General features: G+C 56.2%; 56 protein-coding genes and 4 tRNA genes (1 of these 60 running past the window's edge). 24 read left to right on the top strand and 36 right to left on the bottom strand.

Annotation, left to right across the window (positions count from 1 at the left end):
* From F9C28_RS03875 to ytfE, 3 genes are all read left to right on the top strand, one after another.
* Nucleotides 1-649, top strand: the 3' portion of a protein-coding gene (locus tag F9C28_RS03875; protein WP_199013925.1) for an AraC family transcriptional regulator. The gene continues 176 nt to the left of window position 1, outside the view; 649 of the gene's 825 nt are visible here — the last part of the coding sequence; the start codon falls outside the window, past its left edge; the stop codon is at nt 647-649.
* Between the two features lie 76 nt (nt 650-725).
* On the top strand, nt 726-1700 hold the full coding sequence (locus F9C28_RS03870) for a DMT family transporter (protein ID WP_233148903.1): 975 nt from the start codon (nt 726-728) through the stop codon (nt 1698-1700).
* A gap of 72 nt (nt 1701-1772) precedes the next feature.
* A complete protein-coding gene (ytfE, locus tag F9C28_RS03865; RefSeq protein WP_199013986.1) occupies nt 1773-2435 on the top strand; it encodes an iron-sulfur cluster repair protein YtfE in 663 nt (220 codons plus the stop codon).
* A gap of 72 nt (nt 2436-2507) precedes the next feature.
* On the opposite strand, the gene cycA is transcribed toward ytfE, so the two are convergent.
* Together cycA and fklB are read right to left on the bottom strand one after the other, a co-directional pair.
* Complete coding sequence (cycA, locus tag F9C28_RS03860) at nt 2508-3920, bottom strand: D-serine/D-alanine/glycine transporter (protein WP_199013923.1); 1413 nt, start codon at nt 3918-3920, stop codon at nt 2508-2510.
* Between the two features lie 343 nt (nt 3921-4263).
* Nucleotides 4264-4884 (bottom strand): FKBP-type peptidyl-prolyl cis-trans isomerase, encoded by a 621-nt coding sequence (gene fklB / locus F9C28_RS03855; RefSeq protein ID WP_199013922.1) that lies wholly within the window; start codon nt 4882-4884, stop codon nt 4264-4266.
* Nucleotides 4885-5227: 343 nt separating this feature from the next.
* Here fklB and F9C28_RS03850 point away from each other — a divergent pair, with 343 nt between their 5' ends.
* Nucleotides 5228-5920, top strand: a complete 693-nt coding sequence (locus F9C28_RS03850) for a LysM-like peptidoglycan-binding domain-containing protein (RefSeq protein WP_233148898.1) — start codon at nt 5228-5230, stop codon at nt 5918-5920.
* Nucleotides 5921-5967: 47 nt separating this feature from the next.
* Here F9C28_RS03850 and F9C28_RS03845 read toward each other — a convergent pair whose 3' ends face one another.
* The 5 genes from F9C28_RS03845 to rpsF all read right to left on the bottom strand — a co-directional run bounded on the left by F9C28_RS03845 (nt 5968) and on the right by rpsF (nt 8516).
* Nucleotides 5968-6894, bottom strand: a complete 927-nt coding sequence (locus F9C28_RS03845; RefSeq protein WP_199013920.1) for a DMT family transporter — start codon at nt 6892-6894, stop codon at nt 5968-5970.
* Nucleotides 6895-7077: 183 nt separating this feature from the next.
* Complete coding sequence (gene rplI / locus F9C28_RS03840; protein WP_199013919.1) at nt 7078-7527, bottom strand: 50S ribosomal protein L9; 450 nt, start codon at nt 7525-7527, stop codon at nt 7078-7080.
* 40 nt (nt 7528-7567) lie between these two features.
* Nucleotides 7568-7795 carry a 30S ribosomal protein S18 gene (gene rpsR / locus F9C28_RS03835; RefSeq protein WP_000135199.1) on the bottom strand — a complete coding sequence of 76 codons (228 nt, stop codon included), beginning with the start codon at nt 7793-7795 and terminating at the stop codon, nt 7568-7570.
* 4 nt (nt 7796-7799) lie between these two features.
* Entirely contained in the window at nt 7800-8114 is a 315-nt protein-coding gene (priB, locus tag F9C28_RS03830; RefSeq protein ID WP_199013918.1) for a primosomal replication protein N, read from the bottom strand.
* Nucleotides 8115-8120: 6 nt separating this feature from the next.
* Nucleotides 8121-8516, bottom strand: coding sequence for a 30S ribosomal protein S6 (gene rpsF / locus F9C28_RS03825; RefSeq protein ID WP_002441636.1), 396 nt, complete (start codon nt 8514-8516; stop codon nt 8121-8123).
* Between the two features lie 400 nt (nt 8517-8916).
* On the opposite strand from rpsF, the gene F9C28_RS03820 reads away from it, so the two are divergent.
* The gene (locus F9C28_RS03820) at nt 8917-9195 is read left to right on the top strand and encodes a YdgH/BhsA/McbA family protein (protein WP_199013917.1); all 279 of its coding nucleotides are present in this window, start codon (nt 8917-8919) and stop codon (nt 9193-9195) included.
* On the opposite strand, the gene yjfP is transcribed toward F9C28_RS03820, so the two are convergent.
* A complete protein-coding gene (yjfP, locus tag F9C28_RS03815; RefSeq protein WP_199013916.1) occupies nt 9192-9950 on the bottom strand; it encodes an esterase in 759 nt (252 codons plus the stop codon). The two genes, F9C28_RS03820 and yjfP, sit on opposite strands and share 4 nt — an antisense overlap.
* Before the next feature lie 214 nt (nt 9951-10164).
* On the opposite strand from yjfP, the gene bsmA reads away from it, so the two are divergent.
* On the top strand, nt 10165-10470 hold the full coding sequence (gene bsmA / locus F9C28_RS03810; protein ID WP_233148897.1) for a biofilm peroxide resistance protein BsmA: 306 nt from the start codon (nt 10165-10167) through the stop codon (nt 10468-10470).
* Between the two features lie 117 nt (nt 10471-10587).
* Complete coding sequence (locus tag F9C28_RS03805) at nt 10588-10863, top strand: YdgH/BhsA/McbA family protein (RefSeq protein ID WP_199013914.1); 276 nt, start codon at nt 10588-10590, stop codon at nt 10861-10863.
* 42 nt (nt 10864-10905) lie between these two features.
* Here the strand turns inward: F9C28_RS03805 and F9C28_RS03800 are convergent, their stop codons facing one another.
* The 15 genes from F9C28_RS03800 to nnr all read right to left on the bottom strand — a co-directional run bounded on the left by F9C28_RS03800 (nt 10906) and on the right by nnr (nt 28610).
* Nucleotides 10906-12540 carry an isovaleryl-CoA dehydrogenase gene (locus F9C28_RS03800; RefSeq protein ID WP_199013913.1) on the bottom strand — a complete coding sequence of 545 codons (1635 nt, stop codon included), beginning with the start codon at nt 12538-12540 and terminating at the stop codon, nt 10906-10908.
* Between the two features lie 103 nt (nt 12541-12643).
* On the bottom strand, nt 12644-13378 hold the full coding sequence (gene rlmB, locus F9C28_RS03795) for a 23S rRNA (guanosine(2251)-2'-O)-methyltransferase RlmB (RefSeq protein ID WP_199013912.1): 735 nt from the start codon (nt 13376-13378) through the stop codon (nt 12644-12646).
* 72 nt (nt 13379-13450) lie between these two features.
* On the bottom strand, nt 13451-15907 hold the full coding sequence (gene rnr / locus F9C28_RS03790) for a ribonuclease R (RefSeq protein ID WP_199013911.1): 2457 nt from the start codon (nt 15905-15907) through the stop codon (nt 13451-13453).
* 38 nt (nt 15908-15945) lie between these two features.
* A complete protein-coding gene (nsrR, locus tag F9C28_RS03785; protein ID WP_199013910.1) occupies nt 15946-16371 on the bottom strand; it encodes a nitric oxide-sensing transcriptional repressor NsrR in 426 nt (141 codons plus the stop codon).
* Nucleotides 16372-16581: 210 nt separating this feature from the next.
* Complete coding sequence (locus tag F9C28_RS03780) at nt 16582-17880, bottom strand: adenylosuccinate synthase (RefSeq protein ID WP_199013909.1); 1299 nt, start codon at nt 17878-17880, stop codon at nt 16582-16584.
* 101 nt (nt 17881-17981) lie between these two features.
* Complete coding sequence (locus tag F9C28_RS03775; RefSeq protein ID WP_199013908.1) at nt 17982-18179, bottom strand: DUF2065 domain-containing protein; 198 nt, start codon at nt 18177-18179, stop codon at nt 17982-17984.
* An 80-nt stretch (nt 18180-18259) separates the two neighbouring features.
* A complete protein-coding gene (gene hflC / locus F9C28_RS03770) occupies nt 18260-19264 on the bottom strand; it encodes a protease modulator HflC (protein WP_199013907.1) in 1005 nt (334 codons plus the stop codon).
* A gap of 2 nt (nt 19265-19266) precedes the next feature.
* The gene (hflK, locus tag F9C28_RS03765; protein ID WP_199013906.1) at nt 19267-20514 is read right to left on the bottom strand and encodes an FtsH protease activity modulator HflK; all 1248 of its coding nucleotides are present in this window, start codon (nt 20512-20514) and stop codon (nt 19267-19269) included.
* Between the two features lie 74 nt (nt 20515-20588).
* Nucleotides 20589-21869, bottom strand: a complete 1281-nt coding sequence (gene hflX, locus F9C28_RS03760; RefSeq protein WP_199013905.1) for a ribosome rescue GTPase HflX — start codon at nt 21867-21869, stop codon at nt 20589-20591.
* A 75-nt stretch (nt 21870-21944) separates the two neighbouring features.
* Nucleotides 21945-22256: an RNA chaperone Hfq gene (hfq, locus tag F9C28_RS03755; RefSeq protein WP_199013904.1), complete on the bottom strand. Its 312-nt coding sequence runs from the start codon at nt 22254-22256 to the stop codon at nt 21945-21947.
* Nucleotides 22257-22355: 99 nt separating this feature from the next.
* Complete coding sequence (miaA, locus tag F9C28_RS03750; RefSeq protein ID WP_233148896.1) at nt 22356-23318, bottom strand: tRNA (adenosine(37)-N6)-dimethylallyltransferase MiaA; 963 nt, start codon at nt 23316-23318, stop codon at nt 22356-22358.
* Nucleotides 23311-25185, bottom strand: coding sequence for a DNA mismatch repair endonuclease MutL (gene mutL, locus F9C28_RS03745; RefSeq protein WP_199013903.1), 1875 nt, complete (start codon nt 25183-25185; stop codon nt 23311-23313). The genes miaA and mutL overlap by 8 nt, the downstream gene beginning before the upstream one ends.
* Nucleotides 25186-25205: 20 nt before the next feature.
* A complete protein-coding gene (amiB, locus tag F9C28_RS03740; RefSeq protein ID WP_199013902.1) occupies nt 25206-26618 on the bottom strand; it encodes an N-acetylmuramoyl-L-alanine amidase AmiB in 1413 nt (470 codons plus the stop codon).
* Between the two features lie 14 nt (nt 26619-26632).
* Nucleotides 26633-27094: a tRNA (adenosine(37)-N6)-threonylcarbamoyltransferase complex ATPase subunit type 1 TsaE gene (gene tsaE, locus F9C28_RS03735; protein ID WP_199013901.1), complete on the bottom strand. Its 462-nt coding sequence runs from the start codon at nt 27092-27094 to the stop codon at nt 26633-26635.
* A gap of 16 nt (nt 27095-27110) precedes the next feature.
* Complete coding sequence (gene nnr, locus F9C28_RS03730; protein WP_199013900.1) at nt 27111-28610, bottom strand: bifunctional ADP-dependent NAD(P)H-hydrate dehydratase/NAD(P)H-hydrate epimerase; 1500 nt, start codon at nt 28608-28610, stop codon at nt 27111-27113.
* Here nnr and queG point away from each other — a divergent pair.
* Complete coding sequence (gene queG / locus F9C28_RS03725) at nt 28609-29748, top strand: tRNA epoxyqueuosine(34) reductase QueG (protein ID WP_199013899.1); 1140 nt, start codon at nt 28609-28611, stop codon at nt 29746-29748. The two genes, nnr and queG, sit on opposite strands and share 2 nt — an antisense overlap.
* A gap of 266 nt (nt 29749-30014) precedes the next feature.
* Here queG and F9C28_RS03720 read toward each other — a convergent pair.
* From F9C28_RS03720 to orn, 4 genes are all read right to left on the bottom strand, one after another.
* Nucleotides 30015-30090, bottom strand: a tRNA-Gly gene (locus tag F9C28_RS03720).
* 94 nt (nt 30091-30184) lie between these two features.
* Nucleotides 30185-30260 (bottom strand) — tRNA-Gly (locus F9C28_RS03715).
* A 44-nt stretch (nt 30261-30304) separates the two neighbouring features.
* Nucleotides 30305-30380, bottom strand: a tRNA-Gly gene (locus F9C28_RS03710).
* A 186-nt stretch (nt 30381-30566) separates the two neighbouring features.
* Nucleotides 30567-31112, bottom strand: coding sequence for an oligoribonuclease (gene orn, locus F9C28_RS03705; protein ID WP_199013898.1), 546 nt, complete (start codon nt 31110-31112; stop codon nt 30567-30569).
* 118 nt (nt 31113-31230) lie between these two features.
* Here orn and rsgA point away from each other — a divergent pair, with 118 nt between their 5' ends.
* The 3 genes from rsgA (at nt 31231) to mscM (ending at nt 36729) form a co-directional block, all read left to right on the top strand.
* A complete protein-coding gene (rsgA, locus tag F9C28_RS03700) occupies nt 31231-32283 on the top strand; it encodes a small ribosomal subunit biogenesis GTPase RsgA (RefSeq protein WP_199013897.1) in 1053 nt (350 codons plus the stop codon).
* A gap of 100 nt (nt 32284-32383) precedes the next feature.
* A complete protein-coding gene (gene asd / locus F9C28_RS03695) occupies nt 32384-33376 on the top strand; it encodes an archaetidylserine decarboxylase (protein WP_233148895.1) in 993 nt (330 codons plus the stop codon).
* Nucleotides 33377-33396: 20 nt separating this feature from the next.
* Entirely contained in the window at nt 33397-36729 is a 3333-nt protein-coding gene (gene mscM, locus F9C28_RS03690) for a miniconductance mechanosensitive channel MscM (protein ID WP_199013896.1), read from the top strand.
* A gap of 172 nt (nt 36730-36901) precedes the next feature.
* On the opposite strand, the gene epmA is transcribed toward mscM, so the two are convergent.
* Nucleotides 36902-37879, bottom strand: a complete 978-nt coding sequence (epmA, locus tag F9C28_RS03685) for an elongation factor P--(R)-beta-lysine ligase (protein ID WP_199013895.1) — start codon at nt 37877-37879, stop codon at nt 36902-36904.
* Between the two features lie 325 nt (nt 37880-38204).
* Between epmA and frdA the strand changes: the two genes are divergently transcribed.
* The 5 genes from frdA to F9C28_RS03660 all read left to right on the top strand — a co-directional run bounded on the left by frdA (nt 38205) and on the right by F9C28_RS03660 (nt 42164).
* Nucleotides 38205-39995: a fumarate reductase (quinol) flavoprotein subunit gene (frdA, locus tag F9C28_RS03680; protein WP_199013894.1), complete on the top strand. Its 1791-nt coding sequence runs from the start codon at nt 38205-38207 to the stop codon at nt 39993-39995.
* Nucleotides 39988-40722, top strand: a complete 735-nt coding sequence (locus F9C28_RS03675) for a succinate dehydrogenase/fumarate reductase iron-sulfur subunit (protein ID WP_199013893.1) — start codon at nt 39988-39990, stop codon at nt 40720-40722. Before frdA ends, F9C28_RS03675 begins: the two co-directional genes overlap by 8 nt.
* A 10-nt stretch (nt 40723-40732) precedes the next feature.
* Entirely contained in the window at nt 40733-41128 is a 396-nt protein-coding gene (frdC, locus tag F9C28_RS03670) for a fumarate reductase subunit FrdC (protein WP_199013892.1), read from the top strand.
* A gap of 9 nt (nt 41129-41137) precedes the next feature.
* Nucleotides 41138-41497, top strand: coding sequence for a fumarate reductase subunit FrdD (gene frdD, locus F9C28_RS03665; protein ID WP_199013891.1), 360 nt, complete (start codon nt 41138-41140; stop codon nt 41495-41497).
* 139 nt (nt 41498-41636) lie between these two features.
* Nucleotides 41637-42164 carry a lipocalin family protein gene (locus tag F9C28_RS03660; protein WP_199013890.1) on the top strand — a complete coding sequence of 176 codons (528 nt, stop codon included), beginning with the start codon at nt 41637-41639 and terminating at the stop codon, nt 42162-42164.
* A gap of 6 nt (nt 42165-42170) precedes the next feature.
* On the opposite strand, the gene sugE is transcribed toward F9C28_RS03660, so the two are convergent.
* The 4 genes from sugE to efp all read right to left on the bottom strand — a co-directional run bounded on the left by sugE (nt 42171) and on the right by efp (nt 43717).
* Nucleotides 42171-42488 (bottom strand): quaternary ammonium compound efflux SMR transporter SugE, encoded by a 318-nt coding sequence (sugE, locus tag F9C28_RS03655; RefSeq protein WP_199013889.1) that lies wholly within the window; start codon nt 42486-42488, stop codon nt 42171-42173.
* Between the two features lie 220 nt (nt 42489-42708).
* On the bottom strand, nt 42709-42855 hold the full coding sequence (gene ecnB, locus F9C28_RS03650) for a lipoprotein toxin entericidin B (RefSeq protein WP_199013888.1): 147 nt from the start codon (nt 42853-42855) through the stop codon (nt 42709-42711).
* A 93-nt stretch (nt 42856-42948) separates the two neighbouring features.
* Nucleotides 42949-43080 (bottom strand): entericidin A/B family lipoprotein, encoded by a 132-nt coding sequence (locus tag F9C28_RS03645; RefSeq protein WP_199013984.1) that lies wholly within the window; start codon nt 43078-43080, stop codon nt 42949-42951.
* Nucleotides 43081-43150: 70 nt separating this feature from the next.
* A complete protein-coding gene (efp, locus tag F9C28_RS03640; RefSeq protein ID WP_199013887.1) occupies nt 43151-43717 on the bottom strand; it encodes an elongation factor P in 567 nt (188 codons plus the stop codon).
* Between the two features lie 40 nt (nt 43718-43757).
* Between efp and epmB the strand changes: the two genes are divergently transcribed.
* Nucleotides 43758-44804, top strand: coding sequence for an EF-P beta-lysylation protein EpmB (gene epmB / locus F9C28_RS03635; protein WP_199013886.1), 1047 nt, complete (start codon nt 43758-43760; stop codon nt 44802-44804).
* 56 nt (nt 44805-44860) lie between these two features.
* Here the strand turns inward: epmB and F9C28_RS03630 are convergent, their stop codons facing one another.
* The 3 genes from F9C28_RS03630 to F9C28_RS03620 form a co-directional block, all read right to left on the bottom strand.
* On the bottom strand, nt 44861-45214 hold the full coding sequence (locus F9C28_RS03630) for a DUF4156 domain-containing protein (protein ID WP_199013885.1): 354 nt from the start codon (nt 45212-45214) through the stop codon (nt 44861-44863).
* A gap of 152 nt (nt 45215-45366) precedes the next feature.
* On the bottom strand, nt 45367-47013 hold the full coding sequence (gene groL, locus F9C28_RS03625; protein ID WP_199013884.1) for a chaperonin GroEL: 1647 nt from the start codon (nt 47011-47013) through the stop codon (nt 45367-45369).
* Nucleotides 47014-47052: 39 nt separating this feature from the next.
* On the bottom strand, nt 47053-47346 hold the full coding sequence (locus tag F9C28_RS03620) for a co-chaperone GroES (protein WP_036103188.1): 294 nt from the start codon (nt 47344-47346) through the stop codon (nt 47053-47055).
* A gap of 249 nt (nt 47347-47595) precedes the next feature.
* Here F9C28_RS03620 and yjeH point away from each other — a divergent pair, with 249 nt between their 5' ends.
* Nucleotides 47596-48858 (top strand): L-methionine/branched-chain amino acid transporter, encoded by a 1263-nt coding sequence (gene yjeH / locus F9C28_RS03615; RefSeq protein WP_199013883.1) that lies wholly within the window; start codon nt 47596-47598, stop codon nt 48856-48858.
* 47 nt (nt 48859-48905) lie between these two features.
* Here the strand turns inward: yjeH and F9C28_RS03610 are convergent, their stop codons facing one another.
* Nucleotides 48906-49382 (bottom strand): FxsA family protein, encoded by a 477-nt coding sequence (locus F9C28_RS03610; RefSeq protein ID WP_199013882.1) that lies wholly within the window; start codon nt 49380-49382, stop codon nt 48906-48908.
* A gap of 333 nt (nt 49383-49715) precedes the next feature.
* Between F9C28_RS03610 and aspA the strand changes: the two genes are divergently transcribed.
* From aspA to F9C28_RS03580, 6 genes are all read left to right on the top strand, one after another.
* Nucleotides 49716-51152, top strand: coding sequence for an aspartate ammonia-lyase (aspA, locus tag F9C28_RS03605; protein ID WP_199013881.1), 1437 nt, complete (start codon nt 49716-49718; stop codon nt 51150-51152).
* Between the two features lie 119 nt (nt 51153-51271).
* Nucleotides 51272-52573, top strand: coding sequence for an anaerobic C4-dicarboxylate transporter (locus F9C28_RS03600; protein WP_199013880.1), 1302 nt, complete (start codon nt 51272-51274; stop codon nt 52571-52573).
* Between the two features lie 103 nt (nt 52574-52676).
* A complete protein-coding gene (cutA, locus tag F9C28_RS03595; protein WP_199013879.1) occupies nt 52677-53000 on the top strand; it encodes a divalent cation tolerance protein CutA in 324 nt (107 codons plus the stop codon).
* Nucleotides 52976-54691 (top strand): protein-disulfide reductase DsbD, encoded by a 1716-nt coding sequence (locus F9C28_RS03590; protein ID WP_199013878.1) that lies wholly within the window; start codon nt 52976-52978, stop codon nt 54689-54691. The genes cutA and F9C28_RS03590 overlap by 25 nt, the downstream gene beginning before the upstream one ends.
* Before the next feature lie 51 nt (nt 54692-54742).
* On the top strand, nt 54743-55318 hold the full coding sequence (locus tag F9C28_RS03585) for a transcriptional regulator (RefSeq protein WP_199013877.1): 576 nt from the start codon (nt 54743-54745) through the stop codon (nt 55316-55318).
* A 115-nt stretch (nt 55319-55433) separates the two neighbouring features.
* Nucleotides 55434-55509: transfer RNA gene (locus F9C28_RS03580), tRNA-Phe, on the top strand.
* Nucleotides 55510-56435 lie beyond the last annotated feature (926 nt).

Here is a 56435-nt window from a genome sequence, read left to right as displayed (position 1 = left end):
CTACCGGGGTAGCCAGCATATTGCCGCCGCCAACTCACTGATCATGATGAACCCGGATGAGCTGCATACCGGCCAGGCAGAAACCAGTGATGGCTGGTGCTATCGCATGGTCTACCTCGATTCGCCGTTGCTCAATGCGCTGACCGGTAGCCAGCAATGGTGGTTTAATGAGGTTGTGCGCGATGATCCCCTGCGCGCCCGGCAAGTATGTGACCTGATCTTCGCTATCTGGCACAGCCATGACGATCTTTCCCGGGACGGGTTACTCCTCCACCTGGTCGATACCATTCGGCCCTACGCGAAGTGTAGCGGCGAGGATAGCGCCACTGGCCGCCAGCGTTTTACCATCGTCAAAGCGTACCTGCACGACAATTACATGCACAACATCACCCTCAGTGACCTGGCTGGCCTGCTCTCGCTGACCCCATGGCATTTCCAGCGCCAGTTTACCCGGCAGTTCCACGTGACCCCACACCAGATGCTGATGGCCATTCGCCTGTGGCGCGCCAAGCTCTTTCTGGCACAGGGAATGCCCGCTGCCGAGGTCGCCGCCGCCTGCGGCCTGGCGGACCAATCCCATCTTACCCGGGCCTTTACCCGCCGCTACGGTATTACCCCGGTGCGCTACCAAAAACAAGTTTCCTGCTAAAAGCGCAATCTGGTACAAGACGCCCCCGGGCGGCCCCCCACACAATGGCCACTGCTGATCGATGAGGTAAACCATGTTGTTATCAGGTGTGAGCTATGCCCTCCTGGCGGGGCTGATGTGGGGGTTGATTTTTGTCGGCCCGCTGATTGTGCCGGACTACCCGGCGATATTGCAGGCATTTGGCCGCTATCTGGCGCTGGGGATCATCGCTCTGCCCATCGCCTGGCTGGGACGTAAACGCCTGAAGCAGCTCAGCCTGCATGACTGGTTTACCGCCTTCCGGCTCTCCTGCGTGGGGAATATTGTCTATTACCTGTGCCTGGCCTGCGCCATTCAGCGCACCGGGGCGCCTATCTCAACCATGATTATCGGCACCCTGCCAGTGGTGATCCCGGTATGCGCTAACCTTATCTACAGCCAGCAGGATGGCCAATTGCCCTGGAGCAGACTGGCACCGGCGCTGGTGGTGATCCTGCTGGGGCTGGTGCTGGTGAACAGCGCAGAATTACGCCACGGGGTGCCGGGCTTCAACTGGTGGCGCTATTTAAGCGGTATCGGGCTGGCGCTGATCGCCGTGGCCAGCTGGGCGTGGTTTGCCCTGCGTAATGGCCGCTGGCTGCGGCAGAACCCGGATAAAAACCCGCTGATGTGGGCGACCGCGCAGGGCCTGGCAATCCTGCCGCTCTCCCTGCTGGGTTACCTGCTGAGCTGTCTGTGGTTACGGCACAGCGCGGTTGAATTCCCCCTGCCCTTTGGGCCGCGCCCGGCGGTGTTTATTACCCTGATGCTGGCCATTGCGGTGCTCTGCTCCTGGCTGGGTAACCTGTGCTGGAACATTGCCAGCCAGCGCCTGCCTACCGTGCTGGTGGGCCCGCTGATTGTCTTTGAGACCCTTGCCGGCCTGCTGTACGCTTTTTTATTACGCCACCAGATGCCGCCGCTGATGACCCTGTGCGGTATTAGCTGCCTGATTATCGGTGTCGTTATCGCGGTACGCGTCAAACCACAGCCCGTACAGACGCTGGCAACCCCAGTTGAAAAAAACCGCTAACTCAAAAGGGGTATAGCTTTTCTATAAGATGTATTTAAAATGCATCTTATACTTTTTGATGAGGCAACCACCATGGCATTTCGCGAACAGGCTTTAGGGGAACTGGCATTAACTATTCCGCGCGCATCGGCGCTGTTTCGTAAATATGAGCTGGATTACTGCTGCGGCGGTAAACAGACCCTTGAGAAAGCGGCTAACCGTAAATCCCTGGATCTCGACGCCCTGGAAGCAGAACTAGCAGAGCTGGCTAAAACCCAGCCGGAAAAGGACTGGCGCACCGCGCCGCTGGCGGAAATCATCGATCATATTATCGTCCGTTACCATGACCGCCATCGCGAACAACTGCCTGAGCTTATCATGCAGGCCACCAAAGTTGAGCGTGTACATGCCGCAAAACCCAGCGTACCCCGCGGCCTGGCAAAATATCTCACCCAGCTCCATGACGAGCTCAGCAGCCATATGATGAAAGAGGAGCAGATCCTGTTCCCGATGATCAAACAGGGTATGGGCGCTCATGCGGCCGGGCCAATCAACGTCATGGAAAGTGAACATGATGAAGCCGGTGAACTGCTGGAAGTGATCAAACACGTGACCGATAACGTTACGCCGCCGCCGGAAGCCTGCACCACCTGGAAAGCGCTGTATATGGGCATCAATGAGATGATTGATGATCTGATGAACCATATCAGCCTTGAAAATAATGTTCTGTTCCCCCGGGCGCTGGCCGGTAACTGATCGACTCTCATGAAAAAGGCGCCCGCGGGCGCCTGATGTTGTCTTACTTTTTGGGGCCGCGTGGCCCCTTTTTTATTTGCTGATGCGGGCAACCCGCTGCTTGCCGATAAACAACCAGCCCGCGCCGAGGAGAATAAACCACAGCGGCGTAACCATCAGCGCCTGGCGGGTATCATCTTCGAGGGTCAGCAAGACCAGAACGAAGGCGAAGAACGCCATACACACCCAGCACATCAATTTACCCAGCGGCATTTTGTAGATGGACTTCGCATGCAGCTCCGGGCGCTGCTTACGGTAAGCCAGGTAAGCGCACAGGATAATGGTCCAGACGAACATAAACAGGATCGCCGAAACGGTCGTCACCATAGTAAAGGCCGCTATCGCATCTGGCTTCAGGTAAATCAGCACTACCCCACCCAGCAAGCAGATGCAGGAGAATGTCAAGCCGGTGGCCGGTACTGCCCGGCGGGATAAGCGGGCAAACAGTGTAGGCGCTGCGCCATCCTGAGCAAGGCCAAACAGCATACGGCTGGTGGAGAACACCCCGCTGTTGGCGGAAGAGGCCGCCGAGGTCAGCACCACAAAGTTAATCACACTGGCGGCCGCAGGCAGCCCCACCAGCATAAACAGCTCCACAAACGGGCTCTTACTGGGGACAACAGAGCTCCACGGGGTCACCGACATGATCATAATCAGCGCGAACACATAGAACATAATGATGCGGATAGGGATCGAGTTAATCGCCCGGGGCAGGGATTTCTCCGGGTCTTTGGTCTCTGCCGCCGTGGTCCCGACCAGTTCAATACCCACAAAGGCAAATACCGCAATCTGGAAGCCCGCAAAGAAGCCGCTCAGCCCTTTCGGGAACCAGCCGCCGTCATTCCATAAATGGTCGAAAGAGGCCTGCACACCGGAGGGGGAGGTAAAGTGAGTTAACACCATCACCAGGCCCACAATGATCAGCGCGACAATGGCGACAATTTTGATCATTGCAAACCAGAACTCCATCTCACCGAACATTTTTACTGTTGCCAGATTCAGCGAGAGCAGCAACAGAATCACCGCCAGAGAGACCACCCACTCCGACAGCCCCGGAAACCAGAACTGGGCGTAGGCGGTAATTGCCACCACATCGGCCATACCGGTGACCACCCAGCAGAACCAGTAGGTCCAGCCGGTAAAATACCCCGCCCAGGGGCCAAGTAAGTCGGCGGCGAAGTCACTGAACGATTTGTACTCCAGATTGGATAACAGCAACTCCCCCATGGCGCGCATCACGAAAAACAGCATAAAGCCGATAATCATATAGACGAAAATGATCGAGGGGCCTGCCAGGCTGATGGTTTTGCCCGAGCCCATAAATAGGCCAGTACCAATTGCCCCGCCGATGGCGATAAGCTGAATATGTCGGTTTGTGAGATTTCTTCTGAGCGTGTGCTCTTCCGGGGGCTGAGTCGCCTTCGCAACCTTAACCTGATCTACCATAGTTTAACTTTCCTGTACGTCGTGTTGTGTATCAGGCTCTGATGGCCTGTGAGTATCGATAAAGGAAGCCAGATAACGCTGTCCACGCTACCGGGCCGGGTACCAGCTTTACTGGAAACGGCTTAAGAATATAATATGTTAATTTTATGTTTTATTTTTGTATTAAATTAAATCAGTAACGAGAATAGAATCACAAAAATACCCTGTTCCGGCATTTAAGCAATATAAAATATGGTGTCTTTATGGTGGGGTGCGGTGTCTTTATGGCGAGAGAAGCGCAGCACTGGACAGAACGGTAACCAACAACAAAAAACCCGCCGCAGCGGGTTTTTTCCGGACAGGCTTAGAGAATTTCCAGCAGTTCCACTTCAAATACCAGGGTGCTGAACGGCGGAATGGATGCACCCGCGCCACGTTCGCCATAGGCCAGGTTCTGGGGGATAGTCAGTTCCCATTTGGAGCCGACTGGCATCAGGGTCAGCGCTTCGATCCAGCCTGGGATCACACCGCTTACCGGGAATTCAGCCGGTTCACCGCGGGCAACGGAGCTGTCGAACACAGTACCGTCAACCAGCTTACCGGTGTAGTGGACACGCACGTGATCTTTACGTGCCGGGATCGGGCCAGTGCCCTGGGTCAATACCCGGAACTGTAAGCCAGTTTCAGTGCTGTTCACGCCATCGCGCTTAGCATTTTCATCCAGGTATTTCTGGCCTTCAGCGGCCAGCTCCTGCTGGCGCTCGCGGCGTACCGCATCGGCGCGCTCATGGACTTCCCGCAGCGCACGGTGAACAATATCAACCGGAACTGCCGGGGAATTCCCTTCCAGCGCATCACGCAGGCCAGCGACCAGGGCTTCTGGCAACAGGCCCTGCAGGCCAGATTCACGCAGCTGTTGACCAACTTGCAGACCAATACCGTAGCTTGCCTGGGATTCAACGCTGTCAAAAGAAGGGGTTGTCATGAGTTTTCCTTTCGTGATGTACAAAGTAGCGGGCAGCATAGCAGTACGAGCGAACAGGGTAAAATGTTCCTGCAGGAAAGATGACAAACCGCCTGGAAACAGAAACAATAGGCAATACAACTGTGCCTGTGACGATATGCCCGTCACGCACTCTGACATTGTTACCGGCATCAACGGGTTAGATCGCTATACTGGTAGCAGCTGGATATATTTTGTTCCTTAAGAGAACGAGGAAGCGATGGGAAGAACCGCTCCGGGGAGAAAAAGCCCACTGACCCGCTGTGCCAGCTGGCTGCGCACAACGATGGACCGGACGACAAGAACAGGAAATAAGGAGGCGCCAATGCGATTCGCCATAAAACCTGTGCTGTTACGCATCTGGCACGCGCCGGATGATTTCACGCTGATGGATCCGCTGCCCCTGGCGCACCGCCGCGGTATTATCGCGGGCGTGCTACTGATACTGCTGGGCTTCCTGTTGCCTGCCGGTAGTGATACGTCGCAGCCCACCGAAAGGAGCGGCACCCTGGATTATACCTCCGGGCAGCCGCAACCGGACCCGCAAATCGCTGTCAGCAACCAGTCCGCCCCACAACAAGTGGCCCCGATTGATCCCCAGCCGGTAAATGAACCCGCAGAGGACGATAGCAGCCAGGCACAATCCAGCGCCCAGTACCAGCCACCTGCCCCGCAGCCAACCCAGCGCGTGCAAACCACCATTCAGGGCCGCGCCCAGCAGCAGTCAGCGATTCCCTATCAGGGAAGCAGTGAAGATCCTCGCTGGCGTAGCTATACCCTCGAAGCAGGCAAGACCCTGGCCCAGTTATTCCGGGACAATAACCTGCCGCCGTCCGACGTTTACGCCATGGCCCAGGTGCAGGGCAATGGCAGCCCGCTCAGCAGTCTGAAAAGCGGCCAGGTGGTGCAGATTCGCCAGAACGATAGCGGCGTGGTTATCGGCCTCGCCCTGGATGCCAATGGCCAACAGGTGGTCTTCAGCCGTCTGTCAGACGGCAGCTTTGTGCGCACCCGCTAACCCACCACACGCCATACCGGGCAGCCCCCGGTATGGCGTTGTCATCGTCAGCCCCGCTTATTAACCCACCTGATCCCGGAACACACCAGCACCAGCGCCAGCGCGTATTTCCACTCCAGGATATTTTCGCCAAGAAAAACGGCTGACAGCACCGTCCCGGCGACCGGGATCACGAAGTTAAACGGCGCAATCATACTGACCCGGTGATATTTCAGGATAACGCTCCATAGCGCAAATGCCACGGATGACAGCAAAATCAGGTATCCCAGAACCGCCAGGGCCGTTACGCTGTGCACCACCAGCGTGCCGCCGGTCAGGTAGCCGCCCGCCACCAGCGCGGCGCCACCGATCGCCAATTGCCAGCCGGTCATGACCGTCGGGTCCAGGGTTTGCGAAAGGCGCTTACCGTACAGCATGGCCGCCGAGAGAATAAACGCCGCCAGCACAATAAAACCGTCCCCCTGCCAGGTAAAACTAAAATCCATCAGCGAATGGTTGAAGTTCACCAGCATCACGCCAAGAAAGCCGACGATACAGCCGAGGGATTTATTCAGGCTCAGCTTGTCATTCTGGTAGATAACATGCGCCAGCAAAACGCTAAAAAACGTGCCGGTGGCGTTCATGATCGACCCTTTCACCCCAGTGGTGTAGGCCAGGCCGACGTAGAAGAACGCATATTGTATTGAGGTCTGGGTTAGCCCCAGCGCCGTGAGCTGGCCAAACTGACGGCGGCTCAGCCCGGTAACCGGTTTCCCCTGGGCTAGCGCAAACAGCAGCAGTAAAAGCCCGGCCAATAAGAAGCGATACCCGGCAAATACGATTTTTGATGGAATATCATCCGTGGCTATCTGGAACAGTGCGTAACCGTTTTTGATCGCCGGATAAGAGCTCCCCCACAATAAACAACACAGGGTGGCTGATAAGTACGCCATATTTTTACGGGAAAAGACCGGGGCGGGTGCCGTTATCTCCATATCTGTTACCAATAGAAAAATAAAATAATGTTTTATTTTCTACTAACAGACGCGAAATAACTGTTTGCGGAATAACAAAATAAACAAAAAATGCCCGCAGGAGGCGGTATATCGGCGGGGAAAGCAGAAAGCAAAACGCCGGCGAAGGCCGGCGTTTTCGTGTTAGCGCTGCGAATAAGAAACTTATTCAGCAACTACCAGCACGTTCAGGTGTGCGAACACTTCGCTGTGAACCTGGAAGCTCACATCGTGGTCACCAGTGGTGCGCAGAACGCCGTTCGGCAGGCGAACTTCGCTTTTCGCAACAGTCACGCCAGCTGCAGTTACAGCATCAGCGATATCACGGGTACCGATGGAACCAAACAGTTTACCTTCGTCGCCTGCTTTAGACACGATGGTAACAGTTTCCAGTGCGTTGATTTTCTCAGCGCGCGCTTCAGCAGCTGCCAGAACGTCAGCCAGTTTGGCTTCCAGTTCTGCACGGCGTGCTTCGAAGTATTCAACGTTTTTCTTGGTAGCAGGAACAGCTTTACCCTGCGGTACCAGGAAGTTACGAGCGTAGCCCGCTTTAACGTTAACCTGATCACCCAGGCTGCCCAGGTTTGCTACTTTATCAAGCAGAATAACTTGCATTACCTTATCCTCTCAAGTCGTATTAGTGGACCGTGACCGATTACTGATGACGATCAGTGTACGGCAGCAGAGACAGGTAGCGAGCGCGTTTGATAGCGCGAGCCAGCTGACGCTGATATTTTGCACGGGTACCGGTGATACGGCTTGGGACAATCTTACCGCTTTCGGTGATGTAGTTTTTCAGCGTTGCGATATCTTTATAGTCGATCTCTTGAACGCCTTCCGCGGTGAAACGGCAGAACTTGCGACGACGGAAATAACGTGCCATATGGCTAGTCTCCAGAATCTATCAATTCAATCTGCTCGGCATGCAGTACCAGTTTACTTAGCCCATTGCGCGCCTGATGGCTGCAAACAAACCCAGTGACCGTGACTGCCGTACCGACCGTTATACTGTGAGTAATGGCCTGGTTCTCGTGCCCGCTAACAATAACTGGCATTTGACACCACGCCTGCCGATTAAAACCGGCCTCCTCCTGCACAGAACGATGCTCAAGCACGAACTGGCAGTGTGGAATTCCTGATGGGCTGACCTTACGCAGAGGTGCCCTGCGAACCACGCCGGACAACACCAGACGGTTGGCCATCAGAAATTACTCTTCAGAATCCCCAGCTTCAGCATCATCAGAGGTTTCGTTAGCGAAATCTTCACGACGCTCACGGCGTTCGTCTTTCGCTTTAACCATCGGAGACGCTTCAGTCACAGCGTGTTTAGTACGCATAACCATGCTGCGGATAACGGCATCGTTGAAGCGGAAGGTAGTTTCCAGCTCATCGATAACTTCCTGCGGCGCTTCAACGTTCAGCAGAACGTAGTGTGCTTTGTGCAGTTTGTTGATCGGGTAAGCCAGCTGACGGCGGCCCCAGTCTTCCAGACGGTGGATCTTGCCTTCTGCACCAGTGATGGCAGCAGAGTAACGCTCGATCATACCCGGAACCTGTTCGCTCTGGTCAGGATGGACCATAAAAACGATTTCGTAATGACGCATCGAATTGCTCCTTACGGATTATTCAGCCTCCTGTACGGGTCAGCCGCGGCCCTGGGAGGCAAGGAACGAGTTTTAAGTGCGGCTGAAAATTTGACGCGCCATTCTACTCATAGCCCCCCGGGAACTCAAGGAAACATTCAGGTAAAACGCACATTTACCGGGACTATTATGGAAACCCGTTAGTTATTGAGGCGTTAGCGCCACAGCATGAATTTATTTGAACGAGAGCATCAATGTTGCTCACTTTTCATTCAATAATAACGGACTAAACTACTAATACAGGGATTAAGCGCCACCAGGAGCGCCCTGTAAGCGCAGCCCACAACTCGCAGTATGTTAAGCAGTCCTGCAGTAGACCCACACCGGTGTGACCTGGCCCCCGACGGGTAAGGAGTCAACCATGAAAATCATCACCATCGCTCTCACCACCACGCTGTTTTTGCTTTCGGCCAGCGCCAGTGCCGCGATCAAAGTCTCGGGAAGCCAGGCCAAAAATATGGATGACGTCCAGAGCCTCGGCGTTATCTATATCAATCACAATTTTGCCACCGAAGACGACGCCAACAGCGCGCTGGATGCGCAAGCAGACACCAACGGTGCCCGCTTCTACAGCCCGATCCTGATGCGAGAACCGGGCAGCAATGGCAATATTCACGCCAGTGCAGAGCTGTTCCGCTAAGCCCCGGGCAGGTGCTGGGCGAAAAACCTGACGGTGGCTTCCAGCGCCTCCGGTGTCACCCGGTGGCGCACACCGGCCTGCCACTGGCAGGTCAGTAGCGCGGCTCCCCCCTGTTCGAGTAACTGGTGCTGCAAACGCAGCGAATCCGCCGCGGGCACCACATCATCATCCAGCCCATGCCATAAAAACAGCGGGCGATCGCTTAGGGTGCGGAGGTTTACGCTCGCCTCATAATCCGCCAGCGGCGCCATAATCTGCCCGAATGTCGCCTCCGCCTCCCGGCTGGTAAGGGGCAATGGCGGAAATAGCGTTCTGGCTAACGGCGCATAAAACCCGGACCCCATCAGGCTGGCGGCACAAGCCACTTCAGGATGCCGGGCCATGATCCCCAGGGCCGTCATCCCCCCCATTGACGCCCCACCCACCCCCAGCGCCCCCGGCAAGACCTGGCCGGTTGCCAGGATAGCGTCACGCAGACGCGGATACTCCACCAGGTTCTGGTACAGAATGTGCCAAAAATGGGTCAAACGCCCGGTGTTGTCGCCATAATAGCGATCGCCGTGTTCTGCTGCATCCGGCATGATAACGCGAATACCCGCCATAGCCAGCGCCACTGCACAGTAGCTATACACTGTTTTTGACGAGCTAAATCCATGATAAAACACCACCGTCGGTAGTGGGGTGGTCCGCATGCCCGCCGGGCAGGCATGCAGTACGGCAGTATCAGCATAATGCTCGGTAAAGACTTCGATCATATCGTCCTCTGGGGCTTTCTGTTCAGCTGTTCACTATGATCCTCACAGCGCATTCCGGCAAGTGCTGAACCGGTTAATGTCAGGATGAGACGTTGATTACGCTTTTCGTATGATCAGAGTGAAAAAGCACGTCAAAGTTAACAGTTTCAGAACATTAAGCTAACATACATTCTGACCACATATACAATATGGTTAACAGGAAATGGGTGCACGAATGAAAAGATGGGTGCCGATGGCTGTCGCAGTAATACTGACTACCGGCTGTAGTGTGTTGCAGGTAACCCCCACACCACCGCCGCCAGTGGCCAGTTATCCGCAAGAAATACAGCGCGCCCAGACCAGCGGCTTACAGCGCCTGGGGAGTGTATCTGCCATGGTGAGAGGTTCACCGATGGACGGCGAGGCGGCAATCAAAGCGAAAGCGGCCCGCGCCGGGGCAGATTACTACATGATCATCATGAACGATGACACCACCCTCCCCGGCCAATGGTACATTCAGGCTATCTTGTACCGCCGCTAGTCCCACCGCCCCTATCATGGTGTGCCATTTCCTGTCGCGTTAGCCCGGCTGCTCTGCTGCCGGGTGAGGGTGCAGGACCCCCTGTCTGAGACAGGGCACGATGAAATGGAGCCACTCATGAAACGATCCTTTGCTTTGACATCCTTACTGCTCTCTGCCGGACTGATTAACACCACGGCGCAGTCGGCGGAAAATGTCTGCGCCGATCAGGTCACCGGGTTCAACGAGATTGGCGTATTTTCGCTGCACGGGCTCAGCGGTAGCCCGCAGGATATTGAGCGTATTGTTGCTCTCACTGCCGATGAGCAAGGTGCCAGCTTCTACCGCATTATTCAGTTAGAGGAAAGCAGCAGTGCCGATGACTGGAGCGTGCAGGCGATTTTTTACGCCTGACCCCGCCCTACAGGGGCGATAGCGGTTATCGCCCCTGCCCCGCTACACCACACCGCCGGTGGCCCGGCGTAATACCTCCCCGGTGACGTTAGCAGACAGCTGCACGGGCCCGCGCGGATCAAGCATCATCCGGCACCAGGCATCTGCCAGCAGCGGGGGCAGATACTGCAATACCTGGCAAGCGCAACCCAGCAACATTAAGCGCTGCGTCAGATCCCGGGCTTCAGCCTCTTGCGGCCTCCCCAGCCGTTGCTTTACTTGCCGCCAGGTACGATCAAAATGACGGTTCTGGCCTTTAACCGCCTCAAACTCCTGCTGGAGCAGCGCGTTTATCGCCGGGTTTCTGGCCAGCACCCGCAGCACATCAAGGCACATAATATTGCCAGAGCCCTCCCAGATACTGTTGACCGGCATCTCCCGGTACAGCCTGGGCAGCTCGCTATCCTCGCAGTAACCGATACCGCCTAATACTTCCATGGCTTCGGCCACAAACGGGATACCGGCCTTGCAGATCCCGAACTTTGCCGCCGGGGTGAATAAACGGCCCCACAGCGCTTCTGCGGGGTTCTGGCGTTGATCCCATGCCCTGGCAAGGCGGAACAGGAATGCGGTCTGCCCTTCCAGTTGCAGGGTCATTCTGCCCAGTACCTGGTGCATCAGGGGCTGGTCAATAAGCATTTTGCCGAAGACCTGGCGCTGATGGGCATGATACAGCGCCACCGACAGCGCCCGGCGCATCAGGCCGTGACTCCCCAGCGCGCAGTCAAACCGGGTCAAACCGCCCATTTTCAGGATATGCCGCACCCCGTCGCCCTCTTCCCCCATCAGCCAGGCGCTGGCACCGCAAAACTCCACTTCACTGCTGGCGTTGGAACGGTTACCCAGTTTGTCTTTCAGGCGCATCAGGTGCACCTGATTACGGCTGCCGTCTGGTAGAAAGCGCGGCAGAAAAAAGCACGACAGCCCGCCAGCGGCCTGGGCCAGCACCAGATGAGCATCACTCTGGGGCACGGAGAAAAACCACTTGTGGCCGGTCAGCAGGTAGTGCTCTCCCGGCCCTCTGGCGGCGGCAGGTTCAGCCCGGGTGGTGTTGCTGAGTACGTCGGAGCCCCCCTGTTTTTCCGTCATCCCCATGCCGATCAGCAGGCCGCGCTTCTCATGGCCAACGCCGAACCGCGGATCATAGCGATCGCTCAGCAGGCGCGGTAGCCAGCCCTGGAAGGGAGCAGGCAGCATCTGTTGCAGTAAGGGGATAGCGGCGTGGGTCATGGTCACCGGGCACAGTGTGCCCGCCTCAACCTGGGCATGAAGAATAAACCGCGCCGCCCGGGCGACCATATCGCCACTGCGGGCGTCCTCCTGCCAGGGCAAGTTATGTACCCGGCTGGCGCACAGCCCCTGCATCAGCAGATGCCAGGCCGGGTGGAAGCGCACATCGTCCAGCCGTGCGCCCCGGGGATCGAAACTCAGCAGCTCCGGTGGCCGGAGATTGGCCAGCCGCCCCAGTTCCAGGGATTCCGCAGAGCCAAGCTGGCTGCCGATACTGGCCAGCAGTTCACAGTCCCAGCCGGCGCCTTCCCGCACCACCGCCTCACGCAGGGCGCAATCGGATAAAAAAAGGTTGCTGTTACTCAGGGGCTGCGGCTGGTTAAAAACGGTATGTGTTTGCCAGGCCATGGCGTCCCTCCCGTTATCACACTCGGTTAAGTATGGACATTTCCGGGGGGTCTGCACGGGGCAGTGCGGGGAAACGGGGCGCAGATCGCGCCCCGTGGGGGAATTACAGGCTGCGCTGGCGCACCGCTTCGAACAGGCAAATCCCGGTAGCCACCGAGACGTTCAGGGAGGAGACGCTCCCTGCCATTGGGATGCTGATTAGCTCATCGCAATGTTCCCGGGTCAGGCGGCGCATCCCTTCCCCTTCAGCGCCCATCACCAGAGCCAGCGGCCCGGTCAGTTTGCTCTGGTGTAGGGTGTGGTCCGCTTCACCGGCGGTGCCGACGATCCAGACATTCGCTTCCTGAAGCAGGCGCATGGTGCGGGCCAGGTTAGTGACCCGGATCAGCGGCACCGTTTCCGCAGCGCCACAGGCCACTTTTTTCGCCGTGGCATTGAGCTGGGCGGAGCGATCTTTCGGCACGATCACCGCATGTACCCCGGCGGCGTCCGCACTGCGCAGGCAGGCACCGAGGTTATGGGGGTCCGTCACGCCATCAAGGATCAGCAAAAACGGGCGTTCAAGGCCATCCAGCAGATCCGGTAAGTCATTTTCCTGGTACTGACGGCCAGGTTTCACCCGGGCGATAATCCCCTGGTGAACGGCACCTTCGGATTTTTCATCCAGCCACTGGCGGTTAGCCAGCTGGATAACAATCCCCTGCGCTTCCAGTGCGTGGATCAGCGGCATCAGCCGTTTATCTTCACGCCCTTTGAGCATAAATACTTCCTGAAAGCGTTCCGGAGCGCGCTCCAGCAGGGCCTGCACCGCATGGATGCCGTAAATCATTTCACTCATGAAAAATACTCGTTGTGTCCCGCCTGATGGGGCAGCAATGCGCCCCGGTTATCAGGCGGGAAGTTTACCCGATCAGTCGGCTTTTTTCTTCGCTGCGCGTTTGGCTTTCGTGGCCGCAGCGATTTTCTGGGTTTTGGCGGACGGTTTGGCTTTTTTGCCTGGCTTCGCGCTGGCTTTATCGCCCTCTTTTTTGCCGCCGGTTTTTTTACCGCGAAAGGCGCTGTCTGGCTCGAAGTTAACCCGTTTGCCCGCATTGCGGCGACGTGAAGGTTTATCGCTACCGCCGGTGGCCTTTTTGGCTTTGTCTTTGGCCGTCTTACCGGCCCCGCGCACCACGCGCTGGCTGGAGATCAGCGAGAAGTCGATTTTACGCTCGTCCATGTTGACGGCTTCAACCCGCACTTCCACTTTATCCCCCAGACGATACGTCTGGCCGCCGGACTCGCCAATCAGGCGCTGGCCCACCTGGTCAAAGCGGTAGTAGTCGTTATCCAGGGAAGAGACATGTACCAGCCCGTCGATAAACAGATCATCCAGCCGGACAAAGAAACCAAAGCCAGTCACGCTGGCGATAACCCCGTTAAAGACCTGGCCTACCTGATCCTGCATAAAGTCGCACTTCAGCCAGTCCGCAACATCGCGGGTGGCCTCGTCGGCGCGGCGCTCAGTCATTGAGCAATGGGCGCCCAGTTGCAGCATCTCTTCGGTGTTGTAGTGCCAGCCGCCGGTGGCGGTGCCTTTATCGCCCGGGTGTTCACCATTGGCCAGCGCCAGCAGGTATTTGATAGCCCGGTGTAATAACAGGTCAGGATAACGGCGGATCGGCGAGGTAAAGTGCGCGTAAGAGCTGAGCGATAACCCAAAGTGGCCGCGGTTTTCCGGGTCATAAATCGCCTGTTTCATGGAGCGCAGCAGCATGGTTTGCAGCATCTCGTGATCGGGGCGATCGGCAATGGAGTTCAGCAATTCGCCATAATCTTTCGGCTCCGGCTTACTGCCGCCGGGCAGTTCCAGCCCCAGCTCTGCCAGTACCGAACGGAACGCGGTGATAGCCTCGTTAGACGGCCGGTCGTGAATACGGAACAACGATGGCTCTTTGTGTTTTTCGACAAAGCGCGCCGCTGACACGTTGGCGAGGATCATGCACTCTTCGATCAGCTTATGGGCGTCGTTACGCTCGGTTTTCTCAATGCGCTCAATACGGCGCTCAGCGTTGAAGATAAATTTGGCTTCTTCGCTTTCAAAGGAGATCCCGCCGCGTTCGGCGCGGGCCTGGTCGAGGACTTTGTACAGGGTGTGCAGCTCTTCCAGGTGCGGCACCAGCGGACGGTACTGCTCGCGCAGCTCCTGATCCCCTTGCAGAATATGCCACACCTTGGTGTAGGTCAGCCGGGCATGGGAGCTCATCACCGCTTCATAGAATTTGTAGGAAGACAGGTTGCCGCGGGCGGAGATGGTCATCTCACATACCATGCACAGTCGGTCTACCTGTGGGTTCAGGGAGCACAGGCCGTTAGACAACACTTCCGGCAGCATCGGTACCACCTGGGACGGGAAGTACACTGAGGTGCCGCGGTTGCGGGCCTCTTTGTCCAGCGGGGTCCAGGGGCGCACGTAGTAGCTGACATCAGCAATGGCCACCCACAGGCGCCAGCCGCCGCCGCGTTTCTTCTGGCAGTAAACCGCATCATCAAAGTCACGGGCGTCTTCGCCATCAATGGTGACCAGCGGCAGATCCCGCAAGTCCACCCGGCCGGCTTTGGCTTCTTCCGGCACCTGCTCTTTCAGGGTGGCGACTTGTTCTTCTACCGGCTTCGGCCAGACATAGGGGATCTCATGGGTGCGCAGGGCCATGTCCACGGCCATGCCGGTGCCCATATTGTCACCCAGCACTTCAACAATTTTCCCGACGGCTTTGGTGCGGCGGGTTGGGCGCTGGGTCAGCTCCACCACCACCACAAATCCCATACGGGCACCGCGGATCTCTTCCGGCGGAATTAAAATATCAAAGCTCAGGCGGCTGTCGTCCGGCACCACAAAACCAACACCGGCATCGGTAAAGTACCGGCCAACAATCTGGCTGGTTTTCGGTACCAGTACCCGCACCACGCGGGCTTCACTGCGGCCTTTACGGTCGGCACCCAGCGGCTGGGCGAGCACCACATCACCGTGGATACAGGTTTTCATCTGCTCGGAAGACAGATACAGATCGTCTTTACGGCCTTCGACACGCAGGAAGCCGTAGCCATCCCGGTGACCAATGACCGTGCCTTTTAGCAGGTCGAGTTTCTCCGGCAGGGCATAGCACTGGCGGCGGGTGAAGACCAGCTGGCCGTCGCGCTCCATGGCGCGCAGGCGGCGGCGCAGCGCCTCAAGCTGTTCTTCATCGGTAATATTCAGCGTCTGGGCAATTTCTTCCCGCTTCGCGGGTTTGTCGCGCTTAGCAAGCAAGTCGAGAATAAATTCCCGGCTGGGGATCGGGTTAGCGTATTTTTCTGCTTCGCGTTCCTGGAAAGGGTCTTGTGACATAGCGGTTCCTCCGTTGTCATCATCTGGCGGCAATGTCGTCATTCCACCAGCAATAATTTGTAGAGCGGCGGGTTCTCATTAACGAGTTCCGCCAGCGTGTAGTTATCCAGCTCCGCCAGGAAGCTGTTTACCGCACGTGCAAGGGCTTGTTTTAAGCGGCAGGCCGGGGTGATATGGCAAAACTCACTGCTGCAATTCACCAGGGTTAGCGGTTCCAGTTCACGGACCACATCACCAACCCGGATATCGCTGGCCGGTTTTCCCAGACGGATACCGCCGTTTTTTCCCCGTACCGCCGCTACATACCCTGCCCGGCTCAACTGGTTGATGATCTTCACCATATGGTTACGGGACACGCCATAGACCTCGGTGACTTCCGAGATACTGGTCATCTTCCCTTCGGGAAGGGATGCCATATAAATCAGGGCACGCAGGCCATAATCCGTAAAACTTGTTAACTGCACATCAACCTCGTGTCGCAGAAAAAACCACACCCTTTGCTAAAGTGCTTAGCTGGCGTAAAAACCACGGAAGTGCGTAGTCCCCGGCAGAAAACGCCAGTATAGATAATATTGATGATAAACCAGCCCTGTATCAGGCCGCTAATTTATTTGGGGAAAGAAGAAAGGAAAGCGCGGGATGCTAAAAGGGCGGGATAACCCCGCCCTGGATAATTATGCGTCGAACGGGTCGCTCAGAATCATCGTTTCAGTACGGTCCGGACCGGTTGAAATAATATCAATCGGTACACCGGTCAGTTCTTCGATACGTTTCACGTAATCCAGTGCCGCCTGCGGCAAGCCGCTGCGTTCTTTCACACCAAAGGTGGATTCAGACCAGCCCGGCATGGTTTCGTAAATCGGCTCGATACCTTCCCAGTCGTCCGCCGCCAGCGGTGTGGTGGTCACTTCACGGCCATCCGGCATACGGTAAGCGACACACAATTTCACTTCTTTCAGGCCGTCCAGAACGTCCAGCTTCGTCAGGCAGAAGCCAGACAGGGAGTTGATCTGTACAGCGCGGCGTACCGCCACGGTATCCAGCCAGCCAGTACGGCGGCGGCGACCGGTAGTAGCACCGTATTCGTTACCCTGTTTGCACAGGTATTCACCGGTTTCATCAAACAGCTCGGTCGGGAATGGACCCGCACCCACACGCGTAGAGTACGCTTTGATGATACCCAGTACATAATCCACATAACGCGGGCCCAGGCCAGAGCCGGTCGCCACGCCACCGGCAGTGGTGTTAGAAGAGGTTACGTACGGATAAGTACCGTGGTCGATATCCAGCAGTGTCCCCTGGGCGCCTTCAAACATGATGAAATCACCACGTTTACGGGCCTGATCCAGCAGATCGGACACATCAACCACCATGCTGGTCAGCAAGTCGGCAACCGCCATCACGTCATCAAGGACTTTCTGGTAGTCAACGGCGTCAACCTTGTAGTAATTCACCAGCTGGAAGTTGTGATATTCCATCACGTCTTTCAGTTTGGCTGCGAAGGTGTCTTTGTCGAACAGATCGCCCACGCGCAGGCCGCGGCGAGCAACTTTATCTTCGTAAGCCGGACCAATGCCGCGACCGGTAGTCCCGATAGCTTTGGCGCCACGTGCTTTTTCGCGGGCGTTATCCAGCGCGACGTGGTAATCCAGAATCAGCGGACAGGCTTCAGATAACAGCAGTCGTTCACGAACGGGAACACCACGGTCTTCCAGCGCTTTCATTTCTTTCAGCAGTGCTGCAGGGGAAAGCACCACACCGTTGCCGATGATGCTGGTGACATTTTCACGCAGAATACCTGATGGAATAAGATGAAGAACGGTTTTTTCACCGTTAATGACGAGAGTGTGACCGGCGTTGTGACCACCCTGGTAGCGCACAACATATTTTGCCCGTTCGGTAAGAAGATCGACGATCTTCCCTTTGCCTTCGTCACCCCATTGGGTGCCGAGTACGACGACGTTGTTACCCATTTTCAAAATCACCGTTTGCTTAAAAATGGATTCTACCAGAGGTTAATAAAATGGTCAGCACTTAATATATACAAAATCGCGTTGTTTTGGCTGTTTTTTGCTCAGTTAATCGTTTTCGTCAACATGTAGTAGATCACAAAGCCAGCAACCACAAGTCCGCCGCCAAAGCGACGTAACAGGATGTCAGGCACTTGTGACATTGTTAACACCATCCGCCGCCACAGCCGGGGAGCCAGCATCGGGCCAAGCCCCTCAATAATCAAAACCAGGGCCACCGACAGCCAAATTGATGCATGCATGTTGTTTTCTCTAGAAAAATAACCAATAAAAAAAGAGCCGGCATTCACCGGCTCTTATAAATAATTAACCTGCTACTAGTTTAGCGCGAACTGCTGGTCGGCGTCTTCATATAACGGAAGAAGTCGCTATCCGGGCTCAGTACCATAACATCCTGATTAGACTGGAAGCTCTTCTCATAGGCACGCATACTGCGGATAAAGGCATAGAAGTCCGGATCCTGGCTGAATGCATCGGCAAACAGCTTCGCGGCTTCCGCATCACCTTCACCGCGGTCGATACGGGCAGCACGCTCGGCTTCCGCCAGAGTACGGGTCACTTCGTAGTCCGCACCGGCACGCAGCTTCTCAGCCTCTTCCTGGCCCTGAGAACGATGACGACGGGCAACGGCTTCACGCTCGGCACGCATACGGCTGAAGATAGCTTCAGACACTTCGGTTGGCAGGTTGATCTGCTTGATACGCACATCCACCACTTCAATACCCAGTGCCGCCATACTGTTCGGGTTCACCACCGGCACTTTACCGTTAGTTTCTTGGGTCACGCGGGCGGCAGCAGAAGCAATCGCATCATCCGCCGCCGGGGTTGCCACTTCATCATCCGTGCCAGCGGTACCGGAGTTCAGGGCATCGCGCACTTCCAGGGTCAGACGACCGCGGGAGTCAGTCACGATATCTTTCACATCCAGGCGGCCAATTTCAGAACGCAGACGGTCACTGAACTTACGTTTCAGCAGCACTTCGGCCTGAGACACATCGCCACCGCCGGTTGCCAGGTAGTAGCGGCTGAAATCACTGATACGCCATTTAATGTAGGAATCGACGATCAGGTCTTTCTTCTCTTTGGTAACAAAGCGGTCCGCCTGGTTATCCATGGTCTGAATACGGGCATCCAGCGTTTTCACCGATTCGATAAACGGAATTTTGAAATGCAGGCCCGGTGCGAAGACCAGCGGCTTGTTTTCATCATCACGCACCACTTTACCGAAACGCAGCGTAATACCACGCTCACCCTCTTTAACCACAAAGACGGAGGTATACAGCACCACCAGTACAACGATGATGGCAGCAATAATCGACTTACGCATGGTTATTCTCCTCCCCGACGCAGAGCATTAGCCCGACGCTGATCCATAATGTCGCCACTACTCACTGATGAGGAAGAGGACGTTGATGCACTATCCTGGCCAGATGGGGCTGGCGGCAGGCGCAGCAGATTTCCCGCAGCAGAACTATTGCTCTTTACCGCAGGCTGGCTTCCCCCTTTTAGCATCTGATCCAGCGGCAGTACCGTCAGGTTGCCACCTTTATCGTTGTTAATAAGTACTTTGCGGGTATGGCTCAGCACTTTTTCCATGGTTTCGATATACAGACGCTCGCGGGTAATCTGCGGTGCGGCTTTGTATTCAGGCAGCAGCTTGGCAAAACGCGCCACTTCACCCTGCGCTTCGAGGACGGTCTGGGTTTTATACGCCCGGGCCTCTTCTAAAATACGCTGCGCCTGGCCGTTAGCCCGCGGCTGTACTTCGTTAGAATAGGCTTCCGCCTCACGAATGTACTGCTGTTCATTTTCACGGGCCGCGATAGCATCATCAAAGGCCGCTTTCACTTCCTCTGGCGGACGCGCCGTCTGGAAGTTGACGTCCAGCAGGGTTATCCCCATTTTGTACGGGCGGATAGTTTCTTCCAGCTCACGCTGGGTATCGCTACGCACCACGGTACGGCCTTCGGTAAGAATTTTGTCCATGGTGTATTTACCGATTACGCCGCGCAGGGCGCTATCGGTAGCCTGACGCAGACTGTCGTCCGCGCTGGTCACACTGAACAGGTATTTTTCCGGATCGGTAACCCGGTACTGGACGTTCATTTCTACCCGCACCACGTTTTCGTCGGAGGTCAGCATCACGCCGGATGCCGCCAGCTCGCGTACCGATTCAACGTTAACCGCGGTGACGTCATCAATAAACGTCGGTTTCCAGTTCAGGCCGGGCTCAACCAGATGGCTGAACTTACCAAAGCGGGTCACCACACCGCGCTCGGCTTCTTTAATGGTATAGAAACCACTACCGGCCCAAATAATGACGACTGCCGCCGCCACTATCCCGACTACGCGCCCGCCTAATGGGCCACGCGGCGCCTGGCCTGTACCACCGGTTCCTGTGCCTTTCCCCCCGCCCAGCGCACCAAGCTTTTTGCTCAGTTTGCGGAAGATATCATCCAGATCAGGTGGCCCCTGATCACGACCTCCTTTGTTCCCCCCAGAGTTGCCGCCTTGGTTATTGCTGCTTCCCCACGGGTCGCGGTCCTGTCCGTTATTACCGGGCTGATTCCACGCCATGTATATGCTCCATATTAGTTGTGCGGTGATATCCCCCGAGGGGGAAAAGTCTTCAGACCATCGCCATTCACTGATCAGACAATATAATCCACCAGCTCTGGCTCTTGTTTACAAAGGCGACGCCAGTCAACAATAGGCATACGAATTTGTAGGCCAATGCTACCGTCCTCCTCCATCCACTCTTTTTCTATCGCCTGAAGCTGATAAAACCGGCTCCGTAACCGCCCTGCCTGTGGGGGTAAGCACAACGAATGTTGCGCCAGTTCCCCAGACAAACGTTCCGTCAGAGCCTGGAAAAGCAGTGGAATACCTTCACCTGTCTGGGCGGAAAGCCAGACACGTACCGGTACATTTTCATCATCGCGATCGATACGCGGGACAAACCCGTCCAGAGCATCAATCTTGTTCATCACGTGCAGGGTCGGGATCTCGTGCGCATCGATCTCTTCCAGCACCTCATCGACTGCGGCAATATTTTCCTGAATCCGCGCGTCGGCAGCGTCAATCACATGTAATAACAGTGTCGCCTGACGCGTTTCCTGTAAGGTGGCTTTAAACGCCGCCACAAGATCATGAGGTAACTGGCGAATGAACCCAACGGTATCGGCAAGCACGGATTCGCCCACGTCGGCAATATCAATACGCCGCAGGGTGGGGTCCAGGGTAGCAAACAACCGATCCGCAGCGTACACCTGCGCTTCAGTGATGCGGTTAAACAGGGTGGATTTTCCGGCGTTGGTATAGCCCACCAGAGAAATAGTCGGGATATCTGCTTTCGTCCGTGACCGGCGTCCCTGTTCACGTTGTTTTTCAACGCGCTCCAGGCGGGAAAGGATTTGGCTGATTCTGCCACGTAGTAAGCGGCGGTCCGTTTCCAATTGGGTTTCCCCCGGGCCGCGTAAACCGATCCCCCCTTTCTGGCGCTCAAGGTGAGTCCACCCGCGTACTAAGCGGGTCGCCAGATGGCGCAACTGCGCCAGCTCAACTTGCAGCTTCCCCTCATGGGTGCGGGCACGCTGAGCAAAAATATCTAAAATAAGTCCAGTGCGGTCAATAACCCGACACTGGCAAACCTGCTCGAGATTACGTTCCTGAGCCGGGCTTAACGCATGGTCAAATAACACGACCGACGCACCAGTGGCTTTAACAGCATCGGCAATTTCAATTGCCTTGCCTTCCCCGACAAAATACTTGGGGTGCGGTGCTTTTCGGGTACCGGTAATCACCTGCATTGCGTCGACACCGGCGGAAGAAACCAGAGATTCAAATTCGTGAATATCTTCCAAATCTTTGTCTTGCGTAAAATAGATGTGTACCAGTACCGCCTGCTCACCGGCTTCATAACGGTCAAACAAGCGTAAACCCTCCAAAAAGATCAGCGGGGAACACAGATGAACTGGTTCCCCGACATGGAAAAACAGCCATCAACCTTATTCGGCGTCTTCGTTTTCCTGCTGTGCGCTACCTGCGCCAGCCTGCGCATTACCACTGTGGTGATAATTGCTGGTGCCTGTTCCGGGATTATTACTGTGATGAGAAACCGGACGGGACGGCACGACGGTAGAGATCGCGTGTTTGTAAACCATCTGACTAACGGTGTTTTTTAACAGGATCACAAACTGATCAAAAGATTCAATCTGGCCTTGCAGCTTAATACCATTCACCAAATAAATAGAAACCGGAACACGCTCCCGACGCAATGCGTTCAGGAACGGATCTTGTAAAGATTGCCCCTTAGCCATTCTATCTTTTCCTTATATGCTTGTTGTTTGTACTCAAGGGCCAATGGCCCTGAAAAACTGCGTAAAAATTTGCGCACGATGCGATTCAATTGTACACATTCAGTTGTGCTTAGCACTAACAACCTTTGTCACTTCGCTACAGGCCTGTTCCGGGTTGTCACTATCCAGCCAGTGGACCCCTTCCCAGCCACGTAACCAGGTTATCTGGCGCTTCGCTAACTGTCTCGTGGCACAAATACCTCGGTAAACCATTTCATCGTAAGATATTTCCCCGGCAATATACGACCACATCTGCCGGTAACCTACACAACGAATGGAAGGCATATCCGTATGCAAATCTCCGCGAGCAAAGAGCACCCGTACTTCTGATTCAAAATCTGCAGCTAACATCTGGTGAAAACGCTGCTCAATTCGCTGATGAAGCAGCTCACGACTCGCCGGAGCGATAGCAAACTGATGCACACGATAAGGCAATGCTTCGCCAGACGTTTGCGTCAGTTCCGTTAAAGTTTTACCCGAAATGAAAAAAACTTCCAGTGCCCGGGAAAGCCTTTGCGGATCATTTGGATGAATACGTGCTGCCGAAACAGGATCAATCACCTGTAATTGGCGGTGCAACGCTTCCCATCCTTGCTCTGTCGCGACTTTTTCAATCTGTGCTCTTACTTGCGGATCCGCTGAGGGCAGAGGCGATAGCCCCTCAAGCAAAGCCTTAAAATACAGCATGGTCCCGCCAACCAGCAGGGGGATCCGCCCGGCGGCAGTAATGTCCGCCATCTGGACCAGCGCGTCTTTGCGAAAGTCCGCGGCAGAATACGCCTGTGAGGGATCCCGAATATCCAGTAACCGGTGCGGTGCCTGTGCCAGTTCTGCGGCGGAGGGCTTCGCGGTACCGATATCCATGCCTTTATATATCAGGGCAGAATCAACACTTATCAATTCCACCGGTAATATTTCCTGCAGGCGCATGGCCAGTGCAGTTTTACCGGATGCCGTCGGGCCCATTAAAAAGAGCGCCGTTGGCAGGGTTTCTTTATTGGTTTCAGATATCACGTCAGTCATTCTTCAGGGCTGCTATCGCCGAATGTAAATCCACTGATTGCAACAGACCACCCGGCGGCGCTTTAACCAGATGCGGGCAAAGCCGCTCTACATCCGCCAGTAGTGTGATCGCCTGGGCAACCGTCCAGTGGTTTTCACCTTCCAGATGACGTGCCAGCCACTGCGTTACCGCCGTGGTATTCACTTCATTTTGCTGCGCCAGGTAGCCTATCAGTTCAGGAATCAAGTTTTGTAAATTTTGTTTTCTCAAGGGTAAAGGCACAGTTCGGATCGTCACATACTGGGCATCCAGATGGAATTCTATCCCCACAGTGGCCAGGGCCTCCTGCCACCGGGTGGCGGTCTGATGTTCCTGTTCTGAGGTCTTCAGACGTACCGGAATCAACAGCGGCTGGGCGCACAGTTTATCGCTCCCTGGCGTTAACTGCGCCATCCGCAGCCAGCGCTCCGCTACAGGCAAAGACAACAGTTGCAGCCGTTGGTTCGCTTCCAGCAGCGCCAATTGGCCGTTAACCACCGTCAGCACCCGCCCAAAACTGGTGGCCTGATCGGCAATCGCCTCCGCCGCGTCAGGTTCCCGCAGCCGGGTATCCGCAGCCGGTGTCGGCGTTTCCAGTAAACGCTGGTACAACGTCCCCTGCTGTTTCTGGTAACCCTGCTGGGCATGGGGCCAGGACACAGCGCTGCCCTCGGGGACGTGGCTGCCAGTACGGGGCTCCCGCGGGGGCGATGCCCGGGAAGACTCACCGCAAGCACCACCGGCGGGTGCCGGTTGATTAAACTGGTTACGCCCGGCGGCTACCCGGTTCTCCGGCTGCCAGCGTACGGCGGCGTCGGGCTGCTCATCCGCCAGCGGTAAGGCATCCCCCGTCTGCTGTAAGGCGCTTAAGACCCCCTGGTAGATAAAGTCATGTACCAGCCGGGCCTGATGGAAGCGCACCTCATGCTTTGCCGGGTGAACGTTGACATCCACCTGGTGTGGATCCACCTCCAGATAAAGCACATAAGCCGGTTGCTGATCACCCCCCAGCCGGTTTTCACAGGCCTGGCGTATCGCGTGGTTAATCAGGCGATCGCGCATCATACGCTGATTCACATAACAATACTGGATTTCCCCCAGCGCCGGGGTCAGCGACTCTGGCTGAACCACCCAACCGCGCAGGGTTAACTCCCCGTGCTGCCATTCAATGGCGACGGCGCCCTCCAGGAAAGCCGTGCCGCAAATCGCCCCTAACCGCCGTTCACGGGGGGCGCCATCCGGGATAGCGCGATACTGGCGCACCATTTTACCGTTATGGTTCAGGGTAATAGCCACATCGAAGCGCGCCAGCGCAATGCGCCGCACCACCTCATCAATATGGCCGAACTCGGTTTTTTCGGTGCGCATAAACTTACGCCGGGCCGGGGTGTTGTAAAACAGATCCAGCACTTCCAGCGTGGTGCCGACCGGGTGGGCCGCGGGCTTAACGGTAACGTCCATATCCCGGCCTTCCGCATAGGCTTGCCAGGCTTCCGGTTGATCGTCGGTGCGGGATGTCAGCGTTAAGCGCGAGACCGAGCTAATACTGGCCAGGGCTTCACCGCGAAACCCCATGCTCATGATGGCTTCTAAGTCGTCGAGGCAGGCAATCTTGCTGGTCGCGTGGCGGGCAAGGGCCAGGGCCAGCTCCGCATGGCGAATCCCGCAGCCGTTATCCCGGATGCGGATCATTTTGGCGCCGCCGCGCTCAATATCAATATCAATCCGCGTGGCGCCAGCATCAAGGCTGTTTTCTACCAGTTCCTTTACCACCGATGCCGGACGTTCCACCACTTCACCGGCAGCAATCTGGTTCGCCAGTTGGGGGGGTAAAACTTGTATCGGCATGCTGACTCCTTAATTGTGGCTTAGTTGCTGGCGACCTGGCCATCAGGCAGGCCGTTAGTGACCGTGCGCGTGGGCTGCATTTCCATCTTCGGTGCTGACTGCATCGGGTGCGCCAGGAAGTAGTTACGCAGCCCTTTGTAGATGGCATCTGCCAGCTGTTGCTGATAATCATCACTGCCCAGTAAGCGCTCTTCACCGGCGTTACTGATAAACCCGGTTTCCACCAGCAGCGACGGGATATCCGGCGAACGCAATACCCCAAGACTGGCGTGTTCCGGGCGGCGTTTATGAATATCGCCTACCCGGCCCAACTGGGCCAGTACCTGGGTGGCCACATCATAGCCCACCCGCTGGGAATGGCCGAACTGCAAGTCAAGCACAGCCTGGCTCAGGTAAGGGTCCGCCTGGCTGTTCGCCAGCACATCCCCGGCACCGCCCAGCAGCTCCGACTGCTTCTCATGTTGCTCCAGCCAGCCGGCCATTTCGCTGTTGGCCCGCTTATTGGACAGCACCCATACCGAGGCGCCAGTGGCATCGCGGTTTGGGGCAGCATCCGCATGGATCGACACCAGCACACTGGCGTTCTGCTTACGGGCCACATCAGAGCGGCCCATCACCGAAATAAAATAATCGCCATCCCGGGTCAACACCCCTTTGAACATCGGGTCCGCATTCAGCAACTGGCGCAGCTTACGGGCAATAGCGATGGTGACGTTTTTCTCTTCAGTGCCGCCCGGGCCAATGGCCCCGGGATCCTGGCCACCGTGCCCGGCGTCAATCGCCACGGTAACACGCTCCGCGCCACCGGCACTGGCCGAACGGGCGCTGCGCAGGCCGGTGTCATTATTTATCATTCCGGTCTGGCGGCCAGCATCAGGCGTAAACGGATTCTTGCGCACCGGCTCTGGGGCCCGGACCACCGGCTGCGGCACCGCTGGCGCTATCCGCTGGGCCGTCACCGGTGCCGCTGGGGGATCTATACGCTGGCTGATAACCGGCGCGGTTGGGGGTTCAATGTGCTGGGCGATAACCGCAGGCGGTGGCGGTGGTACCTCGGCATTAATGGTGAACACCACCGTGTAGTTAGCGCCGTTCTGGCGCTTTTCGGCCCGGGTCAGCCCCTTTTGGGTGAGATCCACCACCAGGCGCATGGACTGGCTGTCCTTCGGCTGCCCGGCACGGATGCTTTTCACCAGATTATTGCCGCTAAACGTCAGCGGTAACCCCTGTAATACACCGGTTTGTTCGATATCCAGCGCCAGGCTGCGCTTGTCCTGGGTGCTGTAGGCATAATTAGGGTCCCCGACAAAGCTCAGGGTGATCCGCGCCTGGTTAGTGCCATTCGCGACATGAAGATCGGACAATTGTGCTGCCCAGCCAGGTATGCACAGCAGCAGCAACACCAGTAACCAACCGTTTAAACGACGCATCATCCCACCACCTTTGATCAGCGGGCCAGACGGGACAGTACCTCCTCACCTGCGGGTGAGGTCGGCGTAATTACGGCTTCACGGCCCTGATCCTGATAACTCAGGTGAATGTCAAGATCGGGCGCCGGCAACACCCCGGCCCCTTGCTGGGGCCATTCCACCAGACAAATTGCGTTGTCGGCAAAATAGTCGCGGATCCCCATAAATTCGAGTTCTTCCGGGTCAGCCAGGCGGTAGAGATCAAAGTGATAAACCGTGAGATTTTCCAGGCTATAGGGCTCAACCAGGGTGTACGTTGGGCTTTTCACGTTGCCCTTGTGCCCCAGCGCCTGCAAAAAGCCGCGGCTGAATGTCGTTTTCCCGGCACCTAAGTCCCCGTACAAATGAATTACGGTGGCCCCTTTACAGGCCCGGGCAACACGCTCCCCCAGCGCAAGGGTGGCGGATTCGTCACAAAGCGGTATCACACGATTTATCATGATATTTTCAGTTCACTTACGAATTAACAAAACGATACAACGTGGTAAACAGATCCGTTGCCAGCATGCCACGCATACCAGACTCACGGGCAACAGCATCGCCCGCCGCGCCGTGGGCCACACAACCGGCGCAGGTTGCCTCCCAGCACGTTAATTTCTGCGCCAGAAAGGCGCCAATAATACCGGACAGCACATCACCCATACCGCCGCTGGCCATGCCGGCGTTACCGACATCGGCAATACTCAGCCGCCCGGCATCGGCTATCACCGTCCCGGCGCCTTTCAGCACCACGGTACCGCCATAACGGGCCACCAGGCGCTTGCAGGCCGCGAGACGATCCCGCTCAATCTCTGCCACCGTACAGTTAAGCAGGCGGGCCGCCTCCCCCGGGTGCGGGGTAATGACGCGATTCTGACGTTTATCCGGGTTAATTGCCAGTAAGTTAAGTGCATCCGCATCCCATAACATCGGTTTGCGAACGTTTTCGACTTTTTGCAGGGCGCGCTTCCCCCAACTCTGCTGCCCCAGCCCCGGGCCAATCACCACCACATCGGCCCAGTCGAGGGCCGCGCTGAGCGCGTCATCAGTCAGCGCCTGGGCCATCAACTCTGGCCGGGCGGTCAGGATAGGCGGGATATTTTCCGCCCGGGTCAGCACCCTAACCAGACCAGCTCCGGCGCGTAATGCCGCCTCTCCGGTCATACGAATCGCCCCGGCGGTGCCGTGGTCACCACCGATAATCACCAGCTTCCCGTGATCGCCTTTATTGGCGGTGGGCCGCCGGGGGGGTAACCAGCCCCCCAGGCAGGTGGCGTCATCACGGCGTATCGGCGCCTGCTGCTCCGCCAGCCACGGCCCCAGCCCCAAATCATGGTGATGTAACCGCCCCACCACATCCCGGGCTTTCCCGGTCAGCAGCCCGGGTTTGAGGGTAATAAAAGTCAGCGTATCCGCCGCGTGGATCACCGCCCCCGGCGCGGCGCCGGTCTCTGCCAGCAGCCCGGAAGGGATATCCAGCGCCAGGATCGGTGCCGGGTGGGCATTTGCCTGCGCAATCACCGCCGCTACCCCTTCCCGGGGAGCCTGCTGTAATCCGGTACCCAACAGCCCGTCAATAATCAGATCAGCGTCGCTGGGCCAGGGGGCGGCGATATCCCCCACAGAGCCAGCGTCATGAAGCCACGCCTCCCGGGCCTGGCGCGCCTCCTCCGGCAGTGGTTTATCATGGCCCTGGGCCAGCAGCGTGACCTGAACACCGGCGCGGCGGGCCAGCCGGGCCACCACATAGCCGTCACCGCCATTATTACCGTGGCCACACAGCACCAGCCAGTGCTGGCTGTGGGGGTACTGACGACGGGCCAGTGTAAAAGCGGCCTCCCCGGCGCGCAGCATCAGACCATACAGGGTTAACCCCATCGCCTGTGCCGCCTGTGGCTCTGCCCCACGCAGCCAGGCTGCAGGCCATACCTGGTGTGGTATACTTGGCTGGTTCTTTTTCTGAGTATGATCCGTCATGTCACAACCCCTGGACTATTATCAATTAGCACAAGACATTAAACGCTGGGGGGCCGAACTGGGTTTTCAGCAGGTAGGTATCACCGATACGGACCTGACCACCAGTGAAGCGCAGCTCCAGGCATGGCTGGACAACCAGTACCACGGCGAAATGGAATGGATGGCCCGCCACGGTATGTTACGTGCTCGCCCCGCTGAATTACACCCTGGCACCCTGCGCGTTATCACGGTTCGCATGAATTACCTACCCGCCAAAGCGCAGTTCGCCGCGGTACTGAAAGATCCGCTCAAAGGCTATGTCAGCCGCTACGCCCTCGGGCGCGACTACCATAAATTGCTGCGCAACCGCTTGAAACAACTCGGTGAACGCCTGCAACAGCACTGCGTTGCGCTTAATTTTAGACCCTTTGTTGATTCTGCACCTATTCTTGAGCGCCCGCTGGCCGCCAAAGCAGGGCTCGGCTGGACCGGCAAGCACTCCCTGATCCTCAACCGGGAGGCAGGCTCCTTTTTCTTCCTCGGCGAATTACTGGTGGATATTCCGTTACCGGTAGATACCCCGGTGGAAGAAGGGTGCGGTAAGTGCGTGGCCTGCATGACCATTTGCCCCACCGGGGCCATTGTGGCGCCCTATACCGTGGATGCCCGGCGCTGTATCTCTTACCTGACCATTGAGCTGGAAGGCGCCATCCCTGAAGCGTTCCGCCCGCTGATTGGCAACCGGATCTACGGCTGCGATGACTGCCAGCTAATTTGCCCCTGGAACCGTTTTTCCCAGTTAACGGATGAAGCAGACTTCGCCCCGCGCCAGCCCCTGCACGCGCCACAGCTCAGCGCGCTGTTCGCCTGGAGCGAAGCACAGTTTCTGAAAATTACCGAAGGCTCGGCCATTCGCCGTATCGGCCATTTGCGCTGGCTGCGCAATATTGCGGTGGCCATGGGCAATGCCCCCTGGGATGAGGTTATCTTTGCCGCCCTGCAACAGCGGCTGGGGGAGAACGCCATGCTGGATGAGCATATTCACTGGGCGATTGCCCAACAGCTGGCCCGCCGGGAGGAACACAGCGTTGAGGTTCAGTTGCCTAAAAAACAGCGTCTGGTGCGGGTGATTGAGAAAGGGCTTCCCCGGGATGCCTGAACACATTTCCGCTGTGCATAAAAATAAAAAAGGGTTGTGCATCAACGCACAAAAATTCGTCAAGCGATCAAATTAACAATTTGAAATGAAATATTATCCATAAAATACATAAAGTTATAGATAAGACGTAAAAATTAGTAAGGTTAATTTGTCGGCAGGAGGAAAGCGGGAGCTGTGGATAAGTCTGTTTAAAAAAGTATTACAGCCGCCAAAAATGCCGCGTACAACAGCCTGTGTCGGTGTGGATAATTTGTGTGAGGAAGATTTGGAGCGGGAAACGAGACTCGAACTCGCGACCCCGACCTTGGCAAGGTCGTGCTCTACCAACTGAGCTATTCCCGCATATTGCGTCTTTCTGGTTACCTGGTGGTAAACCGGAAATCCATAAAACTGGATGGTTCGTGTATCACTACACTTTCAACTTGTGAAGCAGATTTGGAGCGGGAAACGAGACTCGAACTCGCGACCCCGACCTTGGCAAGGTCGTGCTCTACCAACTGAGCTATTCCCGCATCATCTGCGTTCTGGCTAACCAGAAATTGGTGTAAATCAAATTTGGAGCGGGAAACGAGACTCGAACTCGCGACCCCGACCTTGGCAAGGTCGTGCTCTACCAACTGAGCTATTCCCGCTCTGCGTAATCAATGCATTTCTGCATCGGTACGGGAGGCGCATTATACGAGAAATCATTTCCACTGCAACCCCCGGAACAAAAATTTTCTTAAATTTCTTCCAAGTGGCGATAGTTTAGCCAATTTGATGTTTTCGTCAACTGGCCAGCGCCCATACCGGGCATAACAGCCCGGCAACGGGGGGGATTACAACTTAATAAAATTTTCCCGGTAGTACGCCAGTTCCGCCACAGACTCACGAATATCGTCCATCGCCTGATGGGTGCCCTGCTTTTTAAAACCGGCCAGGATTTCCGGTTTCCAGCGCCGGGCCAGCTCTTTTAAGGTGCTGACATCCAAATACCGGTAGTGGAAATAGGCCTCCAGTTCCGGCATGTAGGCAAACAGGAAGCGACGATCCTGGCCGATGCTGTTACCGCAAATCGGTGATTTGCCTTCCGGCACCCACGGTTTCAGGAATGCAAGGGTCGCCAGTTCTGCTTCCCGATCCCCCATGGTGCTGGCCTTCACCCGATCCACCAGGCCACTGCCGGTATGGGTGCGCACATTCCAGTCATCCATTAGCGCCAGTTGTTCATCACTCTGGTGTACCGCAATCACCGGCCCTTCAGCCAAAATATTCAACTGAGCGTCCGTCACCAGGGTGGCGATCTCAATAATGCGATCGCGCTTCGGATCCAGGCCGGTCATCTCCAGATCGATCCAAATCAGATTGTTTTCGTTTTGACTCATGGTATTTTCCACCCTTTGCGCAGCCTGCCGTCGGTGACGGCAGGTTAACTGATATAGAATAGCAATAGCGTGTATCATAGAGGTTTTGCCCATCACGGGCGACCAGGAGCCAGTACGATTGAGCAAAAATAAACTCTCCAGGGGGCAGCAGCGCCGGGTTAGTGCTAACCACCAGCGCCGCCTCAAACAAACTACACAGGCAGCAGATTACGACGATAATCTGTTCGGTGAACCCCGGGAGGGGACTGTGATCAGCCGTTTTGGTATGCATGCGGATGTCGAGGCGGCAAATAGCACGATTTACCGCTGCAACATTCGCAGAACCATTAAATCGCTGGTCACCGGGGATAGGGTGGTGTGGCGCCCGGCCAAAGAGGTGGCCGAAGGGGTCACCATCAACGGCATTGTTGAGGCAGTCCACGAGCGAACCTCGGTGCTCACCCGCCCGGATTTCTACGACGGGGTAAAACCCATCGCCGCCAACATTAACCAGATAATTATCGTGTCGGCGATCCTGCCGGAGCTGTCGCTCAATATGATTGACCGCTACCTGGTGGCCTGCGAAACCCTGGATATTGAGCCGCTGATTGTACTAAATAAAGTGGACTTGCTGGATGACGACGGCATGCGCTTCGTCAATGAGCAAATGGATATCTATCGCCATATTGGTTACCGGGTACTGATGGTGTCCAGCCAGCGTCAGGAGGGCTTAGCGCCCCTGGAGCAGGCGCTGACCGATCGCATCAGTATTTTTGCCGGCCAGTCCGGGGTGGGGAAATCCAGCCTGCTGAACGCATTACTGGGGCTGAGCCGCGACATTCTGACCAACGATGTATCCAGTGTCTCCGGGCTGGGGCAGCACACCACTACCGCCGCGCGGTTGTACCATTTCCCGCACGGTGGCGATGTGATTGACTCCCCCGGGGTGCGCGAATTTGGCCTGTGGCACCTCGAGCCGGAACAAATAACCCAGGGGTTTGTCGAATTTCATGACTATTTAGGCCATTGCAAATATCGCGATTGCCGTCACGATACTGATCCAGGATGTGCCATCCGTGCGGCCGTGGACGCCGGTAAAATTGCCGAAATCCGCTTTGAAAACTACCACCGCATCCTGGAAAGCATGGCCCAAATTAAAGTCCGTAAAGGATTTTCCGACAGTGGCGACTGACAATCCCGGCACAGATCGTTAAAATCGCCCCCTTTTTACTGACCCTGTGCCCTACTGGCCCAGGATAGGGACTAGCAAAAAACATAGCCCGGAGGCTAACTTGCTGAACGACATTAAACTTTCGCTTCAATACATTCTGCCAAAACTGTGGCTCACTCGCCTGGCGGGCTGGGGGGCAAGGAAACGTGGCGGATGGCTGACCAAGCTGGTTATCGACCTGTTCGTAAAATATTACAAGGTCGACATGGATGAGGCCCAGCGCCCGGATACCGCCAGCTACCGTACCTTTAACGACTTCTTCGTTCGCCCACTGCGCGAAGACGCCCGCCCCATCAACCATGATGCCAATGCGTTAATCATGCCGGCGGACGGCGTCATCAGCCAGTTGGGGGCCATTGAAGACGATCAGCTGCTGCAAGCTAAAGGGCACACCTACAGCCTTGAGGCGCTGCTGGCGGGTAACTACCAGATGGCGGAGCTGTTCCGCAACGGCAGCTTTGCCACCACCTACCTCTCCCCCCGGGATTACCACCGGGTGCATATGCCGTGCAATGGCATCCTGCGCGAGATGATCTACGTACCGGGGGATTTATTCTCCGTTAACCACCTGACCGCGCAAAACGTACCGAACCTGTTTGCCCGTAACGAGCGGGTCATCTGCCGCTTTGATACCGAATTTGGGCCGATGGTCCAGATTCTGGTAGGGGCAACCATTGTCGGCAGTATTGAAACGGTCTGGGCCGGTACCGTCACCCCGCCACGGGAAGGGGTCATCAAACGCTGGACCTATCCGGCGGGCGAAGAAGACGGCGCCGTTGCGCTGTTAAAAGGCCAGGAAATGGGCCGCTTTAAGCTGGGCTCCACGGTGATCAACCTGTTTGCGCCAGGCCAGGTGGTACTGACGCCGTCCTTACAGAACCTGTCGGTGACCAAAATTGGCGAAACACTGGCGACCAGTGCCGCTCAGGCTGAGTCCCCGGCGCCGGCACCAGAGGCCGAACCGGTTGACAGCCCCGTGGCCGAGGCGCCCCATTCCGCAGAGGCCCAGGCCCCGGAAACCCAGAGCGAACAGGACAGCCAGCCCACCCCGTAAATCACCATAAAGGAAGACTGATGCGCCGCATTGTCACATTTCTGATGGTATGGTGCCTCAGCCAGGGGGCGTTAGCCGCTAACGCCCCCGATGCCAGGCAGATTACCCAAGAGCTAGAACAGGCGAAAGCCGCTAAAAATCAGCCTAATCAGGCTGAAATCATCGACACCTTACAAAATGCCCTCAATGCCCTTGAGGAGCGCAAATCCTCGCTAGAGCGTGCCCAGCAGTACCAGAAAGTGATCGACGACTTTCCCAAACTCTCCCAGACATTACGCCAGCAACTGGCCCGTATCCCGGAAGAGGATACCCGCCAGGCACCCCAGGGGCTGACCATCGACGCCCTGAATCAGGAAGTTCTCCAGGTCAGCAGCCAGTTACTGGATAAGAGCCGCGCCGCCCAGCAGGAACAAGAGCGCACCCGGGATATTGCCGATTCACTCACCACCCTGCCCCAGAAGCAGACTGAAACCCGTAAACAGCTTAATGATATTGAGCGCCGGGCCGGGATCGCGCCATCCAGCCCGACCCCGCTCTCCCAGGCCCAAACCTTTGCCCTGCAAGCCGATGCGGCGCGCCTGAAAGCGTTATTCGATGAGCAAGAACTGGCGCAACTGTCCGCCAGTAACCGCCAGGAGCTGGCCCGGCTGCGGGCCGAACTGGCCCAGAAACAAGCCGCCCAACTGGATAGCTGGCTGCAAGTGCTGCGTAATCAGCTCAATACCCAGCGCCAGCAAGAGGCGGAGTACGCCCTCGAAAGTACTGAGTTACTGGCGGAGAACAGCGCCAACCTGCCCCCGGCTATTGTCGGGCAGTTCCGTAATAACCGTCAGCTCTCCCAGGCCCTCAATCAGCAGTCCCAGCGTATGGACCTGATAGCCTCCCAGCAGCGCCAGGCCGCCAGCCAGACCCTGCAAGTGCGCCAGGCACTAAACACCCTGCGTGAGCAGTCCCAGTGGCTGGGGGTCTCCACCGTACTGGGGGAAACCCTGCGCGCCCAGGTCGCCCGCCTGCCGGACCGGCCCAAGCCCCAGCAGCTGGATACCGAGCTGGCGCAGATCCGCGTCCAGCGCCTGCATTATGAAGACCTGCTCAACAAACAGACCCAACTGCGCCAGTTACGCCAGCCCGATGGCAGCCCGCTAACCCAGGAGCAGCAGGACATCCTCAATGCGCAGTTGCGTACCCAGCGTTCGCTGCTGAACTCGCTCTTGCAGGGGGGTGATTCGCTGATCCTCGAACTGACCAAGCTCAAAGTGGCCAATGGTCAACTGGAAGAGGCGCTGAATGAGGTTAACGAGGCCACCCACCGCTACCTGTTCTGGACTGCCGATGTCAGCCCGGTGTCATTCTCCTGGCCACTGTCAGTGATGCAGGATCTGCGCCGGCTTATCTCGCTGGACACCTTTGGCCAAATTGGCAAAGCCGCTGTCATGATGGTGACCAGTAAAGAGACCCTGCTGCCGCTATTCGGGGCCCTGATTCTGGTGGGCTTTAGCATCAGTTCCCGGCGCCATTTTAATGCCTTCCTCACCCGAGCCAGTGCCCGGGTCGGCAAGGTGACCCAGGATCGTTTTTCGCTGACGTTGCGTACCGTGTTCTGGTCTATCCTGGTGGCGCTGCCGTTACCGGTGCTGTGGGCTACCCTGGGCCACGGGCTGGCGGCGGCCTGGCCCTGGCCTATCGCGGTGGCCATTGGCGACGGTATCAGCGCCTCAGTGCCGCTGCTGTGGGGGGTGATGATCTGTGCCACTTTCGCCCGGCCTGACGGCCTGTTTGTGGTGCACTTCGGCTGGTCGCGGGTACAAGTCGCCCGGGCGATGCGCTATTACATTATGAGCATCGGGATGATTGTCCCGCTGATCATGGCGCTTATCATGTTTGATAACCTCAACGATCGGGAGTTCTCCAGCACCCTCGGCAGGGTCTGCTTTATGCTGATCTGCGGCGCGCTGGCGATGGTCACCCTGAGCCTGAAACGGGCCGGGATCTCCCTGTGGCAGGACAAACAGGGCAATCGCGACAACCTGGTCAACCGCCTGCTGTGGAATTTGATGCTCTGCGCCCCGCTGGCAGCGCTGCTGGCGTCTGCTGTGGGCTATCTGGCCACCGCCCAGGCGCTGCTGGCCAGGCTGGAAACCTCGGTCGCTATCTGGTTTGCGCTGCTGGTGGTCTACCATATCGTGCGCCGCTGGATGTTTATTCAGCGCCGCCGGTTAGCGTTTGATCGGGCCAAACAGCGGCGGGCAGATATCCTGGCATCCCGGGCAAAAGGGGAAGACGATCAGCCGCACCATAATGTCGAAGGCAGTACCGAGGTCACCGAAGAGCCGGAAGTGGATCTGGATGCGATAAGCACCCAATCTTTGCGCCTGGTGCGTTCGATTCTGATGCTGATAGCCCTGGTGTCGGTGATTGTGCTCTGGTCAGAGATCCATTCGGCATTTAGCTTCCTCAGCAATATCACCCTGTGGGATGTCACCTCCACGGTACAGGGGGTCGAGAGCCTTGAGCCCATTACCCTTGGGTCGGTACTGATCGCAATTCTGGTGTTTATTATCTCAGCCCAGCTGGTGCGTAACCTGCCTGCCCTGCTGGAGCTGGCGCTGTTACAGCATCTGTCGCTGACCCCCGGCACCGGCTATGCCATCACCACCCTGACCAAATACCTGATTATGCTGATTGGCGCCCTGGTGGGCTTTTCGATGATTGGGATTGAGTGGTCAAAATTGCAGTGGCTGGTTGCCGCCCTGACCGTGGGCCTCGGCTTTGGTTTACAGCAGATTTTCGCCAACTTTGTCTCCGGCATTATTATTCTGTTCGAAAAACCTATCCGTATCGGCGATACCGTCACTATCCGCGATCTGACTGGCAGCGTGACCAGGATAAACACCCGCGCCACCACCATCAGCGACTGGGACCGCAAAGAGATAATTGTGCCGAATCAGGCATTTATTACCGAGCAGTTTATCAACTGGTCCCTGTCGGACTCGATAACCCGCGTGGTGCTGACGGTGCCCGCCCCTGCCGAGGCAAACAGTGAAGAGGTGACCCAGATCCTGCTGCGGGCCGCCGCCCGCAGTGCGCTGGTGCTGGAAAACCCGGCGCCGGAGGTCTATCTGGTGGATTTACAGCAGGGGATTCAGATTTTCGAGCTGCGTATTTACGCCGCCGAAATGGGCCACCGTATGCCGCTACGCCATGAGATCCATCAGCTGATCCTCGCCGGGTTCCGTGAGCACGGTATCGAGCTGCCGTTCCCGCCGTTCCAGATGCGTCTGGAGAGTCTGGGGGGCAAGTCCCGCAGCGTGAGTTCTACCGGCCGTAAAGCCACACCGCCGGGCAGCTTATAACCCCACCCAAAAAAGAAAAGGCCCGATATCTCGGGCCTTTTCTGTCTGTACTGTCGTCCGTGTTATTCCCAGGCAGGCGGCAACGCAGCGCATCCCCGGGAGCTTACATCAGTAAGTGACCGGGGTAAGCGAGGCAGCCAACACACCTGCATGGTGAAGAATAACGGCGCTATCAGGCACGATCCACAGTAAACGCTATCACCTCCGCCAGGCTCTCCGCCCCCAGCGCCAGCATCACCAGCCGGTCAATCCCCAGCGCAACACCGGAGCAGTCCGGCATGCCGGCTTTTAGTGCTTCGAGCAGGTTGGTGTCGATGGGCTGCTGCGGCAGGCCGCGGGCGGCGCGCTTGCGGTTATCTTGTTCAAAGCGCTGGGCCTGTTCCTGGGCATCGGTCAGCTCGTGGAAGCCATTGGCCAGCTCGATACCTTTAAAGTAGACCTCGAAACGCTCGGCCACCCGGTGGTCTTCGGTGCTGATTTGTGCCAGGGAGGCCTGGGTTGCCGGGAAGTGGTAAATAAAGACCGGACGCTCTTTACCGATGTGGGGTTCAACCCCCATGGCAAACAGCAACTGTAACAGGGTATCGCGGTCTTCTTCGGTATCGGCAATATTGCTGAGATCCAGTTTGGCCGCCACCTCGCGCAACTGGGTTTTATCCGCAGAGAGCGGGTCAATCTCCAGATGGCGCTGGAACGCCTGCTGATAGGAGAGCATTTCTGCTGCCCCGGTTTCGAGGATCTGCTGTAACAGGTCGTCGACTTCGTTCATCAGACGGTACATGTCATAACACGGGCGATACCACTCCAGCATGGTAAATTCCGGGTTATGGATGCGCCCCATCTCTTCATTACGGAAGCTGCGGCATAGCTGATAGACCGGCCCACACCCCGCTGCCAGCAGGCGCTTCATATGGTATTCCGGGCTGGTCATCAGATAGAGATTCATCCCCTGGGAGTGACCGGGGCCAACGAAACGGGTTTCAAACGGGAACAAATGAACATCCGTCACCGTTGCCTGGCTCATACAAGGCGTTTCCACTTCCAGCACACCGCGATCAGAGAAAAAACGGCGGATCTCCGTCATCACTGCGGCACGCTTTAATAAATTGGCAATGGAAGCGCTCGGCTGCCAGAGGGCCGTATCGCTCATAATGTCATCTCCTGCTGGTAATAAGGCGAGGAAGTCTACTCGCATAAGGATGAAGAGACAAACTTCGCACGATCAGCGTTCAAAAAATATCCGGCGCGGTACATTGTCTAAACTGTAGTCAGCCTGACGAAAATTGTGATTTCTTCCCGTAACAGTCACAGAAAATAATCGAGCACGTCAAATTTCCTCACGAATTGCCCGGTTATAATTCGGGCTTCCCATATAAGGAGCAGGGATTAACCTTTCGCAGTAATACTCCGCCACGGTGGTGTTCTACACCCTGGGCGTTACTCGCTGCGGAATAACTATAAACTGGAGGAATGTCGTGCAAACTTTTCAAGCCGATCTCGCCATTATTGGTGCTGGCGGAGCGGGGCTTCGCGCTGCCATTGCAGCAGCCCAGGCTAACCCACAGGCTAAAATTGCGCTGATCTCAAAAGTCTATCCGATGCGCAGCCATACCGTTGCCGCCGAAGGTGGTTCTGCTGCTGTCACGCAGGATCACGACAGCTTTGAATATCATTTTCACGATACCGTGGCCGGGGGTGACTGGCTGTGTGAACAGGATGTCGTCGATTACTTTGTTCACCACTGCCCCACCGAAATGACCCAACTGGAACAGTGGGGCTGTCCCTGGAGCCGTAAACCCGATGGCTCGGTTAACGTTCGCCGCTTCGGCGGAATGAAAATCGAGCGCACCTGGTTCGCCGCCGATAAAACCGGCTTCCATATGCTGCATACCCTGTTTCAGGCATCCCTCCAGTTCCCGCAAATCCAGCGTTTTGATGAGCACTTTGTGTTGGACATCCTGGTTGATGACGGCCAGGCCCGCGGCCTGGTTGCCATGAACATGATGGAAGGCTCCCTGGTACAGATTCGCGCGAATGCGGTGGTGATGGCCACCGGCGGCGCAGGCCGCGTTTACCGCTACAACACCAACGGCGGCATTGTCACCGGCGACGGGATGGGCATGGCGCTGGACCACGGGATCCCGCTGCGCGACATGGAGTTTGTCCAGTACCACCCTACCGGCCTGCCGGGTTCCGGGATCCTGATGACCGAAGGCTGCCGCGGTGAAGGCGGTATTCTGGTGAACAAAGACGGCTACCGTTACCTTCAGGACTACGGTATGGGCCCGGAAACCCCGCTGGGTGAACCGAAAAACAAATATATGGAGCTGGGCCCGCGCGACAAAGTCTCCCAGGCCTTCTGGCATGAGTGGCGTAAAGGCAACACAATCTCCACCCCCCGTGGCGATGTGGTCTACCTTGATCTGCGCCATCTGGGCGAGAAGAAACTGCTGGAGCGGCTGCCGTTTATCTGTGAGCTGGCCAAGGCTTACGTGGGGGTTGACCCGGTGAAAGAGCCGATTCCGGTTCGCCCGACAGCCCACTACACCATGGGCGGCATCGAAACCAATCAGCAGTGTGAAACCCGCATCAGGGGCCTGTTCGCGGTGGGCGAATGCTCCTCCGTTGGGCTGCACGGGGCTAACCGCCTGGGCTCTAACTCCCTGGCAGAGCTGGTGGTCTTTGGCCGTATGGCCGGTGAACAGGCCATCGAACGCGCCAGCCAGGCCACCCCGGAAAATGACGCCGCGCTGAATGCGCAAGTTGCCGATGTTGAACAGCGCCTGAAAAATCTGGTTAACCAGCAGGGTAACGAAAACTGGTCCAAAATCCGCGATGAAATGGGCATGAGCATGGAAGAAGGCTGCGGGATTTACCGCACCCCGGAGCTGATGCAAAAAACCATCGACAAGCTGGCGGAGCTGAAAGAGCGCTTTAAGCGGGTGCGTATCACCGATAACTCCAGCGTTTTCAATACCGACCTGCTGTACACCATCGAACTGGGACACGGCCTGAACGTCGCCGAGTGTATGGCAAAATCCGCCATGGCGCGTAAAGAGTCCCGCGGGGCGCATCAACGCCTCAATGAAGGCTGCACTGAGCGTGATGATGTCAATTTCCTCAAGCACACCCTCGCCTTCCGCGACGCGGACGGCAGCACACGGCTGGAATACAGCGATGTGAAAATCACCACGCTGCCCCCGGCAAAACGTGTTTATGGTGCGGAAGCTGAAGCTGCCGAAAAAAAGGAGACGGCAAATGGCTGAGATGAAAACGACGCGCATTGAGATTGTGCGCTATAACCCGGAAACGGACAGTAAGCCGCACAGCGCCTTCTATGATGTGCCCTGGGATGAGCAAACATCATTACTCGACGCGCTGGGTTACATCAAAGATAACCTCGCCCCGGACCTCAGCTACCGCTGGTCCTGCCGCATGGCCATCTGTGGCTCCTGCGGCATGATGGTTAACCGTATCCCGAAACTGGCCTGTAAGACCTTCCTGCGCGATTATCAGAGCGGCATGAGGGTTGAGGCGCTGGCCAACTTCCCCATCGAGCGCGACCTGGTGGTGGATATGACCCACTTCATCGAAAGCCTGGAAGCCATCAAGCCCTATATTATCGGCAACCCGCGCACCCCGGACCAGGGCCCCAATAAGCAAACCCCGGCGCAGATGGCGAAATACCATCAGTTCTCCGGCTGTATCAACTGCGGCCTGTGCTACGCCGCCTGCCCGCAGTTCGGTCTTAACCCGGAGTTTATTGGCCCGGCGGCCATTACCCTGGCCCACCGCTACAACCTCGACAGCCGCGATCACGGCAAAAAAGCGCGGATGCCGCAACTTAACGGCCAGAACGGTGTATGGACGTGCACCTTTGTCGGTTTCTGCTCGGAAGTGTGTCCGAAGCATGTCGATCCGGCGGCGGCCATTCAGCAGGGCAAGGTGGAGAGTTCTAAAGACTTTCTTATCGTCACCCTGAAACCACGCTAAGGAGTGCACCATGATGACTAAACGTAAGCCATACGTCCGGACAATGGCACCAACCTGGTGGCAAAAGCTGGGTTTTTACCGCTTTTACATGCTGCGTGAGGGCACCTCAGTCCCTACCGTATGGTTCAGCATCGTTTTACTCTACGGGCTGTTCTCCCTGAAAGGCGGGGCGGAGTCCTGGGATGGTTTTGTCGCGTTTTTACAAAACCCAGTCGTGGTGATCCTCAACCTGGTCACCCTGGCGGCGGCACTGCTGCACACCAAAACCTGGTTTGAACTGGCCCCGAAAGCGGCCAATCTGATCGTCAAGGGTGAGAAAATGGGCCCGGAACCGATCATCAAAGGACTGTGGGGCGTCACCATCGCGGTGACGGTGGTTATTCTGTTCGTGGCCCTGTTCTGGTAAGGAGACAGCGTGATTAATCAACATCCAAAACGTTCCGATGAGCCGGTCTTCTGGGGCCTGTTTGGCGCTGGCGGTATGTGGGGCGCGATCATTGCCCCGGTGATTGTGCTGCTGGTTGGCATTATGCTGCCCCTGGGGATCTACCCCGGGGAAGCGCTGGGCTACGACCGGGTGCTGGCCTTTGCCCAGAGCTGGGTTGGCCGCCTGTTTATCTTCCTGATGATTGTACTGCCGCTGTGGTGCGGCCTGCACCGCATCCACCACGCGATGCATGATCTGAAAATTCACGTGCCCTCCGGCAAATGGGTTTTCTATGGCCTGGCCGCGATCCTGACAGTCATTACCCTGATTGGCGTGCTGACCCTCTGATCGCCCGCTGTCAACCAAAGGCCCGCCGCTGCGGGCCTTTTTTTATCCGCCGATGATTTACCGCAAAAGATCACGCCCTGCCAGAGCGAGCCGGCCGTAACCCTCTATACTTAAACTAAAAAACAGCAAGGAGATGGCGATGGGCCTCTTCACCCGTTTACTGGCATTGGTTATGGTTTTACTCACCACCGCGTGCAGTACCCCGACACCGCCTCAGGGGACGACGGTGGTGGAGAATTTTAATGTTCAGCGCTTCGCCGGGCGCTGGTATGAAATTGCCCGCCTGGACCACCCGTTTGAGCGCGGGCTTGACCGGGTCAGCGCCACCTACACCCTGAACCCGGACAACAGCATCACCGTGATTAACCGCGGTTATAACGCCGACCGGGGGATGTGGCAGTCTATTGATGGCACCGCCCTGTTCACCGGCAGCCCCACCCGCGGCGCGCTGAAGGTCTCGTTCTTCGGCCCCTTCTACGGCGGCTACAATATTCTTTATCTCGACCAGGACTATCGCCTGGCGGTGATTTGCGGGCCGGATCGTAGCTATTTGTGGCTGCTGGCCAGGGCCCCGGTGATCACCCCACAGCAAAAGCAGCAATTACTGGATAGCGCTGCCCGCCAGGGATTTAAGACTGGTGACCTTCTCTGGGTCCGGCAGCCGTAGCCTGTGTCAGTGTGTCGCCAGCTTCAGGCCGATGATACCAAACACGATCATCCCCAGGCTGGCGATACGCAGCAGGCTGACCGACTCCCCTAATAGCAGAATGCCGGTAATCGATGCCCCTACCGCACCAATCCCGGTCCACACCGCATAGGCCGTCCCCACCGGCAGATTTTTCATCGCCCAGGAGAGCAGCGCCATGCTGGCAATCATCGCCACGATGGTAATTACCGAGGGCACCAGGCGGCTAAAGCCATGAGTGTATTTAAGACCGACCGCCCACACCACTTCCAGCAGGCCCGCAATAACAAGGAGTAACCAGGACATACCATTCCCCACAATACAGGTATGGGGTCGTCCCCGGATCAAAGACAATTTTACCGGTCGTCCGGTAAAACGGCGCCCGCCGCAACAGGCGCTGCAGACAGAGAGGCAGTATCAATGTGATGGCAAACAGTGTGAATAAAATGCGCGCAGTGGTCAAGAGGATCGCCGCGACAGGAACGGTACGCAGCACCGCAACGTACCGTTCCGGTGTGGCTGTGAATTAATTTTGCGCTTTAGTGGCAGCGCCAGAAATGGCCGAACCGCCTGCCGAGATATCCTGGCCGACACCACGGGTGGTGTTACAGCCACTCAAGACGGTCGAAAGCACGAGCACAGAAAAAATAACTGCGAGGGTTTTCTTCATCATATCGCTTCCTGTTGTTGACAGTTTTGGTCGCTTTTTAAGCATAGCCAAATTATCAACACATCTGCGAATTACCTGATAACGCCGCCAGATACGTTAACTGGCCGCGTGGCTGATTATCCCCCCAAGATCGCGAATATCTTCACCGACACCGCGGGTGGTATTGCACCCGGTCAGTAAAAACGCGCTCAGGAAAAACAAGATAAGCAATCGGGATATGCGGGTCATCATCCGTTCCTGTGATGATTTTTCACCAACGCGGCGCGGCAGATAGCCGCACCGCTTATCTCTGGTGTAATTATTTTACACGAGAGACATATTCGCCAGAGCGGGTATCCACACGGATAACTTCGCCAATCTGAACGAACAGCGGAACCTTAACCACTGCACCAGTGCTCAGGGTTGCCGGTTTACCACCAGTACCTGCGGTATCACCTTTCAGGCCCGGATCAGTATCAACAATTTCCAGTTCAACAAAGTTCGGCGGGGTTACAGAAATCGGCTGGCCGTTCCACAGGGTCACGATACATTCAGCCTGATCCAGCAGCCATTTTTCGTTGTCGCCGATGGCTTTTGCGTCGGCGGCCAGCTGCTCGAAGGTTTCGTTGTTCATGAAATGCCAGAACTCACCGTCGTTGTACAGGTAAGTCAGGTTCATATCCACAACATCTGCGCCTTCAGCGGAGTCAGTAGATTTGAAGGTTTTTTCTACACGGGTACCGGTCAGCAGACGGCGCAGTTTTACGCGAGCAAATGCCTGACCTTTACCTGGTTTCACGAATTCACTGGATTCGACCGCATAAGGTTCGCCATCCATCATGATTTTAAGACCGGAACGAAAATCGTTGCTAAAATAAGTCGCCATAAGGCCCTCTGAATTTGTTAACTGGTACGAAGCCAAAAAAATGGCAGACATTGTAACGCTAAACCCCTCTTACAGAGAAGATTGGATCGCGCAACTTGGTGATGTTATCACCGATCCTGACGAACTTTTGCGCATTTTAAGTCTAGACGATCATCCGGAATTGCTGGCAGGCCGCGACGCCCGTTCACTTTTCGCGCTGCGGGTGCCGCGTTCTTTCGCCGCCCGTATGGAGCCGGGTAACCCCAATGATCCGCTCTTACGCCAGGTACTCACCGCCCGGGAAGAGTTTATGCAGTTACCCGGCTACAGTACCGACCCGCTGGAAGAGCAGGACAACGCTATCCCCGGGGTGCTGCATAAGTACCAAAACCGGGCGTTGATGATCCTCAAAGGCGGCTGTGCGGTGAACTGCCGCTACTGCTTCCGGCGCCATTTCCCCTATAACGAAAACCAGGGTAATAAACGCACCTGGCAGGGGGCGCTGGACTATTTTCGCCAGCAACCGGCCCTGGATGAGATTATCTTCTCCGGCGGTGACCCGATGATGGCCAAAGATAACGAGCTGGACTGGGTGATTAGCGCGCTGGAAAATATCCCGCATATTAAACGCCTGCGTATCCACACCCGCTTGCCGATTGCGATCCCGGCCCGTATTACGCCAGAGCTGGTGGCGCGCTTTGAACGCTCGCGGCTGCAAATCCTGCTGGTTAACCATATTAACCACGCCAACGAAATAAACGACGCGTTCCGCGATGGCATGGCGCGGCTGCGCCGGGCCGGTGTGACCCTGCTCAACCAGAGCGTGATGCTGCGTGGGGTGAACGATAATCCGGATACCCTGGCGGACCTCAGCAATGCGCTGTTCGATGCCGGCGTTATGCCTTATTACCTGCACGTGCTTGATCGGGTCCAGGGCGCGGCCCATTACATGATAAGTGATGATGAGGCCCGGGAAATTATGCGCGGTTTAATGCAGCGGGTATCCGGCTATATGGTGCCGAAGCTGACCCGGGAAATTGGCGGTGAACCGAGTAAGACCACGATTGATCTGCGAATGCGCCAGCACCCGGATCATGAGATTAACTAACCTTATCAGCACAGACAAAAGTGCCGGGTAGCCCGGCACTTTTCTGCGGCCCGGGATCAGTTCGGGCACTTGTAAACCTGGCCGACCATTTTCGTGGCGGTGGGAACAAAACTGGACAGCATGCTCTGGGTGGGGGTAGTAACACCATAGAGTACGTTACCGCCCATGGCTGCCGCCTGATTACGTAACGCATTTGCCGCGCTGCGCATTGACCCACCCTCTTCACCATCCTGCCCGGACAACCAGTTACTCTGCTCACCGGTTGCCGTGCCCAACAGCCGGCATTCACTGCCGGGTTGCTGCTCTACAAAACGTACGCTCTGTCCGCTGCTGCTCAGCTGGTTGCCGGTGCTACAGCCTGCGAGTAACAGTGTAGTGACAACCATTCCTGCTGAAATTATTTTTTGCATGTTGTTCCCCGTAATCGATAAGCCGGATAAAAACCGGACAAATCCTTATACTAAAAACGGCGGCAAAGAAAAACCCCCGAACATCGCTGCCCGGGGGTTTGTCGTGTGGGTATACAGCGTGTTGCGCCGACAGGCGCAACACGTGCGGCAAATTACATCATGCCGCCCATACCACCCATGCCGCCCATACCGCCAGCAGCACCTAAATCAGGCGCATCGCTTTTCGGCAGGTCGGTTATCATGCATTCGGTAGTGATCATCAGACCCGCAACAGATGCCGCGTACTGCAGTGCAGAACGGGTCACTTTGGTCGGATCCAGGATACCCATGTCGATCATGTTGCCATACTGTTCGGTCGCCGCGTTGTAACCGTAGTTACCTTCACCGCCGCGCACGTTGTTCGCCACAACAGACGGCTCTTCACCGCAGTTAGCCACGATCTGGCGCAGCGGCGCTTCCATTGCGCGCAGCGCAACTTTGATACCGACGTTCTGTTCTTCGTTCTGGCCTTTCAGGTCAGCCAGTTTGGCCGCAACGCGAACCAGCGCAACACCACCACCGGCAACCACGCCTTCTTCAACCGCAGCACGGGTCGCGTGCAGGGCGTCATCAACGCGGGCTTTTTTCTCTTTCATTTCAACTTCGGTAGCGGCACCGACTTTGATCACCGCAACACCGCCAGCCAGTTTCGCTACGCGTTCTTGCAGTTTTTCACGATCATAGTCAGAGGTTGCTTCTTCGATCTGTTTGCGGATCTGACCAACGCGGCCCTGGATAGCGGCTTCTTCACCCACGCCATCGATGATGGTGGTGGTGTCTTTGTTGATAACAACGCGTTTTGCCTGGCCCAGGTCTTCCAGGGTGGCTTTTTCCAGTTCCATACCGATCTCTTCAGAGATAACGGTACCGCCAGTCAGGGTAGCGATATCCTGCAGCATCGCTTTACGACGGTCGCCGAAGCCCGGTGCTTTAACCGCAGCCACCTTCACGATACCGCGCATGGTGTTAACCACCAGGGTAGCCAGCGCTTCGCCTTCAACGTCTTCAGCAATGATAACCAGCGGTTTGCCGGCTTTTGCTACTGCTTCCAGCACCGGCAGCATTTCGCGGATGTTGGATACTTTTTTGTCAGCCAGCAGGATGAACGGGCTTTCCAGTTCAACCGCACCAGTTTCTGGTTTGTTGATGAAGTAAGGAGACAGGTAACCGCGGTCGAACTGCATACCTTCAACCACGTCCAGTTCGTCTTCCAGACCGGTACCGTCTTCAACGGTGATCACGCCTTCTTTACCGACTTTATCCATTGCTTCAGCAATCAGCTTACCAACGGTTTCATCGGAGTTAGCGGAGATAGTACCAACCTGCGCAATCGCTTTAGAGTCAGCACACGGTACAGACAGCGCTTTCAGCTCTTCAACTGCCGCGGCAACGGCTTTGTCGATCCCGCGTTTCAGATCCATCGGGTTCATACCGGCGGCAACGGCTTTCAGGCCTTCGTTAACGATGGACTGTGCCAGAACAGTTGCAGTGGTAGTACCGTCACCCGCAGCGTCGTTCGCTTTAGAGGCAACTTCTTTTACCATCTGAGCGCCCATATTTTCGAACTTGTCTTCCAGTTCGATTTCACGAGCAACGGAAACACCATCTTTAGTGATGGTCGGCGCGCCGAAGGATTTATCCAGCACTACGTTACGGCCTTTCGGGCCCAGAGTGACTTTAACTGCATCTGCCAGTACGTTAACGCCGCGCAGCATTTTCACACGAGCGTCGCTACCAAATTTTACGTCTTTAGCTGCCATTCTTTCCTACCTCAAATTTGTTCGGTTTAGCGCAAATGATTAAGCTTCAACAATTGCCAGAATGTCGGATTCAGACATGATCAGCACTTCTTCGTTGTCGATCTTTTCAGCTTTTACACCGTAGCCATCGTTGAAAATAACGATATCGCCAACTTTTACGTCCAGCGGTTTCATTTCGCCATTTTCAAGGATGCGGCCATTGCCAACAGCCAGCACTTCACCACGAGTAGATTTGCCCGCAGCGGAGCCGGTCAGAACGATGCCGCCAGCAGATTTGGATTCAACTTCTTTACGCTTGACGATCACACGATCATGCAATGGACGAATTTTCATTGATAACTCTCCTTTGAGAAAGTCCGTAACGGTTGTTGGGTTGCGCCGGGGTGTATATTCACCTCAGCTGGTGACGAAAGAGATGGGGATGGGGTATCCCGCCTTCAAGGGGGAAAATGAAAAAAATTTTCCTGATGCGGCTTTGCCGACAAAAATTCGCTGAACCCTGCAAAATACAGGGATTTAGCCGCCATCATCGCAAAACCCGGTTGTGCTACCATTGGCCTTTCTTTCTCGCAGGGCAGGGTCATGAGCGGTCTTAAACAAGCGCTGGGGTTAACCCAGGGCATCGGCTTACTTTCCACCTCGTTACTGGGCACGGGGGTATTCGCGGTACCGGCCCTGGCAGCCACGGTGGCCGGTGATAATAGCCTGTGGGCCTGGCCGGTGCTGATCCTGCTGGTATTTCCGATTGCTATCGTTTTTGCCAGCCTTGGCCGCCACTACCCCAGCGCGGGCGGCGTGGCGCATTTTGTCGGCCTGGCGTTCGGCCCCCGCCTTGAGCGGGTCACCGGCTGGCTATTCCTTTCGGTTATCCCCGTTGGGCTACCCGCGGCCCTGCACATCGCCACCGGGTTCGGCCAGGCGCTGTTTGGCTGGCACGATACCCAGTTGCTCCTGGCGCAACTGGGCACCCTGGCCATTATCTGGTGGGTGGGTGCCCGGGGGGCCAGCACCAGTGCCAATTTACAGGTAATCGTGGCGCTGCTGATCGTTGCGCTGATCGCGGCTATCTGGCTGGCGGGGGGCATGACTGTCAGCCGTATCCCGTTCCCGGCGGTCAACCAGATTAACCAGCCGCAACTGTTCGCCGCGCTCTCGGTAATGTTCTGGTGCTTTGTCGGGCTGGAGGCATTCGCCCATCTGGCCACTGAATTTCGTAACCCGATGCGCGATTTCCCCAGAGCCCTGATAATTGGCCTGCTGCTGGCCGGTGCGGTTTACTGGGCCTGTACCGCCATCGTGCTGCACTTTCATGCCTTTGGTGCCGATCGGGCCGCCGCGGCTTCACTGCCCACCATCGTGGTACAGCTCTTTGGGGTTAACGCCCTGTGGATCGCCTGCATTATTGGCTACCTGGCCTGCTTTGCCAGCCTGAATATCTATATCCAGAGCTTTGCCCGGCTGGTGTGGTCACAAGCCCAGCGCAAACCCGCCAGTTATCTGGCCCAGCTCAGCGCCCGCCAGCTACCGGTCAATGCCCTGAAGCTGGTGCTTGGCTGCTGTGTGGTGAGCTCGCTGGTTATCTATCTGGTGGGGATTAACCTGAATACCCTGATCGTCTATGCCAACGGTATCTTCATCATGATTTACCTGCTGTGTATGCTGGCGGGCTGCCGGTTACTGACAGGGAAAAGCCGCCTGCTGGCGGTGCCTGGCGCGCTGCTGTGCCTCGGACTGTTGCTGATGATCGGCTGGAAAAGCCTGTATGCGCTGATCGTGCTGGCGGCGCTCTGGTGGTTGCTCCCTCCTGGGGTGGCCAGCGACCGGGCGCAAAAAAACGCCGGGTAACCCCGGCGTTTCACTGCACCACGTTGCCCCAACAGCGGGGAGCGTGCTTATTGATGGTGGTCTTTATCGTCCAGTCGCTGTTGCTCATCGCTCTTACGCTGAAATTCACCGTCAAACGTCTGGCCACCGCCGGTGCCGCCACCAGCGCTAAAGCCCCCCGGGAAAGCGGAAAAACGCAGGTAAGGCATCAGCCGCAGGGTTAAATGCTTTTGTACCGGCGGCAGCAACAGCAGCAGGCCAAGGAAGTCAGTAAAGAAGCCGGGGAGCACTAACAACAGACCGGCGATGATCAGCGAGACGCTTTTGATCATTTCTGCTGCCGGGCTGACACCCTCCGCTATTTTCTGCTGCATCAGCATCAGATTCTTAAATCCCTGATTGCGGATCAGCGAGAAACCCACCATCGAGGTGAAAATCACCAGCAGCAGCGTTAACAGGACGCCAAGCACGTGTGCGACCTGTACAAAAATAGAGATTTCTACGTATACGTAGAGAAAAAATGCAATAAACGGTATCCAGCGCACCGTATTCTCCTGTCATGGGTGGCGTCTTCAGCGAGACGCCAGCTACACTCATATCCTGTTGTTAACAGATGGTGGCGCTTATGCCAAAAAGCAACCACCCGCCATAACAGTTTTTTGCGCGCATCATAATCAGTGAGTCGTTTCACAGAATCGGGAAGAGAATTTCGTTCCCCTGGTAATAAGTGATCCAGGTTACTGCTTTTCGCTATTATCAGAATATGATCATGGTCAGATGGCTGATTACGGACATAATATCGGTTAAAGCGTTAGACAACCAAAATATCCTGTGTGAGAGCAGGGTTCATCACTGGCAGACTGAATAAGAAGGTTCACATGCTCAATAACATTCGTATCGAAGAAGATTTGTTGGGGACCAGGGAAGTACCAGCGGATGCTTACTACGGCGTCCACACTCTGAGAGCGATTGAAAACTTTTACATCAGTAACAGTAAAATTAGCGATATCCCTGAATTTGTGCGCGGTATGGTGATGGTGAAGAAAGCCGCTGCACTTGCCAATAAAGAGCTACAAACCATTCCGAAAAGCATTGCTAACGCCATTGTCGCTGCCTGTGATGAAGTCCTGAACAACGGCAAATGCATGGATCAGTTCCCGGTAGACGTTTACCAGGGCGGTGCCGGTACCTCGGTGAACATGAACACCAACGAAGTGCTGGCGAACATCGGCCTTGAGCTGATGGGCCACCAGAAAGGGGAATACCAGTACCTCAACCCGAACGACCATGTTAACAAATGCCAATCCACTAACGATGCCTACCCGACCGGTTTCCGCATCGCGGTATATACCTCTATTGTCAAACTGGTGGACGCAATCCATCAGTTGGAAGACGGCTTTAAACGTAAAGCCACAGAATTCGCGGATATCCTGAAAATGGGCCGTACCCAGCTCCAGGATGCGGTGCCGATGACCCTCGGCCAGGAATTCCACGCTTTCAATGTACTGCTGAACGAAGAAACCAAAAACCTGCTGCGTACCGCAGAGCTGCTGCTGGAGGTCAACCTCGGCGCTACCGCCATTGGTACCCGCCTGAACACTCCGGACGGCTACCAGCAACTGGCCGTGCAGAAACTGGCGGAAGTCAGCAACCTGCCGGTGGTGGCAGCGGAAGATTTGATTGAAGCCACGTCAGACTGCGGCGCTTATGTCATGGTCCACAGCTCCCTGAAACGCCTGGCGGTGAAGCTATCCAAAATCTGTAACGACCTGCGCCTGCTCTCTTCCGGCCCGCGGGCTGGCCTGAACGAAATCAACCTGCCAGAACTGCAGGCGGGGTCGTCCATTATGCCGGCGAAAGTTAACCCGGTGGTCCCGGAAGTGGTCAACCAGGTCTGCTTTAAAGTCATTGGTAACGACACCACGGTGACCATGGCGTCCGAAGCGGGCCAGCTGCAGCTTAACGTGATGGAGCCGGTTATCGGCCAGGCGCTGTTTGAGTCAGTCCATATTCTGACCAATGCCTGCTATAACCTGCTGGAAAAATGCATTAACGGCATCACGGCAAATAAAGAAGTGTGCGAAAGCTACGTGTATAACTCCATCGGCATCGTGACCTACCTGAACCCGTTCATTGGCCACCATAACGGTGACATTGTCGGTAAGATTTGTGCCGAAACCGGGAAAAGTGTCCGGGAAGTGGTGCTGGAGCGCGGCCTGCTGACCGAAGCAGAGCTGGATGATATTTTCTCACCGCAGAACCTGATGCACCCGGCCTACAAAGCGAAACGTTATACCGATGAAAGCGAACAGTAACCGTCCCGGGTTAACATAATCCTTAAAGGCACGTCCGGAGTGACGTGCCTTTTTCTTTTTATAATGAAACAAATAAACAACAATTAATCATCTTCAAGTTAACCAACAAGGAAGCATTTATGTTTGGAGCTGAACTCGTTATCGTCCTATTGGCGATCTACCTCGGCGCCCGGCTCGGTGGCATAGGCATTGGCTTTGCTGGCGGTCTGGGCGTATTGGTACTTACCCTCGTCTTTCAAATCAACCCTGGCGCTATCCCCTTTGATGTTATTGAGATAATCATGGCGGTGATTGCCGCTATCGCCGCAATGCAAATTGCCGGCGGGATGGATTATCTGGTGAGCCTGGCAGAGCGCCTGCTGCGCAGTCACCCCAAATACATTACCTTTCTCGCCCCGCTGGTCACCTGGTTTATGACCATCCTGGCGGGTACCGGCCATACCGCGTTTTCGACCCTGCCGGTTATTACCGAAGTGGCCAAAGAGCAGGGCATCCGCCCTTCCCGACCGCTCTCTATCGCGGTTATCGCCTCCCAGATAGCCATCACCGCCTCACCTATCTCCGCCGCGGTGGTGTTTTTTGCCGGGCTGCTGGAGCCGATGGGCGTCAGCTATTTGACCCTGCTGGGGATCTGTATTCCGGTGACCCTGGTGGCGGTAATGATAACCGCCGTGTTGTGTAACTTCCTCGGCTGTGAATTAAAAGACGATCCGGTGTATCAGGAGCGTCTGGCAAAAGGCGAAGTAAAACTGCGCGGCAGCCAGGTTTTTGAACTGAAACCTTACGCTAAACGCTCCGTGCTGCTGTTCCTGATAGGGATTGTGGCGGTGATGTTCTACGCCACCGCCATCAGCGATACCGTGGGCCTGATCCAGAACCCGGTGCTGCCGCGTAACGAAGCCATCGTGGTGTTTATGCTGACCATCGCCACCCTGATTTGTATTACCTGTAAGGTGGATACCGGCGAAATCCTTAACGCCAGCACCTTTAAATCCGGGATGAGTGCCTGTGTCTGCGTACTGGGCGTGGCCTGGCTGGGTGATACCTTCGTCAAGCACCACATTCAGGATATCCAGGCGGTTGCCGGCGACCTGCTGCAAACCTACCCGTGGCTGCTGGCGGTGGTGCTGTTCTTTGCCGCAACCCTGCTCTATTCCCAGGCGGCCACCACCAAAGCGCTGATGCCCGCGGCCCTGATGTTGGGGGTCACCCCGCTGACAGCCATTGCCTCGTTTGCGGCGGTATCCGCCCTGTTCGTGCTGCCCACCTACCCAACCCTGCTGGCGGCAGTGGAAATGGACGACACCGGTTCCACCCGGATTGGCAAATATGTCTTTAACCATGCATTCCTGATCCCCGGGGTGGTCGCCATTGCGCTGTGCGTGATCCTCGGCTTCCTGGTCGGCGGCATGGTGCTGTAATCCTCTGATCAAGTGGGCCGCATTCCGGCCCACTTTCCATTTCCTGTTTCTGTCATCTCATCATGCTATAGTGCCCTTCTGATTTGCTCAGACGAGGTGAACCATGACTGCGACCCAGGCTGTTGTTGTACTTTGCACGACCCCGGATGAAGCCAGTGCCCAGGAGCTTGCGGCGTTAGTGTTAGGCGAAAAGCTTGCGGCCTGCGCCACCCTGCTGCCCGGCGCGACCTCACTCTATTACTGGGAAGGGAAACTGGAGCAGGAATACGAAGTGCAAATGATCCTCAAAACCGATCAGTCCCATCTGGATGCGCTGATGGTCACCCTGAAACAACATCACCCCTATAAAACCCCTGAAATTCTGGCACTCCCGGTTGCCCATGGAGAGAGTGAGTACCTGTCATGGCTTTACGCTTCATTACGCTGATACTGCTGTTTTTCAGCACCACCGCATCTGCGGGCCTGTTTAGTCATCAGGGCAATAGCCGTTTTGCCCCGGTAGATCAGGCGTTTGCTTTCGAATTTCGCCAGCAGGATCACCAGCTGGCCCTGAGCTGGGATATCCAGCCCGGCTATTATCTGTACCAGAAACAGATCCGTCTGGTGCCGGAAAACGCCCGAATTACCCCGCCCGCGTTGCCGGGGGGCGAGCCCCACGAAGACGAATTTTTTGGTAAAACCACCGTATATCGCCAGGGGCTGAAACTGGCCGTCAATCTTCCTGAGGTCCAGCGCGGTGGGCAGCTTAGCGTGACCTACCAGGGCTGTGCCGATGCCGGTTTTTGCTACCCGCCAGAAACCAAAGTGATCCCGCTGAATGCGGTGGCCCCGCAGCCTGGCGCACCGGTAGCTGAGCCCACCATCGCCCAGGCACCGGCCCCGGAAACCGCGGCACCCAAACTGCCCTTTTCTGCCCTCTGGGCGCTGTTAATTGGTATCGGGGTCGCCTTCACCCCCTGCGTTTTGCCGATGTATCCGCTGATTTCCGGGATAGTGCTCGGTGGCCAGCAGCGCCCCGGCACCGCCAGAGCGCTGCTGCTGGCTTTTGTTTATGTGCAGGGGATGGCGCTGACCTATACCGCCCTCGGGCTGGTGGTGGCCGCGGCCGGGCTGCAATTCCAGGCGGCATTACAAAACCCCTGGGTGCTGATTGGCATTTCGGCCCTGTTTGTCTTGCTGGCGCTGTCAATGTTTGGCCTGTTTACGCTCCAGCTCCCTTCCTCGCTGCAAACCCGTCTCACCCTGTGGAGTAACCGCCAGCAGGGCGGCTCGCTGTTCGGGGTATTCGCCATGGGGGCCCTGGCCGGGCTGATCTGCTCCCCCTGCACCACCGCACCGCTGAGTGCGATCCTGCTGTATATCGCCCAGAGCGGTAATATGCTGGCCGGTGGTGGGACGCTGTATCTGTATGCCCTGGGGATGGGGCTGCCGCTGATCCTGATTACGGTATTTGGTAGCCGCCTGCTGCCGCGCAGTGGCCCGTGGATGGAGCATGTCAAAACCGCCTTTGGTTTTGTTATCCTCGCCCTGCCGGTGTTCCTGCTGGAGCGGGTGCTCGGTGAACTGTGGGGCGTGCGCCTGTGGAGTGCGCTGGGGATCGCTTTTTTTGGCTGGGCGTTTATCACCAGCCTGAACGCCGAACGCCGCTGGGGACGGGTGCTGCAAATCGTGCTGTTTGCCGCCGCCCTGATCAGCGCCAGCCCGCTACAAGATTGGGTATTTGGCCAATCCCACCAGGCCGCAGCGGCAGATCACCTGACCTTCACCCGGATTAACAGCGTGGACGATCTTGATAAGGCCCTGGCCGCTGCCCAGGCGAAGGGCAAGCCGGTGATGCTTGATCTGTATGCTGACTGGTGTGTGGCCTGTAAAGAGTTCGAAAAATATACCTTCAGCGCGCCACAAGTACAGCAGGCGCTGTCCGGCGCCGTATTATTGCAGGCTGATGTCACGGCAAACAGCCCGCAGGATGTGGCCTTGCTCCAGCGCTTGCAGGTGCTGGGTTTACCCACGATTGTCTTTTTTGGTCGCGATGGCACCGAACCCCAGGGAACGCGCGTTACCGGGTTTATGGATGCGGCGGCCTTTGAAGCACATTTGCACAATCATCTGCGGTAAATAACACTCTATGGGGGGGATCTACCGTTGGATAAAACAGAGGATATTAACGTGCAACGCGAAGAAACATTAGAGCTTGCTCTGCAAGTCCTTGAACATCAGGGGCTTGCAAATACAACACTGGAGATGGTTGCCCGGAAAGCGGGGCTCTCGCTGGCGGAATTACGCCGTTTCTGGCCGGATACCGAAGCCCTGCTGTATGACGCGCTGCGTTATCATAGCCAGCAAATTGAGGCCTGGCGGCGTCAGGTTTTTTATGACGACACCATGAGCGCCCACGCCAAGTTGCTGGCGCGTTATGCCGGTCTTACCACCTGCGTGAGTAACCAGCGTTACCCGGGGTGCTTGTTTGTAGCGGCCTGTAGCTTTTTCCCGGATGCGGCACACCCGATTCACCAGTTGGCTAATCAGCAAAAACGCGCGGCATGGGAGTTCACTCACGCCCTGTTAACCCAACTGGAAGTGGATGACCCGGCTATGGTGGCTGAACAGATGGAACTGGTGCTGGAGGGCTGCCTGAGCCGCCTGCTGGTCAAACGCAGCCAGGCCGATGTGGATACCGCCCGCCATCTGGCAGAAGATATTTTGCGCTTTGCCTGCTGCCGTACCGCCGGTGCGCTGACCTGAAATTCACCAATTACGGGCGTTTTGACTGAAAATCAGCCAATCAACACGCAATTTGGCTTTTTTTAGTGGAAAACCGTTGACGCTCCAGCGCCTTTACGGTTTAATGCGCCCCGTTGCCCGGATAGCTCAGTCGGTAGAGCAGGGGATTGAAAATCCCCGTGTCCTTGGTTCGATTCCGAGTCCGGGCACCACTATTCATAAGGCCTTGCTGAAAAGCGAGGCTTTTTTCGTTTCTGGCTACGGTAGATTTCTGGTAGTTACAGAACGTTATTTGTTTGCTGGATTCTTCGTCGTTTTCTTAGTTGTTCTTTGCTTTTAAAAACATCTATACCCTCTAATGTGTCTATATCTTGCCCCCGGCTACGGTCTCTCTACGGTCAGTTACGGTTTCTCTTCTCTCTGGTTGTTCATAATGATTCAAAAACGCGGGGGAAATGGGGGAATCGGTATTTAGCCTTAATCTACTGGTCTTTAAGGGTTTCTGATACGGGGAAAACAGTGGGGGACTCCCCTTCTGCACTCGGGGGCAATCTGATCACATACATTTCCCACCTGTTGTTCGGGGAAACCCACCTTTCCGCCCACTAGAATAAAAGTCTATTTTCCTTTTAAGTCATATGATCATGACACTTCCCCGTTTCCCCCGTCAAAATAAAACCATTCCAGTGAGATGTAATACGAACTGACTCAGACACATATTATTTCTTTGAGTACCTTCCCACGGCATCTTTACCCTTCAGACCAGATCAGGACCGTAAAGCCTGTATCGTCTGCTTTTCACGTCTTTATTCCTCTTCTGTGGCACCTGCATACCCTTCGCCACAACAGTAAATCCACTCTGTCATAAACACTGCCGTACCAGGGATGGCTCAACCCTGACGTTCTTTACGCCAATCAAGGAGCTAATATGTGCAGCCTGACACGCTTTCGTTTTACTAATCAGCTCATCAAATGCCTTCCCCCTAATCCACCTGAGAGTTATGATTATCGATAAAGAATACGCACTTGTAGATGCGACCGGCTTTGTTGAATAAATCGAACTTTTAGCCGAAATTAGGATCAGATCACCACACTCCTGACCCTGTAGCGACATCCTGTGACAAAGCAAAAGTTCAAA

Source organism: Shimwellia pseudoproteus, from assembly GCF_016415625.1.
In the GTDB taxonomy this organism is placed as follows: Bacteria; Pseudomonadota; Gammaproteobacteria; order Enterobacterales; family Enterobacteriaceae; genus Shimwellia; species Shimwellia pseudoproteus.
This window is presented reverse-complemented; position numbering and strand designations above follow the sequence as displayed.

What these genes read in the sequence shown, in the direction of transcription:
- groL (WP_199013884.1), bottom strand. Translation starts at nt 47,013, where the DNA reads ATGGCAGCTAAAGACGTAAAATTTGGTAGCGACGCTCGTGTGAAAATG.
- rplI (WP_199013919.1), bottom strand. Translation starts at nt 7,527, where the DNA reads ATGCAAGTTATTCTGCTTGATAAAGTAGCAAACCTGGGCAGCCTGGGT.
- epmA (WP_199013895.1), bottom strand. Translation starts at nt 37,879, where the DNA reads ATGAGCGATACGGCCCTCTGGCAGCCGAGCGCTTCCATTGCCAATTTA.
- hfq (WP_199013904.1), bottom strand. Translation starts at nt 22,256, where the DNA reads ATGGCTAAGGGGCAATCTTTACAAGATCCGTTCCTGAACGCATTGCGT.
- F9C28_RS03620 (WP_036103188.1), bottom strand. Translation starts at nt 47,346, where the DNA reads ATGAAAATTCGTCCATTGCATGATCGTGTGATCGTCAAGCGTAAAGAA.
- nnr (WP_199013900.1), bottom strand. Translation starts at nt 28,610, where the DNA reads ATGACGGATCATACTCAGAAAAAGAACCAGCCAAGTATACCACACCAG.
- F9C28_RS03775 (WP_199013908.1), bottom strand. Translation starts at nt 18,179, where the DNA reads ATGCATGCATCAATTTGGCTGTCGGTGGCCCTGGTTTTGATTATTGAG.
- frdC (WP_199013892.1), top strand. Translation starts at nt 40,733, where the DNA reads ATGATGACTAAACGTAAGCCATACGTCCGGACAATGGCACCAACCTGG.
- tsaE (WP_199013901.1), bottom strand. Translation starts at nt 27,094, where the DNA reads ATGATAAATCGTGTGATACCGCTTTGTGACGAATCCGCCACCCTTGCG.
- hflC (WP_199013907.1), bottom strand. Translation starts at nt 19,264, where the DNA reads ATGCGTAAGTCGATTATTGCTGCCATCATCGTTGTACTGGTGGTGCTG.
- queG (WP_199013899.1), top strand. Translation starts at nt 28,609, where the DNA reads ATGTCACAACCCCTGGACTATTATCAATTAGCACAAGACATTAAACGC.
- sugE (WP_199013889.1), bottom strand. Translation starts at nt 42,488, where the DNA reads ATGTCCTGGTTACTCCTTGTTATTGCGGGCCTGCTGGAAGTGGTGTGG.
- F9C28_RS03645 (WP_199013984.1), bottom strand. Translation starts at nt 43,080, where the DNA reads ATGACCCGCATATCCCGATTGCTTATCTTGTTTTTCCTGAGCGCGTTT.
- F9C28_RS03600 (WP_199013880.1), top strand. Translation starts at nt 51,272, where the DNA reads ATGTTTGGAGCTGAACTCGTTATCGTCCTATTGGCGATCTACCTCGGC.
- miaA (WP_233148896.1), bottom strand. Translation starts at nt 23,318, where the DNA reads ATGACTGACGTGATATCTGAAACCAATAAAGAAACCCTGCCAACGGCG.
- fklB (WP_199013922.1), bottom strand. Translation starts at nt 4,884, where the DNA reads ATGACAACCCCTTCTTTTGACAGCGTTGAATCCCAGGCAAGCTACGGT.
- ecnB (WP_199013888.1), bottom strand. Translation starts at nt 42,855, where the DNA reads ATGATGAAGAAAACCCTCGCAGTTATTTTTTCTGTGCTCGTGCTTTCG.
- F9C28_RS03675 (WP_199013893.1), top strand. Translation starts at nt 39,988, where the DNA reads ATGGCTGAGATGAAAACGACGCGCATTGAGATTGTGCGCTATAACCCG.
- aspA (WP_199013881.1), top strand. Translation starts at nt 49,716, where the DNA reads ATGCTCAATAACATTCGTATCGAAGAAGATTTGTTGGGGACCAGGGAA.
- rnr (WP_199013911.1), bottom strand. Translation starts at nt 15,907, where the DNA reads ATGTCACAAGACCCTTTCCAGGAACGCGAAGCAGAAAAATACGCTAAC.
- rlmB (WP_199013912.1), bottom strand. Translation starts at nt 13,378, where the DNA reads ATGAGTGAAATGATTTACGGCATCCATGCGGTGCAGGCCCTGCTGGAG.
- F9C28_RS03800 (WP_199013913.1), bottom strand. Translation starts at nt 12,540, where the DNA reads ATGGCCTGGCAAACACATACCGTTTTTAACCAGCCGCAGCCCCTGAGT.
- mutL (WP_199013903.1), bottom strand. Translation starts at nt 25,185, where the DNA reads ATGCCGATACAAGTTTTACCCCCCCAACTGGCGAACCAGATTGCTGCC.
- orn (WP_199013898.1), bottom strand. Translation starts at nt 31,112, where the DNA reads ATGAGTCAAAACGAAAACAATCTGATTTGGATCGATCTGGAGATGACC.
- epmB (WP_199013886.1), top strand. Translation starts at nt 43,758, where the DNA reads ATGGCAGACATTGTAACGCTAAACCCCTCTTACAGAGAAGATTGGATC.
- F9C28_RS03820 (WP_199013917.1), top strand. Translation starts at nt 8,917, where the DNA reads ATGAAAATCATCACCATCGCTCTCACCACCACGCTGTTTTTGCTTTCG.
- yjeH (WP_199013883.1), top strand. Translation starts at nt 47,596, where the DNA reads ATGAGCGGTCTTAAACAAGCGCTGGGGTTAACCCAGGGCATCGGCTTA.
- F9C28_RS03805 (WP_199013914.1), top strand. Translation starts at nt 10,588, where the DNA reads ATGAAACGATCCTTTGCTTTGACATCCTTACTGCTCTCTGCCGGACTG.
- F9C28_RS03590 (WP_199013878.1), top strand. Translation starts at nt 52,976, where the DNA reads ATGGCTTTACGCTTCATTACGCTGATACTGCTGTTTTTCAGCACCACC.
- yjfP (WP_199013916.1), bottom strand. Translation starts at nt 9,950, where the DNA reads ATGATCGAAGTCTTTACCGAGCATTATGCTGATACTGCCGTACTGCAT.
- amiB (WP_199013902.1), bottom strand. Translation starts at nt 26,618, where the DNA reads ATGATGCGTCGTTTAAACGGTTGGTTACTGGTGTTGCTGCTGCTGTGC.
- F9C28_RS03660 (WP_199013890.1), top strand. Translation starts at nt 41,637, where the DNA reads ATGGGCCTCTTCACCCGTTTACTGGCATTGGTTATGGTTTTACTCACC.
- rpsR (WP_000135199.1), bottom strand. Translation starts at nt 7,795, where the DNA reads ATGGCACGTTATTTCCGTCGTCGCAAGTTCTGCCGTTTCACCGCGGAA.
- F9C28_RS03850 (WP_233148898.1), top strand. Translation starts at nt 5,228, where the DNA reads ATGCGATTCGCCATAAAACCTGTGCTGTTACGCATCTGGCACGCGCCG.
- F9C28_RS03630 (WP_199013885.1), bottom strand. Translation starts at nt 45,214, where the DNA reads ATGCAAAAAATAATTTCAGCAGGAATGGTTGTCACTACACTGTTACTC.
- rpsF (WP_002441636.1), bottom strand. Translation starts at nt 8,516, where the DNA reads ATGCGTCATTACGAAATCGTTTTTATGGTCCATCCTGACCAGAGCGAA.
- F9C28_RS03780 (WP_199013909.1), bottom strand. Translation starts at nt 17,880, where the DNA reads ATGGGTAACAACGTCGTCGTACTCGGCACCCAATGGGGTGACGAAGGC.
- hflK (WP_199013906.1), bottom strand. Translation starts at nt 20,514, where the DNA reads ATGGCGTGGAATCAGCCCGGTAATAACGGACAGGACCGCGACCCGTGG.
- mscM (WP_199013896.1), top strand. Translation starts at nt 33,397, where the DNA reads ATGCGCCGCATTGTCACATTTCTGATGGTATGGTGCCTCAGCCAGGGG.
- cutA (WP_199013879.1), top strand. Translation starts at nt 52,677, where the DNA reads ATGACTGCGACCCAGGCTGTTGTTGTACTTTGCACGACCCCGGATGAA.
- bsmA (WP_233148897.1), top strand. Translation starts at nt 10,165, where the DNA reads ATGAAAAGATGGGTGCCGATGGCTGTCGCAGTAATACTGACTACCGGC.
- efp (WP_199013887.1), bottom strand. Translation starts at nt 43,717, where the DNA reads ATGGCGACTTATTTTAGCAACGATTTTCGTTCCGGTCTTAAAATCATG.
- ytfE (WP_199013986.1), top strand. Translation starts at nt 1,773, where the DNA reads ATGGCATTTCGCGAACAGGCTTTAGGGGAACTGGCATTAACTATTCCG.
- cycA (WP_199013923.1), bottom strand. Translation starts at nt 3,920, where the DNA reads ATGGTAGATCAGGTTAAGGTTGCGAAGGCGACTCAGCCCCCGGAAGAG.
- priB (WP_199013918.1), bottom strand. Translation starts at nt 8,114, where the DNA reads ATGGCCAACCGTCTGGTGTTGTCCGGCGTGGTTCGCAGGGCACCTCTG.
- F9C28_RS03845 (WP_199013920.1), bottom strand. Translation starts at nt 6,894, where the DNA reads ATGGAGATAACGGCACCCGCCCCGGTCTTTTCCCGTAAAAATATGGCG.